Below are 57,671 nucleotides of genomic sequence, written 5' to 3' on the forward strand. Positions count from 1 at the left end.
GAACAGCCGGAACACGGCCAGCTCGCGCGGCACATTGGCGAGTCCCTCAAGGTCGTGGACGAGAATCGCGGCCGCCTCAGCAGCCAGGTGATCACCGAACTCAACCGCCTGATGCAGCGCCTGTCCCGCACCGGCCTGCGCCAGGGCGACCAGCTGGAGCAAACGTTCCTGCCGCCGATGCGCAAGCCGATCTACGTCATGCTGGCTGATCACGACCGCGCCGAGCGCCTGGCCAAGCAACTGGAATTCTTCGGCATGAGCGCCCAGTCCCTGGACAGCGTGGCGGCATTCCGTGCGTCACTGGCCGAGCGCCTGCCTTCGGCGATTGTGATGGATGTGGATTTCTGCGGTGCCGGCCTGGGCCTCAAGCTCGCGGCCGAAGCCCAGGAAGGTCTGGAGCAAAAGCTGCCGCTGTTGTTCTTCAGCCTGCACGAAACCGACACCCCGACGCGCCTGGCCGCCGTGCGCGCGGGCGGCCAGGAGTTCCTCACCGGCACGCTGGAAGCCTCCAGCCTGCTGGAAAAGATCGAAGTGCTGACCTGCGTCGCGCAGTACGAGCCTTATAAAGTACTGATCATCGACGACTCACGCGCCCAGGCGTTGCACACCGAGCGCCTGCTCAACAGCGCCGGCATCGTTACGCGCACCCTGATCGAGCCGATCCAGGCCATGGCCGAGCTGGCGGACTTCCAACCGGACCTGATCATCCTCGACATGTACATGCCCGCCTGTACCGGTACCGAACTGGCCAAGGTGATTCGCCACAACGACCGTTATGTCAGCGTGCCCATCATCTACCTGTCGGCCGAAGATGACCTGGACAAGCAGTTGGACGCCATGAGCGAAGGCGGCGATGACTTCCTCACCAAGCCGATCAAGCCGCGCCACCTGATCACCACCGTACGCAACCGCGCCGCCCGCGCGCGCAATCTCAAGGCGCGGATGGTGCGTGACAGCCTGACCGGGCTGTACAACCATACCCACATCCTGCAATTGCTCGAAGACTGCAGCTTTCGCGCACGCCGCGAGAACAAGCCGCTGAGCTTTGCCATGCTCGATATTGACCATTTCAAACGGGTCAATGACAGCCACGGCCACCCCATGGGCGACCGCGTCATCAAAAGCCTGGCGCTGTTTCTCAAGCAACGCCTGCGCAAGACCGACTACATCGGCCGCTACGGCGGTGAAGAATTCGCCATCGTGATGCCCGACACCGACCTGGAATCGGCCTGCAAGGTGCTGGATGAAATCCGTGGGCGCTTTGCCGAAATTCACTACCCCGCCCAACCCCAGGACTTGTGGTGTACCTTCAGCGCCGGGCTGGTGGAGCTGTGCGACGACTCCGACAGCCTGATGATGGCCGCTCAGGCAGACGAGGCGCTGTACCGCGCCAAGGGCGCGGGACGTAACCGTGTACAAGCCGCACGCACGTCAAAGCAAAGTGCCACCTTTTCACCGGAATTCACTGAATCCGTCATAACCCTGTAATGAAAACGCAATAACTTCAGGCACTTATCTTTTGCTGTCGGTTGAAACCACGCATGCGCCTGAAGCTGCTGACCAATCTGAATACCCTTCTTCTAGTGGCCGTGTGCCTGGCACTTGGGGCGACGCTGTGGTGGTCGCAACGCGCACTGGAACGACCTTACTGGCTGATGGAGCGCTACCTGGGCTTGTCGCAAACCTTCCAGAACCAGGCAGCACGCAATATCGACGACTACCTGGCCAGTGGCGACGCCTTGCGTTTGAGTGGCGCCAGCCAGAGCCTGGAAAACCTCTTGCAGCACCTGGATGAATTGCCCGCCGAGCTGGCGCAAACCCTGCGTCCCAGCCTCGCGGATCTGGATGCCTTCAGCAAAACTGACCTGCTCGCCGCCGGCAAACTGGCCGGCGACCCGCAAGCATTGCTGCTGCAAGCCGAGCGAGAATTGAGCGCGAACCTGGAGCAACTCAGCCAGTACGCCATGGGCGTCAACTCGCCCGAGGCAGCCCGTTACTTGCCGCCACTGCTGGCCGCTTCCCAGCACTTGGGCAAGCTGTCCCTGGCACGCGACAAGCTGGTGAGCAGCGGGCGCGCGGAATTGGCCGATGACGTAGAACGCGAAGTCGCCAGTATCCGCACCCAGGCCGACCTGTTGGCGCAGTTACCCTTGCTTGGCGTAAAGGCCAGCGCGGAATCCAGTTCTGATGACTTTTCAGCCATGATGGGCCTTGAAAACAGCGAAAAAGCCGACGTTCAGGACACGGGGGTCGACCTCAAGCGCGAGCTAAACAGCCTGCTGACCCGCTACCCCGCCGAACTCAAGCGCACCCGTGACCAGATCCAGCAGCGCACCGCACTGGCTGCCGGCACCCACCTGAAAATCGCCGCGGTACAACAATCCATTGCTGGCCTGGAACCCGTGGTGCGCGCGCAACACGCCAGGATCCAGGGTGAAGTACGCCTGATGCAAGGGGTGATGATCGGCCTGATCCTGCTGATCGCGCTGCTGATCGACACCCTGCAACGGCGCCTGGCGCGGGTGCTGACCAACCTGGCACCGGCCCTGTCCACCTGGGCCGAGGGCGACTTCAGCCAGCCGATTGCCCTGGGCAAGACCAACCGCGAGTTACACGACATCGAAGCCTCCCTTAACCGCCTGCGCGCTTACCTGGTGGACCTGGTGGGCACTATTCGCGGCAATGCCGAGGAAGTGGCCGGCAGCAGCCGCGCCCTCGCCGAGCTGAGCAGTGGCCTGCATGACGGTGCCGAGCGCCAGGCCGGTGATACCGCGCAGATCCGTGATTCCCTGGGCGAACTGGAAGCCACCATCCAGCAAGTGGCCGGGGATGCCAGCCAGGCAGCCGGCGCCAGTCGCAGCGCGGGTCAAGCCGTGGAACAGGGCCAACGCGTGATCGGCCTGAGCCTGACCGGTTTGCATGCGCTGGTCGGTGAAGTGCAGCAAAACGCGCAGATGATCGAAAAACTCGCCGAAGAATCCGCCACCATCGGCGGCGTACTGACCGTGATTCGCTCGATTGCCGACCAGACCAACCTGCTCGCGCTCAACGCGGCCATCGAGGCAGCGCGGGCCGGTGAAGCCGGGCGCGGGTTTGCCGTAGTCGCTGATGAAGTGCGCTCACTGGCCCAACGCACCGCAGGCGCCACCGCCGAGATCCAGGGCCTGATTGCCGGCCTGCAATCCGCCGCCCACCAATCGGTGCAAGGTATGCGCGCCCAGGTCGAACACGCCGAAGCCACCGCGCAGCAAGCCCAGGCAGCCGACGGTGCCTTGGATGAAATCGTCGGGGCAATCCAGACGATTTCCGACACGGCAGTGCGCATCGCCGATGTGACCGCTCAGCAGAGTGGTGCCGTCAGTGAAATTCGCGATAACAGCGAACGAATCCATCAGTTGGGTGAGGATAATCTGCTGCGTATTGGCCAGGGCCGTCGCCAGGGCGACCACCTGCTGGTGCTGGGTGGGCAGCTCAATACGGCTGTGCAGGCTTTCCGCGTTTAATCCGCTCCAATGCCATGCACAGATCACAATGTGGGAGCGGGCTTGCTCGCGAATGCGGTGGGTCAGTCAATTCATTTCTTACTGATCCACCGCTTTCGCGAGCAAGCCCGCTCCCACATTGGATCTCCTGAGACTTCAGGACCGTGCTACCAATGACCGGAATCCGGGCCACAGTCACAAATTTCGCGCAATCCTCGCTAATCGTGCTGCCTACTGCATAGAACTGGACAGTCACAAACGCTTTGCGGCATAGTCGCCGAGTTCTGCCGTACCCACATCAATAACAAGGAACAGCCGATGGCGACCTTACTGGTTCTTCACGGACCCAATCTGAACCTGCTCGGCACCCGCGAACCGGGCGTCTACGGGGCAGTCACCCTCGATCAGATCAACCTTGATCTGGAGCGACGGGCACGTGAAGCCGGCCACCATTTGCTGTACCTGCAAAGCAATGCCGAGTACGAATTGATTGATCGCATCCATGCCGCGCGCGGCGAAGGCGTGGACTTTATCCTGATCAATCCCGCCGCTTTTACGCATACAAGCGTTGCATTACGTGACGCGCTGCTGGCGGTGAGCATCCCATTTATCGAAGTGCACTTGTCGAACGTGCACAAACGCGAAGCTTTCCGCCATCACTCTTACTTCTCCGACGTAGCGGTAGGAGTGATCTGCGGCCTTGGCGCCAGCGGTTATCGACTGGCCCTGGAGGCCGCCCTGGAACACATTGAACAACCGGCCAAGCGCCCCTGACCGACCCTTGGGAGTTGATGATTCATGGATATCCGTAAAGTTAAGAAACTGATCGAACTGCTGGAAGAATCCGGTATCGACGAGCTGGAAATCAAGGAAGGCGAAGAGTCCGTACGGATCAGCCGTCACAGCAAGACCCCGGCCCAACAGTTCTACGCGCCACAGATGCAAGCTCCAGCGCCTGCTGCCGCTCCGGCCGCCGCACCTGCTGCCGCTGCTCCAGCCGCACCTGCTGCGCCTGTGTTGAACGGCTTCGTGGTCAAGTCGCCAATGGTCGGTACGTTCTACCGCACCCCGGCACCGACCTCGCCAGCCTTCGTTGAAGTCGGCGCAACGGTGAAAGTGGGCGACACCATCTGCATCGTTGAAGCGATGAAGATGATGAACCACATCACCGCTGAGAAAGCCGGCGTCATCGAATCCATTCTGGTAGAAAACGGTCAGCCGGTTGAGTACGACCAGCCGCTGTTCACCATCGTTTGAACCGCGGAGCGCCTTCGATGTTGAAACCTGCGAAGAAACTGCAAAAAGTCCTGATCGCCAACCGCGGCGAGATCGCGCTGCGTATCCTGCGCGCCTGTAAGGAAGAGGGCATCAAGACCGTCGCTGTTTACTCGACGGCCGATACTGAATTGATGCACGTGAAACTGGCGGACGAAAGCATTTGCATCGGCCCGCCACTGGCCACGAACTCGTACCTGAAAGTCTCGAACATCATCGCGGCCGCTGAAGTGACCGGCGCTGATGGCATCCACCCAGGCTACGGCTTCCTCGCGGAAAACGCCGACTTCGCCGAGCAGGTGGAGAAATCCGGGTTTGCCTTCATCGGTCCGAAAGCCGAAACCATTCGCCTGATGGGCGACAAGGTATCGGCCAAAGACGCCATGATCGCTGCCGGCGTGCCAACCGTTCCAGGTTCCGACGGCCCGCTGCCTGAAGACGAGGCAACCGCCCTGCGCATTGGTCGCGAAGTCGGTTACCCGGTGATCATCAAGGCCGCCGGTGGTGGTGGTGGTCGCGGCATGCGCGTCGTGCACAAGGAAGAAGACCTGATCGAAGCCGCCAAGCAGACCCGCTCCGAAGCGGCTGCGTGGTTCGGCAACCCGATGGTCTACCTGGAAAAGTACCTGACCAACCCACGTCACGTGGAAGTGCAGGTGCTGTCCGACGGCCAGGGCCACGCCATCCACCTGGGCGACCGCGATTGCTCGCTGCAACGCCGTCACCAGAAGGTACTGGAAGAAGCGCCGGCACCGGGCCTGGACGAAACGGCTCGCCAGGAAGTCCTGGCTCGCTGCGTCAAGGCGTGCATCGACATCAACTACCGTGGCGCCGGTACCTTTGAGTTCCTCTACGAAAACGGTCGTTTCTACTTCATCGAGATGAACACTCGTGTGCAGGTAGAGCACCCGGTTTCGGAGATGGTCACCGGTATCGACATCGTCAAGGAGATGCTGAGCATCGCCGCCGGTAACGTGCTGTCCTTCACCCAGGACGACGTGAAGATCCACGGCCACTCCCTGGAGTGCCGGATCAACGCCGAAGACCCGAAAACCTTTATCCCAAGCCCTGGCCTGGTCAAGCATTTCCATGCGCCCGGCGGCAACGGCGTACGTGTGGATTCGCACCTGTACAGTGGCTACAAGGTTCCGTCCAACTACGACTCGCTGATCGGCAAGCTGATCACCTGGGGCGCGACTCGCGACGAGGCCATGGCCCGTATGCGTAATGCCCTGGACGAAATCGTGGTTGACGGCATCAAGACCAACATCCCGTTGCATCGGGACCTGGTTCGTGATGAAGGCTTCTGCGAAGGTGGTGTGAACATTCACTACCTGGAACACAAGCTGGCTAACCAGTAAGTGCTCCACCCAACAAAGCCGCCTTCGGGCGGCTTTGTTGTTTGTGGAACACCGTTTTTTTCTGGATAGACACATTACCCCTGTGGGAGGGGCTTGCTCGCGAAGGCGGCGGGTCAGCGGGAACATAAGGCGACTGACCCGACGCCTTCGCGAGCAAGCCCGCTCCCACATTTGGACCGAGTGCGGTCAGTGGTGTCGTCTTCTGCCCGCCGCTCGCGTAAACTTGCGCGCTTTCGCGACCCAGCCGTCGCACACTCATTTTTTTCAAAGGTGCCCGCCATGCCTTGGCTGCAAGTCCGTCTCGCCATCAGCCCAGAACAAGCCGAAACCTACGAAGACGCTTTCCTCGAAGTGGGCGCTGTCTCGGTCACCTTTATGGACGCCGAAGACCAACCGATCTTCGAACCCGAACTCAACACCACGCCACTCTGGTCCCACACCCATTTGCTGGCCCTGTTCGAAGACGGCACCGATGCCGCCGCCGTGCTGGCCCATATGGAACTGCTCACCGGCGGCCCGCTGCCGGAGCATCACAGTGAAATCATTGAAGACCAGGACTGGGAACGCAGTTGGATGGACAACTTCCAGCCCATGCGTTTCGGCCAGCGCCTGTGGATCGTACCCAGCTGGCACGCCGCCCCTGAACCGGAGGCAGTCAACCTGCTGCTGGACCCGGGCCTGGCGTTCGGCACCGGCACTCACCCCACCACCGCGCTGTGCCTGGAATGGCTCGACGGCCAGGACCTGACTGACTGCAACGTGCTGGATTTCGGCTGTGGCTCGGGGATCCTGGCGATTGCCGCACTATTGCTGGGCGCCAAGGAAGCTGTCGGCACCGACATCGACGTGCAAGCCCTGGAAGCCTCCCGCGATAACGCCGGGCGCAACCATATTCCTGAAGGCAAATTCCCACTGTACCTGCCGGAGCAATTGCCCCAGGTACAGGCCGATGTGCTGGTGGCGAATATCCTCGCCGGGCCGCTGGTGTCCCTGGCGCCGCAGTTGTCGAGCCTGGTCAAGCCAGGTGGGCGTTTGGCGCTGTCGGGCATTCTCGCCGAGCAAGGCGAAGACGTGGCGGCAGCCTATGCTCAGGACTTCGAGCTGGACCCGATCGCTAACCGTGACGGCTGGGTACGCATCAGTGGTCGTCGGCGCTAGAATGGGCGCCTGCCTGAATCGGATGGCCGCATGACTGACAGCTTCGTCACCCAGTGCCCGCATTGCCAAGCCCGCTTTCGCGTCAGCCACGCTCAATTAAGCGTGGCCCGTGGCGTGGTTCGCTGCGGCTCGTGCCTGCAAGTGTTCAACGCCGCTCGCCAGTTGCTGGAGCAGCGTGCCGGCGCACCTGCGCCGCAAGTTACACAGCCAGCTCCCGCCGAGCCAGCCGCAGGACAGGCTCCCGAGGCAGCCCCCCAGACACCGCGAGCCATCAGCCAGAAGCAGTGGACCGCCGAAGAGCTGGACCTGGACAACCTTGACCTGGACGAAGAACTGGCCAAGCTGGAGCGCCGCGAGATTCAGCACACCCTGCCGCCAGGCGCGGAGCGTCGCCAAGCAGGTGCCGACCGTCGGCAAAAGGAAGATGCCCTCAGCGCCAGCCGTGACACCGTCAAGGCCGAGGAAGAAAAGTGGGCCGCCAGCCTGTTCAGCGAACCGCCCGAGGAACGCGTCCAAGCCCCCGAAGACGAACCCGAACCGGTCAAGGCACCTGCGACCAAGCAGCGCACCGAGCCGTCCATGTCGTTTCATAGTGACGACATTGACGATGAACCCTCGCGGCACTCAACGATTGACGATGACGATATCGACCCGCCGTTCACGCCGCTGACCGCTGCCGCGGACGAGCCTGAACCCGAAGAACGCCCACAACCGCGTCGCCAACGCCCACGCCCGGAAGCCAGCGTTCACGACGATGTACTCCAGGACCTGGAAGACGACCCGCTGCATCTTTATGCGCAGAAACGTCCGTCAGGCTGGGGCCGTCGTCTCATCTGGACACTCCTGGTATTGCTGGCTGCCGCTGGCCTGGCGGGCCAGTACGTCGCCTATCAATTCGGCGACCTTGCCCGCCAAGACGCTTACCGCCCCTGGTTCCAGCAACTGTGCCCAACACTGGGCTGCACCGTGCCATCACGGGTCGATATCGCGCACATCAAGAGCAGTAACCTGGTGGTGCGCAGCAACCCGGAGTTTGCCGGGGCGCTGGTGGTGGACGCCATCATCTATAACCGTGCGACGTTCTCCCAGCCTTTCCCGCTGCTGGAGCTGCGTTTTGCCGACTTGAACGGCAGCCTGATTGCCAGTCGTCGCTTCAAACCCGGCGAATACCTGAGTGGTGAACTGGCCGGTGTGAGCGAGATGCCTTCACAGACCCCGATCCATATCTCCCTGGACATCCTCGACCCGGGCAATAAAGCCGTGAATTACAGCCTGAGTTTCCACTCGCCCGAGTGAGCCGGTTCACGTTCCGAGGTTTGACGGCAAATTATTGACTGCCCCGCCACCTACCAAACCGGTGGCGATAAAGAAATAACTGTTCAGATTTTATCCAATTCAGCCTTTATCCAGTCATCGAGAGCGGGTATCATGCCAACCCTTTTTCGAACTCTAATGATCCGGCCCCACAACAGGGAAGTCCTATGTCGGCGGTACGCATCGGCCCATACACATTGCCAAACGGTTTGATTCTCGCCCCGATGGCGGGCGTCACCGACCAGCCCTTTCGTCAGCTGTGCAAGCGTTTGGGCGCGGGTCTAGTAGTCTCTGAAATGGTCACCAGCGACATGAGCCTGTGGAACACCCGCAAATCGCGGATGCGCATGATCCACGAAGGTGATCCCGAGCCCCGCTCGGTACAGATCGCCGGTGGTGATGCACAAATGCTGGCGGATGCAGCACGGGCCAACGTGGAGCTGGGCGCACAGATCATCGATATCAACATGGGCTGCCCGGCCAAGAAGGTCTGCAACAAGGCCGCCGGTTCCGCGCTGTTGAAAGATGAGCAATTGGTCGCCGAGATCCTGCAGGCCGTTGTCGCCGCAGTGGATGTGCCGGTCACCCTGAAGATTCGTACCGGTTGGGACCGGGACAACAAGAACGGCCTGACGGTGGCGAAGATTGCCGAACAGGCAGGCATTACAGCGTTGGCGGTGCACGGCCGCACCCGCGCCGACCTTTACACCGGTGAAGCCGAGTACGACACCATTGCCGCGATCAAGCAGGCGGTGTCGATGCCGGTGTTTGCCAATGGCGATATCGACTCAGCCGAGAAAGCCCGGCGCGTGCTGCACGCAACCGGTGCCGATGGCTTGTTGATTGGCCGGGCCGCCCAGGGGCGGCCATGGATTTTTCGTGAGATCGAGCATTTTCTGCGTACCGGCGAAGTGTTGCCGGCACCGGAGCTGATCGAGGTGGAACGTATTCTGCTAGAGCATCTGGCCGCCCTGCACGCTTTCTATGGAGACGTGATGGGAGTACGCATTGCTCGCAAGCATGTCGGCTGGTATCTCGCAACCTTGCCGGGCGCCAGGGAGTTTCGCGCCCACTTCAATCGTTTGGATGATACGGAAGCACAGTGCGCCAACGTTCGTGAGTTTTTCAGCGAACGTTACAAGAGCCTGGGGACAGGGGACGGAGAGGGGGTGGCCGCATGACGATGATGACCGAGACTTTAGTGAGTGGAACAACACCCGTGAGCGACAACGTCAATTTGAAACAGCACCTGAACACGCCGAGCGAAGAAGGCCAGACCCTTCGCGGGAGTGTCGAGAAGGCGTTGCACAATTATTTCGCCCACCTTGAGGGCGCTTCCGTCACGGACGTGTACAACCTGGTGCTCTCCGAAGTCGAAGCGCCCTTGCTTGAAAGCGTGATGAACTACGTCAAGGGCAACCAGACCAAAGCCAGTGAGCTGCTGGGCCTCAATCGTGGCACCTTGCGCAAAAAGCTCAAGCAGTACGATTTGCTGTAAGCATTCAATCAAACCAGAAAGGCGCCCGCGTAAAAACGGACGCCTTTTTTGCTGACTCCTTTGCTTTTGATGGAAATTGAAATGACCGACCAGACTACCCGCCTGCCGATCCGCCGTGCCTTGATCAGCGTCTCCGACAAGACCGGGATCCTCGAATTTGCCCGGGAGCTGGAAGCCCTGGGCGTGGAAATCCTCTCCACGGGCGGGACCTTCAAACTGCTGCAGGACAACGGCGTGGCCGCAGTAGAAGTCGCGGACTACACCGGTTTCGCAGAAATGATGGACGGTCGGGTCAAGACCCTGCACCCGAAAATCCACGGCGGGATCCTCGGTCGTCGCGGTATCGACGACGCCATCATGACCGAACACGGCATCAAGCCGATCGACCTGGTGGCCGTTAACCTTTACCCGTTCGAAGCCACCATCAACAAGCCAGGCTGCGACCTGCCGACCGCCATCGAAAACATCGATATCGGCGGCCCGACCATGGTTCGCTCCGCGGCCAAGAACCACAAAGACGTGGCCATCGTGGTTAACGCCAGCGACTACGCCAACGTGCTCGAAAGCCTGAAAGCCGGCGGCCTGACCTACGCCCAGCGTTTCGACCTGATGCTCAAGGCGTTCGAACACACTGCCGCCTACGATGGCATGATCGCCAACTACATGGGCACCGTGAACCAGGCCGCCGAGACCCTCAGCACAGAAGGCCGTAGCCAGTTCCCGCGCACCTTCAACAGCCAGTTCATCAAGGCCCAGGAAATGCGCTACGGCGAGAACCCGCACCAGAGCGCGGCGTTCTACGTGGAAGCCAAACCGGCCGAAGTCGGCATCGCCACCGCGACCCAACTGCAAGGCAAAGAGCTGTCCTACAACAACGTGGCCGACACCGACGCCGCGCTGGAATGTGTGAAGAGCTTCGTCAAGCCGGCCTGCGTGATCGTCAAGCACGCCAACCCGTGTGGCGTGGCCGTGAGCCCGGACGCTGAAGGCGGTATCCGCCAGGCGTACGAACTGGCCTACGCCACCGACACCGAATCCGCCTTCGGCGGCATCATCGCCTTCAACCGCGAGCTGGATGCAGAAACCGCCAAAGCCATCGTCGAGCGTCAGTTCGTCGAAGTGATCATCGCCCCTTCCGTAAGTGAAGAAGCCCGCGCCATTGTTGCCGCCAAAGCCAACGTGCGCCTGCTGGCCTGTGGCGAGTGGTCGGCTGACCGCGCTGCTGCCTGGGACTACAAGCGCGTCAACGGCGGCTTGCTGGTACAGAGCCGCGACATCGGCATGATCGGCAGCGAAGACCTCAAAGTCGTCACCCAACGCGCCCCAACCGAGCAAGAGATCCACGACCTGATCTTCGCCTGGAAAGTCGCCAAGTACGTTAAGTCCAACGCCATCGTCTACGCCAAGAACCGCCAGACCATCGGTGTCGGCGCCGGCCAGATGAGCCGTGTGAACTCGGCACGTATCGCCGCGATCAAGGCTGAGCACGCGGGTTTGCAAGTCGCCGGTTCGGTGATGGCTTCCGACGCGTTCTTCCCGTTCCGCGACGGCCTGGACAATGCTGCGAAAGCCGGTGTTACCGCCGTGATCCAACCGGGCGGTTCGATGCGTGATGCAGAAGTGATTGCCGCAGCCGACGAAGCCGGTATCGCCATGGTGTTCACCGGTATGCGCCACTTCCGTCACTGATCCACTGGCGTGGAGCGGCAAAATTCAAGCTGCAAGCAACAAGTAAAAGCAGGTCTTTGCAACTTTTGATATTGCTTGCAGTTTCTAAAATTCATAGCCGCATGCTGCACTTTAGAGCAACACAGAATGCTCTAACTTGCAGCTTACAGCTCGTAACTTCCTCCGAAGGAGTCTGACTTGAACGTCCTCATCATTGGCAGCGGTGGCCGTGAACACGCCCTGGCCTGGAAAGTTGCCCAGGACCCGCGTGTCCAGAAAGTTTTCGTCGCACCCGGCAACGCCGGCACCGCCATTGAAGCCAAGTGTGAAAACGTCGCCATCGACGTGCTGGCCCTGGAGCAGCTTGCTGATTTTGCCGAGAAAAACGTTTCCCTGACCATCGTCGGTCCGGAAGTGCCGTTGGTTGCCGGCGTCGTGGACCTGTTCCGCAGCCGTGGCCTGGATTGCTTCGGCCCTACCGCCGGCGCTGCACAGCTGGAAGGTTCCAAGGCGTTCACTAAGGATTTCCTGGCACGCCACAAGATCCCGACTGCCGACTACCAGAACTTCACCGAGATCGAGCCGGCCCTGGCTTACCTGCGTGAAAAAGGCGCACCGATCGTGATCAAGGCCGACGGCCTGGCCGCCGGTAAAGGCGTGATCGTTGCGATGACCCTGCAAGAAGCCGAAGACGCCGTGCGCGACATGCTCGCCGGTAACGCTTTCGGTGAAGCCGGTTCCCGCGTCGTCATCGAAGAGTTCCTCGACGGCGAAGAAGCCAGCTTTATCGTAATGGTCGACGGCAAAAACGTTCTGCCGATGGCCACCAGCCAGGACCACAAACGCGTCGGCGACGGCGACACTGGCCCGAACACCGGCGGCATGGGTGCTTACTCCCCTGCCCCAGTGGTCACCGCCGAAGTACACAAGCGTGTGATGGACCTGGTGATCTGGCCGACCGTGCGCGGCATGGCCGACGAAGGCAACGTGTACACCGGCTTTCTGTACGCCGGCCTGATGATCGACAAAGCCGGTAACCCGAAAGTCATCGAGTTCAACTGCCGCTTCGGCGACCCGGAAACCCAACCGGTGATGCTGCGCTTGCAGTCGAGCCTGGTGCTGCTGGTGGAAGCGGCCCTGGCCCAGGCGCTGGACAAGGTTGAAGCACAGTGGGACCCACGTCCGAGCGTCGGCATTGTGCTGGCGGCCGGTGGTTACCCTGCCGACTACGCCAAAGGCGATGTGATTGAAGGCCTGGACGCAGCTGCTACGCTGGAAGGCAAGGTGTTCCATGCCGGCACCGCGCTCAAGGATGGCAACGTTGTAACCGCAGGTGGCCGTGTGTTGTGCGCCACCGCAATGGGTGCCAGTGTCGACGCCGCGCAACAACAGGCGTACAAACTGGCCGCGAAAATCGACTGGAAAGGTTGCTTCTACCGCACAGACATTGGCTACCGTGCCATTGCCCGTGAACGTGGCGAGAACAGCTGAACAGCTACACTTGAGTAGCTATCCGTTCGGTTAGGCAAGGGCCTCTGGCCCTTGCCCTACACATGTCGCCCCGCGCATAGTTAACCCGTGCATCAACCTACGAAGGGATTTCGCCGTGCGCTGGCTCAGGATCGCCATAGGTTTCACAGTCAGTTTGCTGACCCTGCTCTGCTTGTTCCCGGCCCAGGCCGCCGCGCAAGGCAGTGGTTGGGCAGTATTGCTTGATGAACAGGCCGACCTGCAGTTGAGCGACATTCGCTCCCCCCGCTACACCAATCAATTCAGCCCCATCGAACTGGACCGGATTACCGCCGCGGAGCCGGACGGTGCGTTGTGGGTACGCTTCAAGCTGCAACCCGGCAAGCACGAGCAAGTGCTGCGGGTATTCGCCCCGGACCTGTCCCACCTGAGCCTCTATGTACTGGACGGCGACACCCTGGTGGAACAACAAAGCACCGGCACTCGCCAACCCCAGGCGGAACGCCCGCTGCCCAGCAGCGATTTCATGCTGCCGATGCCCCAGAGCCAGAAGCCTCTGGAGGTGTATCTGCGCCTGGTTTCGGAACACGAGCTGCGCCCCTATATCACCCTGGAACCGGCCGTACTCGCCGCCGCCGATCAGACCCAGACACTGATCTACGGCCTGCTGTTCGGCTGCCTGCTGATGCTGATCCTGCACAACCTCACACGCTTCGCTTACCACCGCTCACGCAGCAGCCTATGGCTGGCGGCCTGCGAGCTGCTGTTGATGCTGAGCCTGGCATTGTTGCTCAACCTGGTGGGGCCGTGGCTGCCGAACTGGCATGCGATCCAGACCCCGGGCGCCTACCTGGCCCTGCTGCTGACCGCCCCCTGCGGGTTGATGTTTGCCTACCGATTCTTCATGCCTTTGGGCCCGCACCCGCTGAACAAGCTGTTGATGGCCGACATCCTGCTGATCGTGCTGTGCGGCCTGCTGCTGTTGTTCGTCAACACCTTGCCGCTGAACATCATCACCTACGCCCTGGTGGCCCTGGCCGGGCTGAGCATGTTGTTTGTCTCGGCCTGTCACTGGCAGAAAGGCTACCGGCCGGCACGCTTGTTCGTGGTAGCGATGGTGGTGTTCAACATCGGTACGCTGATCATCCTCCCTGCCCTGCTCGGCCTGACGCTGGTGGCGCCGCAAGGTTTAATCGTCACGTTGCTCGGGTTTATCTGCCTCAGCGGCCTGCTGATGAGCCTGGCCCTGGGCGAACGCCAGCGCGCGATTGTCGAGGCCCGCTTCAGCCTCAGCCGTGATCTGGCGGCCAGCAATGCCGAAATCGCCGCCAAGGCCGAGTTCCTGGCGAAGATCAGCCACGAAATCCGCACGCCCATGAACGGTGTGCTGGGCATGACCGAGTTGCTGCTGGGCACGCCGCTGTCGGTGAAACAGCGTGACTACGTGCAAACCATCCACAGCGCCGGTAATGAACTGCTGACGCTGATCAACGAGATCCTCGACATCTCCAAGCTGGAGTCCGGGCAGATCGAGCTGGACGACGTGCAATTCGACCTCAACGCCCTGATCGATGACTGCTTGAGTATCTTCCGCGCCAAGGCCGAGCAGCAGAACGTCGAACTGATCAGCTTCATCCAGCCCCAAGTGCCGCGAGTGATCAGCGGCGACCCGACGCGCCTGCGCCAGGCACTGTTAAGCCTGCTGGAAAACGCCCTGCAAAAAACCGATGAAGGTGAAGTGCTGATCGTCGTCGCCCTCGACGAACGCAGCACCAAGCCGCGCCTGCGCATTGCCGTGCAGGACAGCGGCCTGCCGATGGAGGCCGCCGAGCGCGACGCGTTGCTGCACAGCGAACTGCACAGCAAGAACTTCCTCTCGGCCACGCGCTTGAGCGGCCACCTGGGCCTGGTGATCGCGCGTCAACTGATCCTGTTGATGAACGGCGAGTTCGGCATCAAGAGTGGCAGCCACCAAGGCAGCACCCTGTGGCTGACCCTGCCATTGGACCCGGAACGCCTGGAACATCCGACGTCCGACCTCGACGGCCCGCTCAAAGGCGCTCGGGTGTTGGTGGTGGACGACAACGACACCTGTCGCAAAGTGCTGGTGCAGCAATGCACGGCCTGGGGTCTGAACGTCAGCGCCGTGCCGTCCGGCAAAGAGGCCCTGGCGCTGCTGCGCACCAAAGCTCACCTGCGCGATTACTTCGACGTGGTGCTGCTGGACCAGAACATGCCCGGCATGACCGGTATGCAACTGGCGGCAAAGATCAAGGAAGACCCGAGCCTTAACCACGACATCCTGCTGATCATGCTCACCGGCATCAGCAATGCACCGAGCAAGATCATCGCGCGCAACTGCGGCATCAAGCGCATCCTCGCCAAACCGGTGGCGGGCTACACGCTCAAGACCACCCTGGCCGACGAACTGACCCAGCGCAGTAAAGGCGCCGTGCAGCCGCGCCCCGCCCTCAGCACACCGACAGCCGTGACCGTGCCCAGCGACTTCCGCATCCTGGTGGCTGAAGACAACAGCATCTCCACCAAAGTGATTCGCGGCATGTTGGGCAAGCTCAACCTCAACCCGGACACCGCCAGCAACGGCGAAGAAGCGCTGGAGGCGATGAAAGCCCAGCGTTACGACCTGGTATTGATGGACTGTGAAATGCCGATCCTCGATGGCTTCTCCGCCACTCAGCAACTGCGGGCGTGGGAAGTCAGCCACCAACGCATTCGCACACCGGTGGTGGCACTCACCGCACACATCCTCTCGGAACATAAAGAGCGCGCGCGCCAGGCCGGGATGGATGGGCATATGGCCAAGCCAGTGGAGTTGTCGCAGTTGCGCGAGCTGGTTGAGTTCTGGGTGGCGCAGCGTCAACAGCGCCCTGAGCACGCACCTTCCTGACCTGAAACACAAACCAAATGTGGGAGCGGGCTTGCTCGCGAATGCAGTGTGTCAGTCAATGCATCTTTAACTGATCCAGCGCATTCGCGAGCAAGCCCGCTCCCACCTATGATCTGCGCCGCCTGATAGACTCTCCCCACTTCCCCCGCCTGCGAGCCGCCCCCCATGCTCCATGTGTTATTCAGCGTTTACCTGAAGATGCTGGTGCTCTACAGCCCGTTCTTTGTGCTGTCCTGCTTTATCAGCCTGACCCGTGGTTATTCCAGCAAGGAACGCAGGCGCCTGGCCTGGAAAGTGGCGTTGGCGACGCTGGTGTCGAGCGTATTGCTCTACCTGTTTGGCCGGGTGATTTTCAGTGTGTTCGGCATCACCGTGGACGCCTTTCGCATCGGTGCCGGCAGCGTGCTGTTTATCTCGGCTCTGGGCATGGCCCAGGGCAAATCAGCGGTGCAGACCGACAATGTGCAGCAGGACGTGACCATCGTGCCGCTGACCATCCCCCTCACCGTTGGCCCCGGCACCATCGGTGCGCTGCTGGTGATGGGCGTCAGCCAGCCGCATTGGGATGACAAGATCACCGCCATCCTCAGCATCGCCCTGGCCAGCCTCACGGTGGGCGTGGTGCTGTATTTGTCCAACCGTATCGAACGCATTCTCGGCGACCAGGGCTTGCAGATTGTCAGCCGGTTGATGGGGTTGTTCGTGTGCGCGCTTGCCGCGCAGATCATCTTTACCGGGGTACGCGGCTACCTGGTGCCTTAAATCCGATACTGGGCGATTGCCGACTGCACCTTGTCTCCCGCGCTTTCGCGCATCAACTGGAGGGTCTTTTCGTTGACCACCGAGGTATTCAGCACCAGGCAGGTCTGCCCGCTGAAGGCCTCGAACGAGGCGCTGTCCCACTCCAAAAACGGCAAGCCGACCTGCTTGCTCACCCCGTGACTGCTGTAAGTCACTAACACCATCATCACTTCGCCATCGGTCTCGGCACAGGAGGCCAAGCCGAAATCACCGCCCTGATGCACCGTGCTGTTGCGCTTGAACAGCTCGAATGAAGCGGGCTGCTGCTTCATGGCCTCCAGTGCGTCGGCCGCCAGCTTCGGCAACGCCGCGAGCAGCGGCCCGGCCAGTGATGTCGACGCCAGCATGGCCGCGATGATATTAAGCGCCGCCAGTTGCACCGTCAGGCCCTTTCCCGAGCTTTTGACCCGCTCGAAGCGGCTGCGCACCGGCAGCCAGCCCAAGCTGATCATCACCTTGATAAATTCGTCGTACCAGGCCTCCGTGCCGCGGTTTACTTTCAACACATCGCTGACATAACCACTGGCCAGCAAGTAGCTTTTGCGGATGTACTCGCGGTTCAGCGCAGACATACCCTCGATAAACGAGATCACACCATTGTTCACCACTGCCGCATTGCAATCATCCTCAGTGTCCAACGCCAAGGAGGGCGTGATTGCCGGTGCCCCTGGCAGCTTGTAGGCGGCAATCAACTTGCGCCTCTTCGCACTGATGATCCTTTTGTGATATCGCTCCATTTCCCGTTCTCCACAAGCACCCCACATGGGGCTTGCTCCCACACTAGTCGAGTGGCAGGTGGGCTTGCCAGACGACAAACATCGCTTGGCACACCCTCCGAAAAAGCGCCCCCCAGCAATAACGAGGCGCCCGCGCGGGCCTTCCGTCTTTCAGCGACAAAAACAGAAAAAGCCCCGAATAACGGTAGGTTTTCACCCAGCGTTACTCGGAGCTTTCTTGCGTACGACAGACCGCTTTCAGCCGGCAGGTTTCTCGCCATACCAACGCGGCGTGTACACCCACTCCCCGCCACCGGCCCGCGCAAACACGCAGGTGGTGGACGAGCCAATCAGCACCATGGTGCGCATGTCGACCTGCTCAGGCGTCAGTTGCCCAAGCGTGGTGACACGCAGGGTCTGGCCTGGGCGGCCGATGTCACGCCCCAGCACTACCGGCGTCTGCGGCGTGCGATGCAAGGCGACGATTTCCAGGGCGCGCCCCAGTTGCCACGGTCGCGAGCGCGAGATGGGGTTATAGAACGCCAGGGCGAGGTCGGCCTGGGATGCAAGGTCCAAGCGCTTTTCGATGATCGACCAAGGCTTGAGGTTGTCCGACAGCGACATCACGCAGAAGTCATGCCCCAGCGGCGCACCCGCTTGAGCGGCGGTGGCCAGCGAGGCCGAGACGCCCGGCAGAATCTCCAGGTCGACTTGATGCCAGGCCGGGTCGCTCGACTCGTGCAAGGCCTCGATGACAGCAGCTGCCATGGCAAACACGCCGGGGTCGCCGGACGACACCACCACCACTGAGCGCCCTTGCGCGGCCAGCTCAAAGGCATGACGCGCGCGCTGCATTTCTTCGCGGTTATCGGTGCAATGCTGCACCTGGTCATTGCGGAACGGCCCGGCCATGCGCACGTAGGTTTCGTAGCCCAGCACATCGGTGCAGCGTGCCAGTTCAGCCTTGACGGCCGGGACCATCAACTCGGCCGCGCCCGGGCCCAGGCCAATCACCGCGAGACGGCCACGCGGACGGCCGACGAGCGACAGGTCCAGAGGTTGCTCTGCAACGCTGATAACGATGTCCGCGTCTTGCTCCACGTCAGCGAAACGCAACGGCACCCCTAATTCCAATGCAGCGTCGGCCAAGGAAGCGTCGGCCATTTGCGTAGCGCTGGCCAACAGGCAGGCCAGGGATTGCACAGCAATGCCGGCATGGTGCAACGCCGCACGCACACGCTCGGCCAACTGCGCACCAGGCTTACAGGTGACGCACACCGTCTTCGGGTAAATCAGTAATTCGTTGTCCGCCGGCACACGCGCGGCGCTGCCCACGTGAATCGCCAAGCGTGCGTGCTGATCCTGCGGCAGATTGGCCTGGTCCAGCCAGGGCGCCGCGCCTTCAATGCGCACGCTTTCTCCGGCGAGCAGGTCGGAGACGAAGCGTTTGCCCAGCTCCAGGTCGGCCAGTTGGTAACCCGCGGGCGGGTTGAGCAGGCAAGTGCCGAAACGCAGCTCGCCGCTGGTAGTAATTGCAGCGGCTACACCCAACGCCGCCGCGATGTCTCGCGCCATGACGTTCACACCGCCCAGGCCACCGAGCAACGGCACCACGGCACTGCCATCTTCAGCGACGGCCAGCACTGCAGGTTCTTCACCCTTTTCGAGCAATAGCGGCGCCAGGGTGCGGATGACGATGCCGGCCGCGCACAGGGCGATCAACGGCGTGCCTTGTTGATAAAGCTGGCGCAAGGTTGCGCCGAACTCGCTGTACGTGTGGTCCGCACCTTCAACCCGTCCGGCCAGGCCATGGATCAGCGCGCCCGGGTAAACCTGTTGAATCTTGCGCGCAGTCGCCAGGCTGCCCTGGCCCAGAATGACAATCGCCGGGCACATCAACCTTGCCACCTTTCACCCGGCACGATGATCAGCGAGAAGTACGGCGAAGACGCCGGGTCGACCTGATCCAGCGCCACGATTTTCTGGTTAGCCATGGTCGCGCGCTCCACATAGAGCGCGCGCTCGGCCAAACCGAGTTCTTCCAGCACCTGGCGCACCTTGGGGAAGTTGCGGCCCAGCTTCATGATGACCGCCGCATCGGCATCCGCCAGGCGCCGCTTGAGGTCGTCAGCGGGCAACACACCGGAAAGCACCGACAGACTCTGATTGCGATACACCAACGGTGCGCCGAGCACCGAGGCGCCGCCGAGCATGGAGCACACGCCAGGGATAACTTGCGCGTCATAACGCTCGGCCAGGCGGTCGTGCAGGTACATGTAGGAACCGTAGAAGAACGGGTCGCCTTCGCAGATCACCGCCACATCGCGGCCAGCGTCCAAGTGCGCGGCCACGTCCATGCTGGCAGTGTCGTAGAAGTCGCTGATGATTTGTTCATAAGACATCGGTGCCGGCAGCACTTCCGTGGTCACCGGGTACACCAGCGGCATCAGGGTCTGCTGCGCCACCAGGTGGTCTTCGATGATGCCGAAGGCATTGCCCTTCTTGCCCTTGGCCACGAAGTACGCCACCACCGGCGATTCGCGTAGCAGGCGCAGGGCCTTGAGGGTAATCAGCTCCGGGTCGCCGGGGCCCACGCCCAGGCCAATCAACCGTCCACGTGCCTGCATTATTCGACCTCCGTGGCCAAGGCGTTGACCGCGGCGGCGGCCATGGCACTGCCGCCGAGTCGGCCTTGCATGATCACGAACGGTACGCCACGGCTGTCGGCCGCCAGCATCGCCTTGGATTCGGCGGCGCCGACAAACCCCACCGGGAAACCCAGGATCAATGCCGGTTTCGGCGCGCCGGCGTCGAGCATTTCCAGCAGGTAGAACAAGGCGGTCGGCGCGTTGCCGATCACCACCACGCTGCCTTCCAGGTGCGGGCGCCACAGCTCCAGCGCGGCGGCGGAACGGGTGTTGCCCAATTCCCGCGCCAAGTCCGGCACGCTGTCGTCGCGCAAGGTGCAGATCACTTCATTGTTGGCTGGCAGGCGCGCGCGGGTCACGCCTTCGGAGACCATTCGCGCATCACACAGAATCGGCGCGCCAGCGGCCAGCGCCTCGCGCCCGGCCTTGCCAGCACCGATGGAGAACTGCAGGCCGTCGATGGCCTCGACCATGCCGCACGCATGAATCACCCGCACCGCGAGTTTTTCCAGGTCGGCCGGGATGCGGTCCAACTTGGCTTCCGCGCGAATAATGGCGAAGGAGTTGCGATAGATCTCCTGACCGTCGCGGATGTAATCAATCATCGGTGTTGCTCCGTGAGCGTGCGCGTAACAGGGCGCCCGCCGCTTCAATGGAAAGAGTGCGTGCGTGCAGCCGGCCGAAACCTTGCTCGGCTGCATCGCGAAAATAGAGGTCGTAGTGGCCGGGACTCACCGCCAGCAAGGTGACCGGCGCGACATGCGCCGCGGCGCAGGAACGCAGGCAGCCGGACAGGTGCACGTCATGACCCGGTTGCAGGGCGGCCAGTTGCACGGCGTCGGCCTTGGTGTCGGCCAGGCCTTTGCCGCAGCCGCTTGAGCCGGTGCAGGCGATCATGCGTGCCAGCGGTTGCTCGACTGAGCAGAGAAAGCCCAGCTGCTGCAGGCGATCGGTGACGGTGGCGGCGTTATCGGTGTGTACGTTGGGCAGCAGCAGACCTTGCCAGGGCGTGAAACGCAGCGTGCCGTCGCCGTAGTCACTGGCCAGTTTGGCGGCGCCCTTGAGCATGCTTGAGTCCAGCCGCCCCAGCGGTGCAACGGCGGCGACATAGACGTAATCTTTTTGCCGCTGTGGATAAGTACCCAGATGCAGCAGAGCCCCGCTGGCCGGGCGCTTGAAACCATCAACCGGCAGCAACGGCAGGTTCAGACGGTTCAAGAAGTTATCCACAGGCAAATGCCGCATCCGGGTTTGCGCGGGCGTCGCCAGGTCGAGAAACAGCTCCAACACCGCCACCACCAACGCATGGCCCTGCGCCAACGGCACGGCGGCCAGCGGCGCATCCAGCCCAGGGCAGCCGGCCAGACCGAACGCAAGCAGTGTCTCGCCCTCGCGTTCAAAGGCCGACAGCCACAGGTCATGGTGGTGTTCAAGCATGGCCAGGGCTTCGCCGCCATCCAATTGCACGGCGAACTTGGCCGACAGCTCATGGAAGCGTGGATGGTTTTGCAGCGTGGCGAGGATCTGGTCGGCCAGCGGGCGGGTGTCGAACAGCATGTACGGGTCGATACCGGCGCTGGGGCTGAGCATCAGGTTGCGCACGTCGTCACCGGCGGCGTTGTTCGGCCCCAGGTCTGCAGCAAGGAGCATTGCAATCAAGGCGTCCTGCTCGGCGCCGATCCCGCGAATCTGCACGTTGGCGCGGTTGGTCGCCTCGATCACCCCGCCCGCATAGGCCTGGGCGGCGTCCGCCACCGCATGGGCCTGGAGGACGCTGATCGAACCGCCGGCCAATTTGATCCGGCAAATGCCGCCATCCAACGCCTGGACGATACGCAGCAACCCCGGACAAGCCGAGGGGCGCAAGGTATTCAGAGCAGGCGTTGGGTTCACGGGGCTACCGGTTGACGGGTAAAGGCGCGGTATTATGCCTGCTTTGTCCGGCGGCATGAAAAGCCTGCCCGTCGGATGTCGTTCAAGGAATTCATATGTCGCCCTGGCTGACGGTAGTAGGCATCGGTGAAGACGGCTTCAAGGGGCTGGGTAAAAATGCCCGGCATGCCTTGTTGCGCGCCTCTCGAATTATAGGCGGCCAACGTCAGTTGGATCTCTTGCCGGTGTGTATTCGTGGTGAACGCCAGCTGTGGCCGAGCCCGTTTTCCCTGGAGCCGGTGCTGGCACGGCGCGGCGAACCGGTGTGTGTACTGGCCAGCGGCGACCCAATGTTCTACGGCGTGGGAGCCAGCCTGGCGCGGCAGCTGGCGGCTGAGGAGTTGCTGATTTTGCCGGCGCCATCTTCCGTGTCCCTGGCGGCGGCGCGGTTGGGTTGGCCGTTGCAGGAGGTGGTGATCGTGTCTGTGGTCGCTCGGCCGCTGGCGGCGCTGAATGCGCACCTGGCCAGCGGTGTGCGCCTGCTGGTGTTGAGCAATGACGGGCGCAGCCCTGCGGCGATTGCCGCGCTGCTGGTTGAGTCCGGGTTCGGGCCAAGCCGTATCAGCGTCTTCGAACACCTCGGCGGTGCGGATGAGCAGCGTATTAATAGCGTGGCTCAGGACTGGCAGCAGGCCTCGGTGGCCGATTTGAATGTGGTCGCCATCGATTGCCTCGCCGACGCCAATACCCCACGCCTGTCGCGCCTCGCCGGTCTGCCGGATGCGGCGTTCAAGCACGACGGCCAACTGACCAAGCGCGATGTGCGGGCCATGACGCTCGCGCGCCTCGCGCCCATGCCCGGCGAACTGCTCTGGGATGTAGGCGCGGGGAGTGGCTCCATCGGTATTGAATGGATGCGCGCGCACCCCAGTTGCCGTGCGCTGGCCATCGAAGCCGACGAAGGCCGCCAAGGCCTGATCGAACACAACCGCGACGCCCTCGGCGTACCCGGTTTGCAATTGATTCGTGGCAAGGCGCCGGACGTTCTGTACGGTTTGGAAGCACCGGACGCGATCTTCATCGGCGGCGGCGTCACCCGCGACGGCGTGCTCGACACCTGCTGGCAACACCTGCGCCCCGGCGGGCGTCTGGTCGCCAATGCCGTGACCCTGCAAAGCGAAATGACCCTGATGGCCTGGCGCGCCCAACATGGCGGCGAGCTGACCCGCATTCATGTGGCGCAGGCCCAGCCGTTGGGTGAGTTCGACACCTGGCGCCAGGCGTTGCCAATCACCCTGCTGGAAGTGATCAAGCCACTATGAAACGCATCCTGCTGCTGGGCGGCGTCACTGAAGCACTGGCCATTGCCCGTACGCTGGGGCCGGAGCATATCTATAGTTTGGCGGGCGTGGGCCGCGTGCCGACGGACCTCACGTGCCAAGTGCGTGTCGGCGGTTACGGTGGTGTTGAGGGCCTCGCGCAGTTTGTTCGTGATGAACACATCAGCCTGATTCTCGACGCAACCCATCCGTATGCCGCTCAGATCAGCCGCAATGCCGCCGAGGCTGCAAGGCTGTGTGGCATTCCTTGCTGGGCGTTGCGCCGACCGGCGTGGCAGCCGCAGGTGGGGGACGACTGGCGTGAGGTCAGCGATTGGGCTGAGCTGATCGAGGCGATGAAGCCTTTCAAGCGCCCGCTGTTCACGCTGGGCCGTGAGCCATTGCAGCATCTCGATGAAATCCCCGCCGACCAATTCTGGACGCTGCGCGCATTGGATGTATATCCGGGAAATGCGCGCTGTGAAGTCATCGGCGCGCGTGGGCCGTTTCTGATCGAGGACGAGCGCGCATTGTTTGAGCGGCGTGGGATTGATGTGCTGATCAGCAAGAACAGTGGCAGTGCGGCCACTGAGCCGAAGCTGGAAGTGGCGCGGGAGCGTGGGGTGCCGGTGCTGGTGTTGAAGCGTCCCGTGCTGGCTGTGGTGGATCGAGAGTTCACATCCGTGGCTGCGGTGCTACAGGCCGTCAACCCTCTCTAAACACCACCTGTCCGGTGTGGGACTGCGTTATCAGGCTGCTGTTTTCGTCTGCCCGATGCCCGCATGCACTCGATCAGCCAGCAACTGCGCCAACTCAATCAACTGCGCAACGCCGAGCAATTCTCCATTGCTCGCGCAACCAGCAGGCTTAACGCCAAGCAATAGCCGAGCACAATCCAAACTGTGGGAGCTGGCTTGCCTGCGATGCAGACGCCTCGGTCTTCCCGTTAGGCCAAGGTGATGCGATCGCAGGCAAGCCAGCTCCCACAGGGTTCAGCGTCAGGCTGGATGTCGCGACCCGCCGGCAAAATTGGCAATCTGAGGTTCCCGACTATCATGAAGGCAACCACTGCGACACCAAACCACACCGCGCTTTTTTACTTATCCTTACCGATCAGGCTAAATACCCACCTGATCGCTTAACCCTACGGATTGTCCGCCATGGCCCGTCAACGCTTTGCAATTGCCTGGATCGCCTGCTTTGCAGTGCTGTTCAACGCCTTTGCCATGCCGATGGCCAGCGCGATGCAGCAGTCCAAAGACCCTATCCAGCAATTGCTGTGGGGCAGCTTTTGTTCGTCCAATGGCGCCAGCCTGAAAACCATTGCCTTGGGCAAACTGGAAATTCCGGCGCCGCAGCAGGACGATCATTCCACCATGCAGCATTGCTGGTGTTGCTCGGGCTCACCGCCGCTGGTGGCGTTGCCGGGGCATGTGCCGCAGTTGTATGTCACACGGTTCGACGCGGTGCAGAGCTTGCCGCCGCCGTCACTGCAAGCCCCAACCCCTCGCCAGCAATGGCCGAGCCTCAACCCGCGCGCCTCTCCAACGGTCTGATTTCTTCGCAAGTGAACTGCGTTTAGAACCGTTCTGGAGAACTGCCATGCTCAAATCTTCCCTGCTTCTGGCTGCGTTGTTGCTGCCGGTGTGTGTTGCTGCCAATGCCGATGACTACAAGGCCGGCGACCTGCTCGTCAGCGACCCGTGGTCCCAGGAGTTGCCGCCCAATGCGCCCACGGTTGCGGCGTATTTCGTGATTCATAACACCGGTGTTACCCCGGACCGCCTGCTCAGTGTCGAAACGCCAGTAGCGGATAAGGCCGAGCTGCATGAGCATGTGATGCAGGGCGACTTGATGAAGATGCAACAAGTGCCCAGCGTTGCCGTACCGGCCAAGGGTGACTTGACCTTCGCACCGATGGCCTATCACGTGATGTTACTGGGCTTTAAGGACCGCAGCCTGTTGGCCGATGGCAAGCAATTCCCACTGACCCTGACCTTCGAAAAAGCCGGCAAGGTACGCGTGGAAGTCTCGGTACAGAAAGCGCCGCCGATGGCTGGCCACGAGCATATGCACGCTCAATAGGCCAACCTCGATGGGCGCCCCACGCGCCAGGTTATCCCCGCAGCGCCGCAGGCCCATGAGCCTGATGCGCGGCAGTTGGATCAGCCTGTTCGCCATGCTGATGATCTTTATCGGTCCGCTGATTTCCCAAGCGATGCCGATGGATCATCACGCCGGTATGTCGATGAGCATGTCCATGGACATGCCCGGCTGCCATGGCGAACCCAAGCCAAGCAAAGCGCCGGACGAACACCACGTCCTCTGGGAAAAGTGCGGCTATTGCAGCCTGCTGTTCAGTTGCCCGGCCCTGCCCGGCAGTGTGTCCTATGTCACCCTCGGCACCCCGCCGTCGGCTACCGCCCTCACTCCCGCCCCGCGCCTGGGCCATGCCCGGCAGAGCATCTTCCCCGGCGCCCGCAGCCGCGCCCCGCCCATCGCCTCGTAAACACCTCATCGCGTTACTTCACCCCGGCCGACTTTAGACAGACAGCCGCAGGCTGCTGGCCGTGTTGTTTACGAATGATTGATGGAATTTTTCATGTCCAGGTTTTCTGCTGACACCCGTTTGGGATGCACCCCTGTTTTTGCTGTTCTGCTTGGCACACTGTTGGTGCCACATGCACAGGCTGAAGATCACGAACTAAGCCCCACCGTCATCACGGCGATCGCTCCCAGCTCGCCGCTGACCGTTATTACTAACCCGAAAGACCCACGCCAACCGGTGCCGGCCAGTGATGGCGGCGACTACCTCAAGACCATCCCGGGCTTCGCCCTGGTGCGCAACGGCGGTACTAACGGCGACCCGGTGCTGCGCGGCATGTTCGGCTCGCGCCTGAATATCCTCACCAACGGCGGCGTGATGCTCGGCGCCTGCCCGGGCCGAATGGATGCGCCCACCTCGTATATCTCGCCGGAAACCTACGACAAGCTCACCGTGATCAAAGGCCCGCAAACCGTGCTCTGGGGCCCGGGCGCGTCGGCCGGCACCATCTTGTTCGAGCGCGAGCCGGAGCAGTTCGGCGAGTTGGGCACGCGGGTCAACGCCAGTGTGCTGGCCGGTTCCAACGGGCGCTTCGATAAAGTCATCGATGCCGCCGCCGGTGGCCCATTGGGTTACGTGCGAGTGATCGGTAACCAGGCGCACGCCGACGATTACAAAGACGGCAATAACCACACCGTCGCCTCGCGCTACGACAAGTGGAACGGCGACGTCGCCGTCGGTTTCACCCCTGACGCCGACACCCTGCTGGAACTCACCGCCGGGCGTGGCGATGGCGAAGCACGCTACGCCGCGCGCGGCATGGACGGTTCGCAGTTCCTGCGGGAAAGCCTGGGGCTGCGCTTCGAGAAGTCCAACATCGGTGAGGTGCTGGATAAGGTCGAAGCCCAGGTTTACTACAACTACGCCGACCACGTGATGGACAACTACAGCCTGCGCACACCGTCGGGCACCGGGATGATGGCTGGCCCCATGGCCTCCAACGTCGACCGGCGCACCTTGGGTGCGCGGATCAAGGCAACCTGGCGCTGGGCCGATGTGCAACTGATCGGCGGCCTGGATGCGCAGACAGACGAACACCGCAAACGCATGGGCATGGGCATCGATACCTATAAGGATGTGCCGCGTAACAAGGACGCCAATTTCCATAACTACGGTGTGTTTGGCGAACTGACCTGGTACGCCGCGGACCGCGACCGCCTGATCACCGGCGCGCGCCTGGACCGCGCCTCGGCCAAGGACTTCCGGCAAACCACCGGCTCGGGAACGATGGCCCGGCCCAACCCGACCGCCGACGACACACGCGCCGACACCTTGCCATCGGGCTTCGTGCGTTATGAACACGACCTGGCCGACACGCCCACCACCGTCTACGCCGGCCTGGGCCACTCGGAACGTTTCCCGGATTACTGGGAGCTGTTTTCCCCCAACACCGGCGCGGTGGGTTCGGTGAATGCCTTCGACGGCGTGAAGCCAGAGAAGACCACCCAGCTCGACTTTGGCGCCCAATACAAAACCGCCGACCTCGAAGCCTGGGCCTCGGGTTATGTCGGCCAGGTGCGCGATTTCATCCTGTTCGACTACAAGCCCGGAATGATGGGCACCACCTCCCAGGCTCGCAATGTCGACGCGCGGATCATGGGCGGCGAACTCGGTACGGCCTACAAGTTGACCCGTCACTGGAAGGCCGACGCCACGCTCGCCTATGCCTGGGGCAAGAACAGCAGTGACGGCAAGGCACTGCCACAGATGCCGCCGTTGGATGCACGTTTCGGCCTGACTTACAGCCAGGATGACTGGAGCGCCGGCGCCTTGTGGCGAGTGGTCGCGGCGCAAAACCGCATCGACCAGAACAAAGGCAACGTGGTCGGCAAGGACTTCGATAAAAGCGCCGGCTTTGGCGTGTTCTCGCTGAACGCCGCGTACCGCATCAATAAAAACTTCAAGGTCAGCACCGGCGTCGACAACCTGTTCGGCAAAGCTTACGCCGAGCACCTGAACCTGGCCGGCAATGCCGGGTTCGGCTACCCGGCCAACGACCCGCAAGCCATCAAGGAGCCGGGACGCACGCTCTGGACCAAAGTCGATATGAGTTTCTAACAGCAACGGGAGCAAGCCCCCTCCCACATTTGAATGTATTCACAAATCAAAATGTGGGAGGGGGCTTGCTCCCGATGGCGGCATAACTGACCCAAAAAAAATAATGCCTTGCGGAGCACCCTGATGACCACTCAAAAGATTTCCTTCTACAACCTCGCCTGGCGCTGGCACTTCTACGCCGGGCTCTTCGTCGCCCCTTTCATGGTGCTGCTGGCCCTGACCGGCATCATCTACCTGTTCAAACCCCAGCTCGACCCATTGATGTATGGCGACCTGCTCAAGGTGCAAAGCGCCGAGCACGCCTTGAGTGCCGACGAACAATTGCAACGGGCACAGGCAGCCTTCCCCCAAGGCAAAATCAGCAAGTACCTGCCGCCTGCCGACGCCACCAGCAGCGCGCAATTTGTGATGCATGAGGGCGGGCGCGAAGTGACGGTGTTTGTTGACCCGTATCGCGGCACCGTACTCGGCGAACAAGATGCAAAAAACAACCTGCAAGCCATCGCCCGGGCACTGCACGGTGAGCTGATGATCGGCACCGTGGGTGATCGCCTGGTGGAGCTCGCCGCCGGTTGGGGCGTGATGCTGGTGGTGTCCGGCGTGTACCTGTGGTGGCCTCGCGGCACGTCGTCGGCCGGAGTGTTGTGGCCACGGTTCAGCCGTCGCGGCCGTGTGTTCTGGCGCGACATGCATGCAGTTGCAGGCTTCTGGGGCGCGGCGTTTTTGCTGGTGATGCTGCTCAGCGGCATGACTTGGACCGGCTTCTGGGGCAAGCAATACGCCGACCTGTGGAACACCTTCCCAGCGGCGATGTGGAACAACGTGCCGCAGTCCGACCAGCAGGCACGCATCCTCAATACCGCCAGCCAACAAACCGTGCCCTTGGCCATGGAAAATACGCCGATGCCGATGTCCGGCGACCACGCCGAACACATGAAGCACGGCGCCATGAGTAACGCGCCGGCCGCCCCTACTTTGCGCCTGCAACAAGTGGTCGACCTGGCCACCGCACGCAAGGTCGAGCCCGGCTACAGCATCACGTTCCCGACCACTGCCGACGGCGTATTCACGGTCGCGGTATTTGCCAATGACCCGCGCAACGACGCCACCCTGCATGTGGACCAGTACACCGGCAAAGTGCTGGCCGATGTGCGTTGGGAACATTACAACACCGTCGCCCGCGCCACCGAGACGGGCGTGATGCTGCACGAAGGCAAGATGTTCGGCTGGGTGAACCAGCTGATCGTGCTGCTGATTTGCCTGCTGATTTTGCTCAGTGCGGTCAGTGGCGTAGTGATCTGGTGGAAGCGCCGGCCACAGGGCGCGCTGGGTGTTCCGCCGTTGCGCCATGACCTGCCGAGGTGGAAAACCGCGATGGTGATCATGCTCGCGCTGGCGATTATTTTCCCCTTGGTGGGCGCCTCGTTGATCGTGGTATGGGCTTTGGATCGCCTGGTGTTGGCGCGCTTTTTCAACCCACATGAATCCGCCTCAGGTTCGGCATGAAGCAGGCGAGATGCCCAGGACAGAGCCCTTCTGTAGCCTTGCGCGACTTTTGTCCCGCAGCCGATAAGTGTTAACTTATAACACTTTCTGCGTTATCGTTGCTCTCCGCGCCCTGCGGCGAGCACCTCTTCAAGAAGCGATTGATCGACCGATGAACAAGTACTTTGCGTGCGGCCTGTGCCTGCTTGCCTTGCATAACAGCGCCCAGGCCCTGACCCTGCCCGCCAGCCCCGTGACTGCGCTGGCCGTGGATGATGAACGCGTCGACTTGAATACCCCGACCACCGCCGGCTCGCGCCTGAACCTCACGGCCTTGCAAACGCCGGGCAGTGTCGAGAGCCAGACCGGCGAAAAAATCCGCGAACGCGGCGACGCCAGCGTGCAGGACGCCATCTCCCGCGCCACCGGCATCAGCCGCACCGGCACGCCGGGCGACGGCGGTACCTCGTTGCAGGCGCGCGGTTTTACCGGACAAAGTTCGGTACTGCAGCTGTACGACGGCCAGCGCATGTTCGAGGGTGCGGGCACTTCCACCTTCCCGGTGGACACCTGGTCGGTTGAGCGCGTGGACGTTCTGCGCGGCCCGGCTTCGGTAATGTATGGCCAGGGCGCCACGGGCGCGGTGATCAACACCGTTTCGAAGAAGCCGTTTGAAGGCGAGATCGAAAACCACATCCGCCTCGGCTACGGTTCCTATGACCGCCAGCAGGAAGCCCTGGACAGCGGCGGCTCGCTGACCGACACGCTGAGCTATCGCCTGAACATCAACCGCCTGCGCAGCCACGGTTTCATCGACCGTGGCGACTCGGCCAGCGACTTCGTCAGCGGCGCCCTGCGCTGGCAGGCGGCCGACAACCTCAGCTTCACCCTGGCCCACGACTATGGCGACCAGAGCCCACAGAACGACTACGGCACCCCGCTGATCAACGGCCAGTTGCACAAAAGCCTGCGCGACAAGAACTACAACGTCAGCAACAACACACTGCACTACAACGACCAATGGACGCGCCTGACCAGCGAGTGGCAGATCAACGACAACGTCACCGCCACCAACGAACTGTCGTACCTGAAAAACCAGCGCCGCTGGCAGAACGCCGAAAGCTATAACTTTGTGGCGGGCGGCTTGGTGCGCCAGAACTACCTGGGCATCAAGCACAACCAGGAACAGGTCGGCGACCGCCAGACCTTTACCTTCGCGCACAGCCTGTTCGGCCTCGACAGCCGGACAGTGACAGGTGTCGAGTACAACCGTATTCGCTTCCGCCTGGCCAGCAACGCACCATTCACCGATGCAACGGACCAAGGCCAACCGGTGGATATCAACCACCCGGTGCCGCAGCCGTTTGAAAGCGCCAGCGCGTTTGTCCCGCAGTCCGTCAGCACGACTAAACAGCTCGCCGCCTTCGCTGAAAACCGCCTGCAACTGACCGATAAACTGTCGCTGATCACCGGCGTGCGCCGTGATTACCTGCACATCGACAGCGATGATCTGACAGTAGAGAACAACGACGCCAACAAGACCCTGACCGGCAATAACTGGAAAGCCGGCCTGGTCTACGCAATCACCCCGGACACTTCGGTTTACGGCCAGTACGCCACCAGCACCGATGGCGTCGGCAGCCTGATCAGCCTGAGCCCGAGCCAACAGCAGTTCGGCTTGTCTACCGCCAAGCAGGCCGAAATCGGCTTCAAGCAAGCGTTCTGGGATTCGCGTGGCGAGTGGACCCTGGCGGCCTATCACATCGTGAAAAAGAAACTGTTGGTGAGCATTCCCGGCACCGACCTCAAGGAACAAGTCGGCCAACAATCTTCCAACGGCCTGGAAGCCAGCCTGGACCTGCAACTGCCCAACGCCTGGCAGCTGCAAGCCAATGCCGCCCTCGTGCGGGCGCAGTACGACGATTTCTCTGAAGTCGTCAACCAACAGCCGGTGTCCCGCGATGGCAACCGACCGGTAGACGTGCCAAACCGTACCGCCAACCTTTGGTTGAGCAAGGCCGTGAGCGACGACATCCGCGCCGGTGCCGGTGTGCGTTACGTCAGCGCACGCTATGCCAACACCGCTAACACCCGCGAAGTACCGAGCTACACCGTGGTCGACGCCACGGTATCGTGGAAAGCCATGCGCAACACCACGTTGGGCCTGCAACTGAATAACCTGTTCGACCGCACCTACGCCGTCAGCCAATACAACGATGGCCAGCAGTGGATCCTGGGGGAACCGCGCTCGTTCTTCGTCACGGCGGATTACACCTTTTAACAGAACAACACGCGCTCCAGTGTGGGAGCTGGCTTGCCTGCGATAGCGGTGGGTCAGCCACTCAATCAGTGCCCGACAGACAGCTATCGCAGGCAAGCCAGCTCCCACATTTGAATTGTGCTGAACAAGAGAACACTGATGACTTCACTCACCCTCGCTGGCCTGACCTGGACCCCACCCGGTCACGACCACTGCAATCACCGGTTCCAACTGCATGACGCCAGTTTGCAAGTCGGTGCGGGCGAGTTTGTCGGGCTGATCGGCCCCAATGGCAGCGGCAAGACCAGCCTGTTGCGCTGTGCTTATCGCTTCAGCAAGCCGGAACACGGCGACGTGCTGCTCGAACACCAACAGGTGTGGAAGCAACGTGCAAAGTGGTGCGCGCAACGTATCGCCGTCGTGTTGCAGGAATTCCCCGACGCCTTCGGTCTGCGTGTGGATGAAGTCGTCGCCATGGGTCGCACGCCTCACAAAGGCTTGTTCGACAGCAATACGCTGCACGACCTGGAATTGATCCGGCAAGCGCTGGCCTCGGTCGGCATGCAGAACTTTGAAGAGCATGCTTTTGCCACTCTCTCCGGCGGTGAAAAACAGCGGGTGATCCTGGCCCGTGCATTGGCGCAGCAACCTCAGTTGTTGATCCTCGACGAGCCGACCAACCACCTCGACCCGCGCTATCAACTGGAGCTGCTGAGGCTGGTCAAGCGGCTGAACATCGGCACACTGGCCAGCATCCATGACCTTAACCTGGCCGCCGCCTTCTGTGATCGCCTGTACGTGATCAACCATGGGCGCATCGTCGCCAGTGGTACGCCCCACGAAGTCCTCACCGCCGAGTTGCTGCGCGACGTGTTTGGCGTCGAAGCACTGATCGATACTCACCCCTTGTCCGGCTACCCTCGAATCACCTGGATAACCCAACCATGATCCTGCGCTCCCTGCTGTCTCTCGCTCTATTACTCGGCACTGCTCAAGCGTACGCCGACGCCACCCGCTACCCGGTGACGGTCAAAAGCTGCAACCGCGATGTGACCTTCCAGGAAGCGCCGAAACACGCGGTCAGCCACGACATCAACATGACCCAGATGATGCTCGCCCTGGGCCTCAAATCGCACATGGCCGGCTACAGTGGTGTGACCGGCTGGAAGTCAGTGACACCAGAAATGGCCGAGACCCTCGACGGCCTGCCAGAGCTGGCGAGCAAGTACCCGTCGGTGGAAACCCTGCTCAACGCCAACGTGGATTTCTTCTTCGCCGGCTGGGACTACGGCATGCGCGTGGGTGGCGACCTCACGCCGCAAACCCTGCAACCGTTGGGCATCAACGTCTACGAGCTGACCGAATCGTGCGCCTTCGTGATGAAGCGCCCGGCCGCGACCCTGGAAGACACTTATAACGACCTGCGCAACCTGGGCAGGATTTTCGACGTGCAAGATCGCGCCAATGCCCTGATCGCACAGATGCAAGCGCAAATCGCTGAGGTGCAAAAGCACCTGCCCGAAGGCAAACCACGGGTGTTTCTCTATGACAGCGGCGAAGACCGCGCCATGACCTCCGGCCGCCTGGGCATGCCCCAGGCGCTGATCGCCGCTGCGGGTGGGCGCAATATCCTCGATGACATTGACGCCAGCTGGACCCGCGTCAACTGGGAGACCGTAGTAGAGCGCAACCCGCAGGTGATCGTGATTGTCGACTACAGCGAAATCACCGCCGAGCAGAAGGAACAGTTCCTGCTCAACAACCCGGCGCTGCAATCGGTGGACGCTATCAAGAACCAACGTTTCATCGTGATTCCTTACGCGCAGGCCACGCCGGGTATCGACAACGTGCTGGCCGTTGAAACACTGGCCAAGGGGTTTCACGGCGAATGATCAACCGTCGCTACGTCCTGTTGCTAAGTGCCCTTGGCGCTTTGTTGCTGCTCTCTTGCGTGATCTCGCTGGGGTTCGGCTCAGCGCCGGTGCCGGTGGACGTGGTGTGGCGGATTCTGCTGAACAAGGCGTTCGGTGTCGGTGAGGTGAACTGGAGCGCAGGCCAGGAACATATCGTCTGGCTGATTCGCTTACCGCGCATGTTGCTGGGTGCGCTGGTGGGCGCCGGGCTTGCGCTGATCGGCGCAGTATTGCAGGCGGTGACGCGTAACCCGCTGGCCGACCCCCACCTGCTCGGCGTGACTTCCGGCGCCACCCTCGGCGCAGTGATCGTGGTGCTGCATGTGGGCGAAGTCATTGGCCTGTTGACCCTGCCCATCGCCGCATTTATCGGCGCCTTGCTGAGCATGCTGGTGGTGTTGGCGGTAGCCAGCCGCAATGGGCGCCTGGAGAGCGATCGCCTGTTGCTGTGCGGCGTGGCGGTATCGTTCGTGATGATGGCGGTGGCCAACTTGCTGCTGTTCATGGGCGACCACCGCGCAGCCTCGGCGGTGATGTTCTGGATGCTCGGCGGCCTGGGTCTGGCGCGTTGGGAACTGCTGGCGATTCCGGCCGCCACCGTGCTGTTCGGGCTGCTGCTCTTGCTCGGCATGGCGCGCCCTTTGAATGCGCTGATGGCCGGCGAGCAGACTGCCGTGACCCTGGGCCTGAACGCGCGCAACGTGCGGCTCAAAGTGTTCCTGGTCGCCTCGTTGATGACGGGCGTGCTGGTGTCCATCAGCGGTTCCATCGGCTTTGTCGGCCTGATGGTGCCGCACATCGCCCGGCGTCTGGTCGGGGCCGAGCACCGGCGATTGCTGCCGGTGTGCGTGCTGCTGGGCAGTGTGTTCCTGGTGTGGGTAGACGTCGCGGCACGCACCCTGATCGCCCCCGAAGACCTGCCCATTGGCGTGGCGACGGCGGCGATTGGCGGGCTGTTTTTTATCGGCTTGATGCGCAAGCGCTGAGGTCAGAGTTCATCACGGTCATACCAGAACTTGCTGACATCAGGCTCCTCCTGCATATCGCGGACTTTCCACTCGTCACCCAGCACTCCTGGCCGTGACCAGAAGGCATCGATGACCAGCACTGACAACGTGCCCAGAACCTGCAATTGACTAACCAGTACACTGGGGGTTGGCGCCGCCCCCGGGCCCAACAGCCTGGCTTCAGCCGGATCCAACCCCGGCTTGTACTTGAGCAGAGCACCACCCCGGCAAGACAAGTAACAGCTCTCGGCATCGGGAAGATTGCTCCTGACCACCGACACGTAGTCGCTCAAGTCATCCTTGGAGACGAAGTTTTTCAACAGGTTTTTGTCCAGCGGCCCCAGGCTGGAAGTCGTAGGAATAGCCTTATAAAACGCCTGCACAGCGGCGATTTTGTAGGTCTTCAGCACATTGCCGTCAGGCACGTCGAACCCGGCATGATCGATCCAGAACAACAGTTCCAGGGTACTTGCACCTCCCGCGCCCTGATCCTCCACCGGGTCAATCGCGACATACCCCGGCGTTTGCCCTGGCGTCAGTACCGCGCCCAAGTATTGCTTGCCCTTGTAAGGTGCCACCACGCCTTGGGCATAGCGCGCAGCATCATCGGGATAAGAAAACAACGGCCCGCAGAACGAATGAAAATAGGGGTCGTCTGCAAACGCGTGGGGTGCTTTTTTGGGCACCCATTGCGCCGTGACCCGCTCTTTCCTGCCCCACACCTCGCTGGTGACCCTGATGCGCAGGTCACCCGCAGCGGCCAGGCGGCGCACATAGTCTCGCACCGCTAGCGAACCTTCGAGCAATTGGGTTCGATCACTGTGTGCCTTGCTCGTCCATTCGTACAGTGGCGCCGTCTTGGGAAACACATACGTAAGTAACGCACCGTCGCTGCACAACAAATACAGCGGCAGCGTCGTGCCATTGCGTGCGCTGGTGATGAAGTTCAGGGCTTTGGCGATGTATTGAGGGGGAAAGAAACTCTGCGCCATTTCATCAGTGGCGGCAGCGATTGAGGCGTTGGAAGCACAGAGGTACACGCCATCCAGTACATACCCTTGGGGCAATTGGCCGTTGCTGAACACTTGCTTGAAATCGGCAAAGTTCTCTCTGACCAGCGCCAGGGTCGTCATGTACAGCGGCTTGTTCACCGACTTAAGTACGTAACCGAAGGCCACCTCGGCTTGAGGCTTCCACAGGCGCTGGGCATAGCGCACGGCATCGAGCGCCCGGGTAAAGATCGGGCCGCAGGGCGAGTCGAAAGGTACCTGGCGAATTTCCCGGGCTTGGAGTTCACCTACTCCGGCCAAAAACTCCGTCTTTATCTGCCTGGGCATGCCCCATACAGGGTCGCCCTTCACCACATACAAATGCCCCGCCTTCGCGACTTCAGTCACAAAGGCTTGCGGCGAAAGCGCGCCGCTGCGCAGTTGCTGTTCAATGAGGTTGTCGCCGTAATCACCCTTGATCAGGTTCAGGGGCGCTAGACGGTCTTTGAGCAACGCCTCCACAGCAGAGTCCGACAGTTGGTAACTGAGGATCGAGCCATTGGCACCGAACGCATATTCACGCTTGATGTGGGCTTCACGGTGCAACAGGTTCGACAATACCGCACTGGGTATCATGGTTTTGTAGATGGCTTTCTGAGTGGCGGACAGCAGCAACGGCACCTCTTGGTTCACCACGGACCGGTAGCGCGCAACAATGGTACTGCCCCCCGGATAAAGCCCCATATCGGCAGCCACTTCAGGGTAGATCCAGTGCAATGCAAGCCCCCGAGGCGGCAGCGCCAGCGGCTCAGTCGAGGCAAACAGCCCATTGACCAATCTGAGGATCACCCCACCATAAGCACGACGGTAGCCGTTGCCGACTAAGGCCGCGGCATGGCGGGCCGCGTCATCGGGGTTGGCAAACGCTGGGCTTAAACGCCGCGGCATTAAGGTTGCGTAGCTGGCCCAGTCATCGCCGACCCACCCGGCTTTATCCCAGAACAAGCTGGTACGGAGCACATGGAGATTTCCTCTCATCGCCCACTCTTTAACGAAGTCCCTGGGACTCTTCTGGCCGGAGTCCAGCTCGGCACGTGCTTGAGTCAGCAGCCTGTCGACCAGGCCGCCACTTTTTACGTCCATCAAGCCAGGCACATACTGCAACAGCGCGCCATCAAGGGTTGAGAAATAAATCGGCAGGCCATTCACGCCACTGCGGTTCGCTTCATAGAGGGCGATGTACAACACCTCAGGCATCACAAAATACAAGGTCAGCCAAGCACTCGACGTATTCAGCCCCGCGGGCGACCATTGCTGCGACCGAAACAACCCATGCAACACAAAGCCGTCGGGCAGTTGGTAGCCGCCTCCGGCTTCTCGCTCGAAAAGGCTGCCGAGATTGAAGAGCTTTTGCAGAGCGGTGGCCCCCACTACTTCGCTCGCAACATACTGCTCCCGATCCCGGTGCCGGAGGATGAATGCAAAGCAGTCCTTATTCTTGAAGTTGCGACCATGCACTCGCCCATGCAGGTTACGGGCAGCCTCATCGGCGCTGGCGAATACCGCGCCGTAGGTGGCGTAGTCGGGAGGACCGGACTTGGGGGCGTAGCTATAGTTGGGCGACCAGTCGTTGTAGACCACCGAGCGCGGGCCCCATAACGGGTTGCCCTGGATGATCTTGAAGTCCCCCGCCTCGGCCACGCGCCGAACCCAATCGGCCGGCCGAATCTGCCCGCTGTCGAGGCGCTTGCCAAGGCTGTTGTCACCGGCCTGTGGGCCAATATTGGCCAGCAGCAGTTTTTCCTCGGGCGAATTGTTTGGGGTGTACTCCAACAAGCAGTCCTGCGCGCCCGACAGGTACGCCACACGTCCGGCCGGGATGATCGAATACATTTCATCGTCGGAAAACACTTGCAGGTTGATCTGCGCCTCATCCCGCGTCCAGCCACGCCGTGCGACCCAGGCCGGGTCGACCATCGACAGCGCGGTGTGGGAGCCGTAACGCCCGTGCAGCACAAAAGGTTCCGGCGGGATCAACGGCCCTTGGTTATTATTTGGAAAGAACAGCGTGAAGGCAAAAGGATTGGCCGCACTGACAATAGGCTCAGTGATGACAAAACGACCGTCTTCGCCCTTGAGGATATAACCGCCGTAGTAGCGGTCCCGAGTGTTGCCAATTTGCTCATGGGCATACACCGCCGCATCGCGTGCCGAGAGAAACGAACGGCTCAACGTTGCCTTGAAAAACGACATCAACAGGTTGGAACGGTTTTCCACCCTGCCGACCGTACGCCACAAGCCACCGCCCTGAACCACCGACAGCTCGGTCGCTGCAATCACCCTGCGCACATAATCGCGCGGGCTCAATGTCCCGGCGACCATTGCCGCTTGTGCGCCGTTGTCGTCAAGTTCACCCGCGCTGTTTTGCCTGACCAGTTCGGTCGTGGCGGTGGCCTCGGGCACCTTGAGCCTCAACAGGGCGCCATCCGAGGCGTGCATGTACAGCGACAACCCACGGGCCGGATCCTGTATGCCCAGGGTCACCCGCGCCTGGCGGGTTGCGGCGACCACTTGCGCAGGCGTAAAGAAGGTACTCGCCAGCCATTTTTCCCGCGCCGCAACTTCGTCCTGCTCGTACCAGCTATTGAAATAAATCGCCTCCAGCCGGTATTGGGAAGGCAATCGAAGGTTGCCGTCGGCGCGTTTTGGAAACACGTCGTTGGGCGTAAACAGCGGATCACGCTTGGGCTGGGCCAACGTTGCCACATAGGCATCCTGACGGGTGTGCTTGAGGACAAACCCCATCGCGCCCTCTCCTGCTGCGCCAGCGAGCAACAGCGCACGCAGCACGGCGGTTTCCGGGCTTGGAAACACTGAGGTGAAAAAGGGTTGTTGCAGTATGGCGCTGCTGCTGGTCACGGGTGTGTTGATTCGCCAGCCGGTGTTCACCCGCCCGCGCACGCCCCCCCAAACCGTATGTGCAATCAGTACAGATAGCTCCCCCGCCTCGGCCAGCTTCCAGACAAGGTTCTCGAAATCATTGCTGGCTTCAACTGTCCCAGCGCGAAGGTGTTGCTCCCAGGTTTTTTCCACCGCCGAGCCACTGCTGACGTACTTGAGCAGCACATTGTCCGGCCCGGAAAAATAGTGAGCCTTGGCGAACGCTCGGTGCTTGAAGCTGAAGAGCTGATCCGCCACGGAGTAGAAGTTGTTGAACAGCAGTACCTGGTCAGCCGTGAAACTGGGGAACATGCCCTGAATTTGTGCGGCATCCGCCGGATGGGAGTGATAAAACGCCTCGGCGCTGTAATCATCAGGGGCGATGAAGTTGCCTTCGCTGTCCTTGGCCAGCACCAACCCATGATCAAAACTATTGCGTTGGTCCGCCACCGGATGAGTGGCGTAGTAGCGGCTGCCGCGTTTGAGAATCACACCACCGTACTCGACATCGCGACGCTGTCCGATAAGCAGGTGCGCCCAGCGGGCTGCGTCGTCGGCTGTTATAAAGGCCGGACTGAACTGGGGTTCGGGAATCTTCGAGTATGGGCGCCAGTCATCGCCGACCGGGCCGATCTTGTCCCACAAGGTGCTCGTCCTGAGCACCTCCAATCGACCTGCTGCCGCCAGACGCAGAACAAAATCACGAGGGCGAAGGCTGCCTGCGATCAAGGCCGTATCGATGCCGTTATCCACAACGGCCCCATCGGGCTCAACCCGATAAAGCGCCGCCTCGGCAACCGAGAAGGTGCAGGTGTATTTCAACAACGCGCCATCCGGGGTGGCATGGAAGATAGCCGGGGCTTCTTGCTTGAGTAACTCAGGCGCCAACCGTGCCTGGGAAAGATGCCAGGCCAGTTCTGGCGGCGAAAAAAAGCTGCGGTATAACCAAGGCTGCTTGGTTTGCGCAAGTGCCACATAGGCACCCTGACCCGAGTAGATGCCGATCAAATGAAAATGGGCAGGCAGGCGATGCTTGCCATCTTTATCGACAGGAAATACGTGTTGCGCGTAGATCTGTTGGCCGCTTATGCCTGACGGCTCGGTCACTGCGTACAGGTTCTTGTCGTCATGCTTGAGCACAAAGGCTTGCTGAATCGCCCGGGCCGTAGCCGTCAACCGCGCCTGGGCATAACTGAGCGCGTCGCCAAGGCTTGCCTGCACCGGACCGCAGGCCGGCAGGTCCTGGTTTGGAGAGGTAAAGGCTTGATAGGGCTTCCAGTTATCGGGCACCTCTCCGGTAGACCCACCCCACACAGCATTGGACACCACAATCGACAGTTGGCTGACACTGGCCACTTTCTTGAATAAATTCTCCACCACACCGTCATAGCCGTCAGGCCGGCCGAACGGCTCCTTTTGCTCCAGCCAAACACCAAAACGGCGCTCAGCCTCCGACCGGGTAGGGACATGTTTTAACAGCGAACCATCAGGACCGGATAAATAGGACGCGGTAAAAAAAGGCGGCTCCAGAATATTGGCCGCCAGGTCTGCTTCTGAGTAAAAGCTGTTCAACGCCTTGATCCGGCGATCTGAAAAGTCGGGGTGGTTTTCCTTGTACTCAGTGAAAAAATCCGGGTGCGAGTGAAAATCCGCTACACACCGATAACCGTCGGGGTGCAGGTACTGCTTATCGCTGTCCCGATTCAACACCGTGGTCACGTCAAAAAAATTGCCGCCCCCTTCGATAGGGTCTGTCGCATAAAAAAGCTCATCGGCCAAGCTCTGCAAAATCACCCCGCCATATTCCTGATCCCGCTTGTCGCCCACCTGCTCATGGGCGTAGCGAGCCGCATCGTCCATGCTGATAAACCCCGGCCCTACCGGTGGCAGCTGCACCGGTTTCACCGGGTCTGCCCCAAACCAACCACGCTTGACTCGCTTCATATCATCTGTTCCCGCTCAAGTCCCCAGGCGCCAGAGATTGGCGACCGCAGCGCCCATGTTCGGTAGCAATGGATGACGCGGGGGGCTAAATAGGCACCCCATGCGCCGAGCGCTCTTTTTAAGGGCCGGCCGTGCACTCGACAGCCTTTGCGGCGCCAATTTGGTGCGCAGCTCCACCTGTGTTGCCGGCCAACGCCCTTGGATGCGCACGTTGTGTGCAGCAGGCACAGCCTTTGCAAAGTCCTGTGTATCTGCCCCATAAAAACTATCGGTTTACGGAGATCGCACCATGCAGCGTCGTAGCTTGATCAAGGCTTTAACTTTGTCGGCATCCATTGTCGCCATGGGGTTGACCTGGACCGTACAGGCCGCCGAGACCATCAAGGTCGGCATCCTGCACTCGCTGTCGGGGACCATGGCCATCTCCGAAACCTCGCTTAAAGACATGGCGCTGATGACCATTGACGAGATCAACGCCAAAGGCGGTGTGAACGGTAAAATGCTCGAGCCGGTGGTGGTGGACCCTGCCTCGAACTGGCCGCTGTTTGCCGAGAAAGGCCGCCAGTTGCTGACCCAGGACAAGGTTGCCGTGGTGTTCGGCTGCTGGACGTCGGTGTCGCGTAAATCGGTGTTGCCGGTGTTCGAAGAACTCAACGGCTTGCTGTTCTACCCGGTGCAGTACGAAGGCGAAGAAATGTCGCCAAACGTGTTCTATACCGGTGCGGCGCCGAACCAGCAGGCGATCCCGGCGGTGGAATACTTGATGAGCGAAGAAGGCGGCGGCGCCAAGCGTTTCTTCCTGCTCGGCACCGACTACGTGTACCCGCGCACCACCAACAAAATCCTGCGTTCATTCCTGCACTCAAAAGGCGTCGCGGATAAAGACATCGAAGAGGTCTACACCCCGTTCGGCCACGCCGATTACCAGACCATTGTTGCCAACATCAAAAAATTCTCCGCCGGCGGCAAGACCGCCGTGATCTCCACCGTGAACGGCGACTCCAACGTGCCGTTCTACAAAGAGCTGGCCAACCAGGGCTTGAAGGCCACCGACGTGCCGGTGGTAGCGTTCTCGGTGGGTGAAGAAGAGCTGCGCGGCATCGACACCAAGCCGCTGGTGGGCAACCTTGCGGCCTGGAACTACTTCCAGTCGGTGGAGAACCCGGTAAACAAGAAATTCGTCGCCGACTGGAAGGCTTACGCCAAGGCGCACAACCTGCCAGGCGCGGATAAAGCCGTGACCAACGACCCGATGGAAGCCACCTATGTAGGCATCCACATGTGGGCGCAAGCGGTTGAGAAAGCCAAGTCCACCGACGTCGACAAGGTGCGCGAAGCCATGGCCGGCCAGACCTTCGCCGCGCCGTCGGGCTTCACCCTGACCATGGATAAAACCAACCACCACCTGCACAAGCCGGTGATGATCGGTGAGATCCAGGCTGACGGGCAGTTCTCGGTGGTGTGGCAGACCGAAAAACCGATCCGCGCTCAGCCGTGGAGCCCGTACATTCCAGGCAATGACAAGAAGCCGGATTACGCCGTGAAGAGCAACTGATCCGAGGGGTGTCGACACCTGAGTGTCGACACAAACCCTGTGGGAGCTGGCTTGCCTGCGATGCAGACGACTCGGTGTATCTGAAACACCGCTATCGCAGGCAAGCCAGGTCCCACATTTGTCCGCGTAAGGCCGACCAATATGCCCACTGCCCTTTACCGTTTCATCTTCGCTGCCTTGCTGTTGCTGCCTTTCGCAGCACAGGCAGGCGATGCCGAAGACTTCCTCGCTGCCAACCCGACGCAACAAGCCAAGCTGCTCCAGGATTGGGCCGCCCAGCCCGACCCCGCGCGCATCGAACTGGTGGACGCCCTGCAACAAGGCCAGCTCACGCTCAACGGTGAAACCAAAACCGTACGCCTGAACAACCGCCTGCGCGGGCTGATCGACAACGTCCAAGCCAGCCAGCAACTGCTCGCCGCCGACCCCAAGGTGCGCCTGGCAGCGGCAAAAACCCTGCAAAAAAGCGCGCAACCTGCGCAACTCAAATTCCTCGACCAGCAAGTTGCCGCCGAAACCAACGAGGACGTGCACACCGCCCTCAGCCTGGCCCTGGCCAACCTGCAACTGGTCGACACCGACCCCGTCGTGCGCCTCGCCGCCGTGCGTTTGCTGGGCGGCACCGGCGACCCGCTGGCCCGCACGCGTCTTGAGGCGTTGCTCGCGCCGGGTGTCGAAACCGACGCTGCCGTGCACACCGCCGCCGAGACCAGCCTGGCTCAGGTCAAACGCAAACTGATGTTCGGCGAAATCCTCGGCCAGGCCTTCAGCGGCATGTCCCTGGGCTCGATCCTGTTGCTTGCCGCCTTGGGCCTGGCGATTACGTTCGGCCTGCTTGGCGTGATCAACATGGCCCACGGAGAGATGCTGATGCTCGGCGCGTATTCGACTTACGTGGTGCAACTGATGATGCAGCGCTACGTGCCTGCGGCCATCGAGTTCTACCCGTTGATCGCGCTGCCAGTGGCGTTTTTTGTCACCGCCGCCATCGGCATGGCCCTGGAGCGTACGGTGATTCGCCACCTCTATGGCCGGCCATTGGAAACCCTGCTCGCCACCTGGGGCATCAGCCTGATGCTGATCCAATTGGTGCGTCTGGTGTTCGGTGCGCAGAACGTCGAAGTGTCCAATCCCGAATGGCTGTCCGGTGGCATTCAAGTGCTGCCCAACCTGGTGCTGCCATACAACCGCATTGTGATCATCGCCTTCGCGCTGTGCGTGGTGGTGCTGACCTGGCTGCTGCTGAACAAGACCCGCCTGGGTCTCAACGTGCGCGCCGTCACCCAGAACCGCAACATGGCCGCCTGCTGCGGCGTACCCACCGGGCGCGTGGACATGCTCGCGTTTGGCCTGGGCTCCGGTATCGCAGGTTTGGGCGGCGTTGCTTTGAGCCAGATCGGCAACGTCGGCCCGGACCTGGGCCAGAGCTACATCATCGACTCATTCCTGGTGGTGGTGCTCGGCGGTGTCGGCCAGTTGGCCGGCAGCGTCATGGCCGCCTTTGGCCTGGGCATCGCCAACAAGATTCTGGAGCCACAGATCGGCGCCGTACTCGGCAAGATCCTGATCCTCGCGCTGATCATTCTGTTTATCCAGAAACGCCCGCAAGGACTCTTCGCACTGAAAGGACGGGTGATCGACTGATGAACCAGCCATTGATGCTTACGGCCACGCAAAAGGCCGGCCCCAAAGTGACGATAGCGGTGGGCGCGGTGATCCTGATCCTGCTGCTGGCCCTGCCCGTATGCTCGCTGCTGTCGCCTGAACATCCGCTGCATGTGTCGGCCTACACCCTGACACTGGTGGGCAAGATCCTCTGCTACGCCATCGTCGCCCTGGCCCTGGACCTGGTGTGGGGTTACGCAGGGATGTTGTCCCTCGGCCACGGCCTGTTCTTTGCCCTGGGCGGTTACGCGATGGGCATGTACCTGATGCGTCAGGCGTCCGGGGACGAGCTACCGGCGTTCATGACCTTCTTGTCGTGGACTGAGTTGCCTTGGTATTGGATGGGCACCGAACACTTCCTCTGGGCCATGTGCCTGGTGGTGCTGGCGCCGGGTTTACTGGCGCTGGTGTTCGGGTTCTTCGCCTTTCGCTCGCGAATCAAGGGCGTGTATTTCTCGATCATGACCCAGGCCCTGACCTTTGCCGGGATGCTGCTTTTTTTCCGCAACGAGACCGGGTTTGGCGGCAACAACGGCTTCACCAATTTTCGCAGCATCCTGGGCTTTGGCATTACCGAGCCAGGCACGCGAGCGGTGTTGTTTTTTGCCACGGTGGTGTTGCTGGTCGCCAGCTTGTACACCGGCTGGCGCCTGGCGCAGAGCAAGTTCGGCCGGGTACTGACGGCATTGCGCGACGCCGAAAATCGCCTGATGTTTTGCGGTTACGACCCGCGCGGTTTCAAGTTGTTTGTGTGGGTGTTGAGCGCCGTCTTGTGTGGCCTGGCCGGGGCGCTGTATGTGCCGCAGGTGGGGATCATCAACCCCAGCGAAATGTCGCCGACCAACTCCATCGAAGCCGCTGTGTGGGTGGCCTTGGGTGGGCGCGGCACACTGATCGGCCCGCTGCTGGGCGCCGGCGTGGTGAACGGCATGAAGAGCTGGTTCACCGTGGCGTTTCCGGAATACTGGCTGTTCTTTCTCGGGGCGCTGTTCATCATCGTCACCCTGTATTTGCCCAAGGGTGTCATCGGCCTGTTGAAGAAACGGGGTGAGCAATGAGAGTCACTGCGACGGCGGAATTTATGCTCGAACCCATTCTCGAACCGAACAAAGACGCGGGCAGCAGCCGCGATGCGATCGGCATCGGCCAGGCCGCAGGCAAGGGTCTCAACACCCGCCACGGCACCATCCTGACCCTGGAAGACATCAGTGTCAGCTTCGACGGTTTCAAGGCGCTCAATGACCTGAACCTGTACATCGGCGTCGGCGAACTGCGCTGCATCATCGGCCCCAACGGCGCGGGCAAAACCACGCTGATGGACGTGATCACCGGCAAGACCCGCCCCAGCCACGGCAAGGCCTGGTTTGGCGAAACCCTCGACCTGACCAGCATGAGCGAAGTGCAGATCGCCCAGGCCGGCATCGGCCGCAAGTTCCAGAAACCCACGGTATTCGAAGCCCTGAGCGTGTTCGAAAACCTGGAACTGGCGCAGAAAACCGACAAGTCCGTGTGGGCCAGCCTGCGCGCACGCTTGAGCGGCGAGCAGAAAGACCGTATCGATGAAGTGCTCGAGACTATCCGCCTGACCGCTTCGGTACAGCACCCGGCCGGGCTGCTGTCCCACGGCCAGAAGCAGTTCCTGGAAATCGGCATGTTGTTGATGCAAGACCCGCAGCTGTTGCTGCTGGACGAACCGGTAGCGGGCATGACCGACGCCGAAACCGAATTCACCGCCGAACTGTTCAAGCGCCTCGCGGGCAAGCACTCGCTGATGGTGGTGGAGCACGACATGGGCTTCGTCGGCTCGATTGCCGACCACGTGACGGTGTTGCACCAGGGCAGCGTGCTGGCCGAAGGGTCGCTGGAACAGGTGCAGGAAAATGAGCGGGTGATCGAGGTTTATCTCGGTCGCTGATGCTGACGTGAACTGCTTTATGTGGGCGCTGGCTTGCCTGCGATACAGGCGATTCGGTCTACCCGTGGGACCACGGTGATGCCATCGCAGGCAAGCCAGCTCCCACATTGATCCGGTTCCCACAAGGGAATTGAGGAGAACTCCAGAATGCTGCAAGTCGACACGCTGCATCAGTACTACGGCGGTAGCCACATCCTGCGCGGGCTGTCATTTGACGTAAAAATCGGCGAAGTCACCTGCCTGCTCGGCCGTAATGGCGTGGGCAAGACCACCCTGCTCAAATGCCTGATGGGTTTGCTGCCGGCCAAAGAGGGCGCGGTGAACTGGGAAGGCAAGGCCATTACCGGGTTCAAGCCGCACCAGCGCGTGCATGCTGGCATTGCCTACGTGCCTCAGGGCCGGGAGATTTTTGGGCGCCTGACCGTGGAAGAAAACCTGTTGATGGGCCTCTCACGTTTTCCCGGTTCCGAGGCCAAAGAGGTCCCGGCGTTTATCTACGAACTGTTCCCGGTATTGCTGCAGATGAAGCACCGGCGTGGCGGTGATTTGTCCGGCGGCCAGCAGCAACAGTTGGCAATCGGCCGGGCGCTGGCCAGCCGCCCGCGCCTGTTGATTCTCGACGAGCCCACCGAAGGCATCCAGCCGTCGGTGATCAAGGAAATTGGCATGGTGATCAAGAAGCTCGCGGCACGCGGCGACATGGCAATCCTGTTGGTGGAGCAGTTCTACGACTTCGCCGCCGAGCTGGCCGACCAGTACCTGGTGATGTCACGCGGTGAAATCGTCCAGCAAGGCCGAGGTGAAAATATGGAAAGTGAGGGTGTACGCGGGCTGGTTTCTATATAAGTAAGAATCTAATCTTTAGCGTCCGAAGATAAGCAAACAGCCATGAACCTGCCCGTTACTCCCGCCCTGTTCACCCCCAGCTGGCACGCCGAGCTGGAGCTCGGCTACGCGCGTTTCGGCGACACCACGCGCCCGGTGATGCGCCGCCACCTCGGCCCGCTGCGCGTGCAAAAGCACCTGTACGCCGAAGGCCCCGAGGTGTGCCAGCACATCATCGTGCATCCGCCCGGCGGGATTGCCGGCGGTGATCGCCTGGACATCAGCGCCCATGTCGGCGCCAATGCCTGGGCGCAATTGACCAGCCCCGGCGCGGCCAAGTGGTACCGCGCCAGCGGCCCGGCCTTTCAAAAGCTCGAACTGACGGTAGAAGCTGGCGCCACGCTGGAATGGCTGCCTCAGGAAACCATCGTATTCAGCGCCGCCCAGGCCGAACTCACCACGCGTATTGATCTGCAAGGCGATGCCCGGCTGTTCTACTGGGACGTGGTCGCCCTCGGCCGCCCGGCCAGTGGCGAGCGTTTCGACCTCGGCCACTTCCAATCGCACCTGGACATTCGCCGCGACGGCCAGTTGCTCTGGCATGAGCGCCAGCGCATTGTAGGCGCCGACGGTTTGCTCGACTCACCCATCGGGCTGGACGGCCAGCCGGTGTTTGCCACGCTGTTGCTCACTGGCGATATCGACCCCGAATTACTGGAACACTGCCGCGCCTTGCCGCATGCGGTGCGCGGCGACCTGACCCAATTGCCAGGCCTGCTGGTGGCCCGCTGTTTGGCCAGTGAAGCCTTGCTGGCACGGGGCTGGTTGATTGATTTATGGCGGTTGTTACGCCCTGCGGTGCTGGGGCGGGAAGCAGTCGCCCCGAGAATCTGGAGCACATGAAGATCAAAATGTGGAAATCAGTTTGTGTGGGAGCTGGCTTGCCTGCGATGGCATCACCTCGGTACATCAGATACACCGAGTTGCCTGCATCGCAGGCAAGCCAGCTCCCACACAAGCCCGCTCCCACTCTTGGGTCTCTGTTGTATTTAAGCATGCTATCTGTGAAGGACCTTGAACCATGGATTTGACCCCACGGGAAAAAGACAAACTGCTGATCTTCACCGCCGGCCTGGTGGCCGAACGCCGCCTGGCACGCGGTGTGAAGCTCAACTACCCGGAAACCATCGCCTACATATCCGCCGCGCTGATGGAAGGCGCGCGCGATGGCCGCACCGTCGCCGACCTGATGCACTACGGCACCACCCTGCTCAGCCGCGAGCAAGTGATGGAAGGCATCCCGGAAATGATCCCGGATATTCAGGTGGAGGCCACCTTCCCCGACGGCACCAAGCTGGTCACCGTCCACCAGCCCATCGCGTGAGGCCCGGCCATGATTCGTGATGCAACCGCGCAAGACCTGCCGGCCATTCGAGAGATCTACAACGACGCGGTGTTGAACACCACGGCGATCTGGAACGAACAACCGGTCGACCTGGCTAACCGTCAGGCCTGGTTCAGTGCGCGCCAGGCGCAGGCCTATCCGATTCTGGTGGCGGTCGAAAACGATGAGGTTACCGGCTACGCCTCGTTCGGCGACTGGCGGCCTTTCGAAGGCTTTCGCTACAGCGTCGAGCACTCGGTGTACGTGCGCAACGACCAGCGCGGCAAAGGCCTCGGCCCACGCCTGATGCAAGCCCTGATAGAACGTGCCTGCGCCTGTGGCAAACACGTGATGGTCGCTGCCATCGAAAGCGGCAACCAGGCGTCTATCCGCTTGCATGAACGCCTGGGATTCGTCACGACCGGGCAAATGCCACAAGTGGGCATCAAGTTCGGTCGCTGGCTGGACCTGACCTTTATGCAATTGACATTGAATCCGGGCGCCGAACCGCCCAAGGAGTGAGATCGATGAACACCGCTCAACTGCGTCGAGTGAATGCTGAAAGTTTTGCCCATTACCGCCTGGGCTTGATCGAGCTGTTGCTGGACGCGGTGAAGCACGGTGCTTCGGTCGGTTTTATGGCCGACTTCGATGAAGCCCAGGCCCGTGCCTATTTGAGTGGCGTGCAGGCGAGTATCGAAGACGCCAGCCTGCTGTTGTGGGTAGTGGTGCGAGATGAGCAGGTGATCGCCAGCGTACAACTGGCGCTGTGCCAGAAAGCCAATGGCCTGAACCGTGCTGAAGTGCAAAAGCTGCTGGTACACAGCAGCGCCCGGCGCCATGGCCTGGGCCAGCAATTGATGAGCGCCCTGGAACTCGCCGCGCGCCAGCACAAGCGCGGCCTGTTGTACCTGGACACCGAAGCTGGCTCCGGCGCCGAAGCGTTTTACCAGTCGCTGCGCTACACCAAAATCGGTGAATTGCCCGATTACTGCCAAAGCCCGGACGGGCGCTACAGCCCGACCGCCATCTACTTCAAGACCCTGGGGCAACCTGCATGATTCCTGGTGAATATCAGATCCAGCCTGGCGACATCGAACTCAATGTAGGCCGGCGCACCATCACCCTCAGCGTGGCCAACAGCGGCGACCGGCCGATCCAGGTGGGCTCGCATTATCATTTTTTCGAAACCAATGACGCGCTGACCTTTGATCGCGCCGCGAGCCGTGGCATGCGCCTGAATATTCCGGCGGGCACGGCGGTGCGGTTTGAGCCGGGGCAGGCGAGGACTGTCGAGCTCGTCGACCTGAGCGGGGAACGCCGAGTGTTTGGGTTTACAGGAAAGGTCATGGGCGACTTGTAGGTCGACTTCAAGCTCCAAGCCTCAAGTTGCAAGAAAGAGCAGTTTGCGGCGCACATATTGGCTTTTACTTGAGGCTTGCAGCTTGAAGCTTGCAACTCATATGCGAGGAATTAGGCTATGAAAATCAGTCGTCAGGCATATGCCGACATGTACGGCCCCACCGTCGGTGACAAGGTCCGCCTGGCCGACACCGAGCTGTTCGTCGAAGTGGAGCAGGACTTCACCGTCTACGGCGAAGAAGTGAAATTCGGCGGCGGCAAGGTGATTCGCGACGGTCAGGGCCAAAGCCAGTTGCTCGCCCATGAAGTGGTGGACACGCTGATCACCAACGCGCTGATCATCGACCACTGGGGCATTGTCAAAGCCGACGTCGGCCTGAAGAACGGCCGCATTCACGCGATCGGCAAGGCCGGCAACCCGGATATACAGCCGGGCGTGGCCATGGCCATCGGCGCCAGCACCGAAGTGATTGCCGGTGAAGGCATGATCCTCACCGCCGGCGGCATCGACTCCCACGTGCATTTCATCTGCCCGCAGCAGATCGAGGAGGCGCTGACCAGCGGCGTCACCACCATGATCGGCGGCGGCACCGGCCCGGCTACCGGCACCAATGCCACTACCTGCACCTCGGGCCCGTGGCACTTGGCGCGCATGCTCCAGGCCAGCGATTCGTTCCCGATGAACATCGGTTTTACCGGCAAGGGCAACGCCAGTTTGCCGGAGCCGTTGGTCGAGCAGGTCAAGGCCGGCGCCATCGGCTTGAAGCTGCATGAAGACTGGGGCACCACACCGGCCAGCATCGACAACTGCCTGAGCGTTGCCGATGAGTACGACGTGCAGGTGGCGATTCACAGCGACACGCTCAACGAATCCGGATTCGTCGAAACCACCCTCGCCGCGCTCAAGGGCCGCACCATTCACACCTACCACACCGAAGGTGCCGGTGGCGGCCACGCGCCGGACATCATCAAGGCTTGCGGCTTTCCTAACGTGCTGCCCAGCTCCACCAACCCGACCCGGCCGTTCACCCGCAATACCATCGACGAGCACCTGGACATGTTGATGGTCTGCCATCATCTGGACCCGAGCATTGCCGAAGACGTGGCCTTCGCCGAAAGCCGCATCCGCCGCGAAACCATCGCCGCCGAAGATATCCTGCACGACCTGGGCGCGTTTTCGATGATCAGCTCCGACAGCCAGGCCATGGGCCGCGTCGGCGAAGTGATCACGCGTACCTGGCAGACTGCCGACAAGATGAAAAAACAGCGCGGCGCCCTGCCCGGCGACGGCCCGGGCAATGATAATTTCCGCGCCAAACGCTACATCGCCAAGTACACCATCAACCCGGCGATCACCCACGGCATCAGCCATATCGTCGGCTCGATTGAAGTGGGCAAGTGGGCCGACCTGGTGCTGTGGCGCCCGGCGTTCTTCGGCATCAAGCCGACCCTGATTCTCAAGGGCGGCGCAATTGCCTCAAGCCTGATGGGCGACGCCAACGCGTCGATTCCCACGCCGCAGCCGGTGCATTACCGCCCCATGTTTGCCAGCTTCGGCAGCGCGTTGCATGCCACCAGCCTGACCTTTATCAGCCAGGCGGCGCAGGCAGCCGGCTTGCCCGAAGCCCTGGGTTTGAAAAAGCAGATTGAGGTGGTCAAGGGCTGTCGCAACGTGCAGAAAACCGACCTGATCCACAACGATTACCTGCCGGATATCGAAGTGGACCCACAGACCTATCAGGTCAAGGCCGATGGGGTGTTGCTGTGGTGTGAGCCCGCAGAGGTGTTGCCAATGGCCCAGCGCTACTTTTTGTTCTAGCGAAAACAACTCAGCCCCGAAGGCAAACCTGACGGTTCGTCTGCGGGGCTGAGTCGCGGTGACTGATCAAATTGCCGCAGGCCTCGGGTTCAAGCGGCCAGCAGTCACGACAGCCTTACGAGAACATATTTTTTATTATCGAGTCGCTGTACCCATAATCCATTCGCAGCTCGGCGCCCGCCGGAATATCTTCGGTCGCAAATACCGCACTCAGCATAAAGCTCTTTGTTTTTGTTGTTGCCGCAGGCCCCATTCCCAGCCACATATCCGCCTCAACGGGGAAGGCCACGGACTCTACGTTGTATCCCCCTGCAGCCTGACGGATTGGTTTGTCATTCGCGTCATACTCAAAGTGGGTGTTTATTCTGGAGATGATGTTGTCCCCCGACAAGTGAACCGGCTCCGTGACGAGTCGACCGCCCTCCAAGGTCGATTGAGTGCCGACGAGCATGGTGTAGGTTTGACCTCCAGAGCCGAAAAATCCATAGGGTAGGACGGTGCCGCCGTAAACGCCGACGATCTCCCCTTTGGCGATACGCTTGTTGGCTACCACCATCGACTGTCCTATCAGCGATTGTTCCTGGGGCACCTTCATATCCTGCGCAGTGAACGTACGCCGCTGCAGTTTCTCTTCATAACGAGCCCCCACCTCCTCATACCCTTCAAACTTGATGTAAGGTTTGACTTGATCGGAGGTGTATTGAGTACCGGACTCCACCAGTTCAACGCGTCTTTGCAGCTTTCGAATACGTATCGGTCTGCCCTGATAATCCCTGAGTGGGTACTTACCGTTATTCGCTCGGTTATAACTCCCGACTGGATTGGGGGCGGCCGTGAAATGAACTTCACGCCTCATGGTACTGAGCTCGTCCGCCGTGTAGGGAACCACAGGCATAGACTCTGGGGCCTCTTCAAACTCATCCTCAGAACCACCCGGCGTAGACTCTGATGCGTCTTCAAACTTGTCCTCGGAACCACCCGGCCTCATCCCTCCTGGCGTACGTGGACGTTTCCACACCCCGGCGATATCCGGTTTGGCGATGATCCCGCTACTGACCAGGGCAAACGGGTTATCCGGCGCCTGCACCCACAATAGGTAGTGCTCGCCCTCCGCATCGGGCAGGCTCGCGACAAAATACTGTTTCCCATTGAAGTCGATGGCGCGTGCCTGTGAAAGCTGTAACTCACGCGATGTGCTTTTGCTGGGCTCAACCAGCACTTCAAGGGTTTCCTGTGGCAACAGAATATCCGCAATTTCCTGTCGGCTCAGTGTCTCGATCAATGCGCTTTCCTTAATCGCCAGCTGTGCCTGCAAGTCATCGGCTTTGGCCTTATAGACCGTCTCTGACAACGCCTCGGCAACGCGGCTCTCATGCAGCGCGGCCAACTGCTGCTGATAGGGCTCGCTCTGCGCATCGAATTGCGCGCGGTACTTTTGAGTCACATAGTCCTGCCAGAAATCGCGGGACAACAGGGCCTGAAACGCTGCTGGGGAGTTATTCAGCGCCACGACTTTTGCGTAGGCCGCATCAAGCATTTGTGAAGTGACATTCCCCATTTGGGCGAACCGGACTTGCTGAGGCTGCCCAGGTAAGTCGAGTCGGTCCTTAAGGCCGTAGCGATAGGCGAGTCTTACCTCGACCTCTTCCAGCCGCGCCAACTGCTGGGCTTTCTGGTCAGCCGTTAAGTTATCGTTGCTGTTAATGGTCCTCCGGCGTTGATCAATATCCCTCAAGGCGATGACCTCAAGTTCGTCCAGGCAATACAAGCCTCTGGCGAACTTCAGCAACGCAGCCCCTGGTTTCAGGTCCATGGCCTGCGTGCGGGCCCGGTAGACCATCGCCATGATTTCCACATTGCTGAAAGACAACCCCGCACGGTCGCAACACGTCGGTCTGCCCGCCCACTCAAACATTTGTTCGCGCAACTGTTCGGACTCGGGCGTGTGTTCGCTGATGCTGTCGATCACCTCCCACACCCGCCGCTGAAGGTCTTCGTGGCCGGCGCCGGCATCATCCAGCCCCTCCAGCATTGCGAAAAAACCATCCCCGTTCGGCTGCTCACGCAGCGTATGCCATTGGCGCCCCTTCACGGCAACCTGCTCTTCGGACAGCCCCGTAGCCCATCGCTGAAAACGCGTTTGGGCCCTGGCGCCGATCACCGCACGACCGCGGATATTCAGGGCAGAGGCGACGAAAATATTGGGGTTGGCAGCGGACGACAGCCCCGCTTGCTCAAGCCGTACACCGTAATCGCGAATCTGGTCCTGAGTGGTCGCAGTTAAAGGGTTGAAGGATATATCCGTCACGCCATTGACCCGCGCGGAGTTGGCCAATTGCGCATCCGAGGGTGCGATGACGAACTCTGGAAGGCTGGTGAAATCGTTGTAGCTCAACAGTATCTGGTCCAACGCCGGCTGGTTGATCAAGCCGGTGGGAAACGTAGTAATGCCGCAGTTCGCCATGCCCAGGGACCGCATATCCGTTATCTGACTGAAGTCCGGCGTGATGCCCAGCTGATTGTGATTCAACCTCAAGCCTCTGAGAGAGGTTCGCCCGGACAGGATCGCGGCCGTTTGCTGCGTCAGGCGGATCTGGTTGTTGTTCAAAAACAAACGGGTCAGGTTGTGCATTTCACCCAGGGCCGGTGGCAGCACCCTGAGTTGGTTATTTGACAGGTCCAGCCAGCGCAGATGCCGGTAGCGTGTCAGGAATCCTTCCGGCGAAGCACTGAGGCCCATGTTGCTCAATTTCAGTGAGCCGACATGGCTGAAATCAATGTCCAGGTCCGGCAGGCTTGGCAGCGTCAGGCCACTCAAGTCCAGCTCCAAACCTATCTGCGTTCCGTCATTGGCAAGCATTTGCGGGGTTTCCCGACGCCAGCACGCAAGAATACGTTTCTGAGCCTGATGACGATCCTCAAGGCCCGCCGCGTTGGCTTGTCGTTGGCCCGCGCGAACGTAGCGTTGCTGTTCGCCGCCGCCCGAAAACGCCCAGGCGTTCAACTGCTGTTGCAGGGTGTTGAACTCTTGTTCGAGTCTGGCCAGTTCAGCGTCGGCACCGCCGCCCAAACGCCAGACCCACTCCCTGGCGTCTTGCATGCGTTTGTTCGGGTACAGGCGTCGTAGCTTTTCGAGCCTGGGGTTGCCACTGTCAAACGCGCCATCACGGGCGCTTTTCACCAGGTCCGGTCGGACCTGATTCAAGCGTTGCCAGTAACCATCAAATTTTTGCCAGTAATCAGGCTGAAATCGGTTGCCCTCAAGCAGGGTGACGCCATTGAGCCGGGCGCTCGCGGCGAGCTGTTCAGTTGCCGGATTGAGGTGTTCCTCGGGCACTTCTCGTAAAAGATTATGGCTCAGGTCAACAAAATCCATCCCCGCACGGGCCTGCAATCCCGTTGGCCACCGATCCAGCTGCGTATTCCTCAGGTTCAGGCTTCTCAACCGGGGCATAGCGCTGAAGTCAGGCGCAATCCTCAACGGGTTATTGGTGAGGTAGAGCGCTTCAAGGTTGCCGAGGCCACTCAGCACTCTGGCGCTGTGTGGGGTCAACCGAATGTTGTTGGACGTTAGGTTCAACGAGGTCAGGTTGTTCATTTCACCAATGGCGCCAGGTAACTCGGTCAGCCTGCAACGGCTGACGACCAACTCTTTGAGGCGAACGAACTTCCCAAGGAAAACATCCGCGTTACCCGACCACTTGACTCCGACGAGCTCAAGTTTCTCGATATGGCTGAAGTCGGCGCTCAGTGCCGGTAACTCCATCACACCATCCATCAGCAACCGCAGAGGGCCTTTACCCGTACGCTGCCAGTGGCTCAAGATCTGCCTGGCGATGCCAGACGCTCGGGCGTCCACCGGTCCCGCAGCGGACTGCGGGGAATTCGCCTGAACCCAAACCTGCAATTCCCTCTCCAGCGTTTTGAACTCAGCTTCCCGAAGCGTCAGCCCACCCCGCACATTCGTACCCAATGATTGGATAAAGGCAGTGACCTCACCCTCCTCCATTGAAGGGTACAGCTTGAGGACTCGGGCTTTTACCGAAGCCTCTGAAGGACCAAAAACACTGGCCACCATCCGTCGAAACCCACGGCCACCGCCCAGCAAGCGCAGTGCAGGATCAATGGTCGGCTTGCGCAGCGGGTGCTCCAGCAACACCGTGCGCAGGCGCGCACGTGGCAGAGGCGCTTGCGCAATCGCGGCTTTCATTTGCAGCGCATCGGTGAACCCCAGGGCCTGGCGCTCAGTGGCAGACAACAGGTCCCAGGTCGCAGCAAAGAAATCCCGTGGCTGGGTCGCCTGGAACAAGCCGTTATCCATCTGTATCAGAGTCCTGGCTGTTGCATCCAGGGAACCGATCGCATCAAGCAGCGGCCCCTGCGCCGAATACTGACGCAGCTCCACCCGAGTACCCCGGCGCCATCCGGGCAAGGTTTCCAGGGTGCGCAAAGCCAGGCGCTGGCTGTCGAGGTTCGCCAGGGTGTCCAACTGCAGCCCCTCGTAAGCGCGGGCTACCCGTGTTTCCTGTTCACACCATTTCGCGTGTTCGGTCTGTGCTTCGGGCAGCAGCCCGGTGCTGCGCCAGGTTTGCAGTTGCTCGGAACTCAGGCTCTTGAGCAGGTGCGCCGCCATCGAGGTCGGTAACTCGGGATAGTCCGCCAGCAGCCGCTGCACATCGGGGTCAACCGATGCGGTCAACGCTCGGTAGCGTTCCTCCACCAGCGGGCCTTTGTACATATCCACCATGTCGCCCAGGTGCTGACGCAGCTTGCCGGCCCGCACATCCAGTGAGTCTTCGGTATTTCCGGGGATGTCGGTGAGCGCCGGGTCAACGCCTTGCAACGTGTTCAACACCTCTTTGAGCAACTCGCCACGCGCCAGTTGGCCTTCGTTGAGGACCACCACCCGCGTGGCGGACGACGAAGGCTCCGTTTCCCAGATGACTCTGGCACCACTGCCCAGCACCCGAAGACCGAGGTTTTGCGGCAACATCCCACGACGACGCATCATGTTCAGTTGCAGCGCCGGATCAGCCTTGGCGTAGACCGCCGGGTCGCTGCTATGCATTTGCTCGACAAAGGTCGTCAGCGCCTGATGGGCCTTGAAGTGCTGGATCGAATCCTCCAGCAGCAAAGGCACCGGCTCATGCTCGACAAAGGTCTGGCGCAAGGTGTCCTCCTCGACACCGCTGGCGGCGCGGGCCTGCTCCAGCTTTTCGCTGTCGAGCCCCCGCTGTTCCAGCCCCAGACGCCTCATCAACGTCGGCTTGTCCCAGGTCAGTGGTTCCTCGACTTCATGGCTCCAGGCGCCGGCATGGTTATGCGCCAATTGCGGTTCATACGCGCCGGGACGGCTGGGGTGCTGGATGCGGTACTGGCCGGTGTCGGGCTCCTGCCTGACCTGATAGTGGTCACCTTCATGGGGCAACACTTTTTGCCCGTTGTGCAAGTAGAGACCCAAGGCGTCTGGCTCGGCGTCTAGAGGCAATTTAACCGGCACCTTATAGGGCGTCATATCCGGGTTCCATAACACCTGCTTGCCGGTGGGCAGCGTGACCGGTTTGAGGTTGTCGACCATGCTCGCCAGCTTGATGGCGGGCAACACCTTGGCCCCGGTGCCCAACATCGCCGCATTGAGGGCCACGCTGGAAAAGTGCGCCCACATCGTCTTCAGATCGCTTTGCTCGTAGGCTTCAATGCCTTCATACACTTCAGTGCACATCTGCGCCGCACCCACCGCCAGCATGATCGGCCCCAGCCCCGGCACCACGAAAGCACCGAGATTGAACACGCTGATCACCGCGTCCAGGTAGCTCGACAGCCGCTCCATGCGCGCCTTACGGTCTTCGTCACCGGTGGGCACGGCCACGGCGCGGGCATCCGACAAAATCTTGCGCACCTGTGCCTTGCGCAGTTGCGCCCATAAGTTGGCTCCGATTGCCAACTCATCCAGGGGCAGCCTCGGCGGCCTGGATACCAGCGGGTAATCGCCGGCCGCGCCATTGCCGTTGGCGGGTTTGTACAACAGATTAAATTGCTGAAAAAAGAGGCCCTGCTCGCGCTGGGGCACAAATCGGCTGAAAAAGCGCCGGTACGAGGCGCTGTGCAAGCGGGTCCTGAGGTCGGCCATGAACTCGGCGCTGGAGGCATACTCCTTCAGCGGCTGCTGGGGGTCATTGGGGATGAACACCACCAGGCGCTCGACACTGTCACTGTCTTTACGGGCTGGACCGATCAGCAACGGCCCCACCAACACACTGCCAAACACCTTCAGCGCGGCGAACGTCACCGGCTTGCCATCGAGTGTGGCGCTGCCCGGGTCGGTGATGACCTGTTTGATCATGCGGTAGGCATCAGCACCAATGCCCCACTCGGTCTGGTGAGCCGCCATCTCGGCGCTCAGCGCCAGCAATTGGCGCTGGTGCTCTTGCAGCTGCGTTTCCAGTGCGGTGCGC

At 61.1% G+C, this 57,671-nt stretch carries 42 protein-coding genes (2 of these 42 running past the window's edge); 35 read left to right on the top strand and 7 right to left on the bottom strand.

Annotation, left to right across the window (positions count from 1 at the left end; genetic code table 11):
- The 13 genes from ACI77D_RS00280 to ACI77D_RS00340 all read left to right on the top strand — a co-directional run.
- Positions 1-1,488 carry the 3' portion of a PleD family two-component system response regulator gene (locus tag ACI77D_RS00280; protein ID WP_064450487.1) on the top strand. 183 nt of this gene lie to the left of the window's left edge, so 1,488 of the gene's 1,671 nt are visible here — the last part of the coding sequence; its start codon lies beyond the left edge, outside the window; it ends in the stop codon at positions 1,486-1,488.
- Positions 1,489-1,541: 53 nt separating this feature from the next.
- On the top strand, positions 1,542-3,503 hold the full coding sequence (locus ACI77D_RS00285) for a methyl-accepting chemotaxis protein (protein WP_221293805.1): 1,962 nt from the start codon (positions 1,542-1,544) through the stop codon (positions 3,501-3,503).
- Between the two features lie 297 nt (positions 3,504-3,800).
- On the top strand, positions 3,801-4,256 hold the full coding sequence (gene aroQ / locus ACI77D_RS00290) for a type II 3-dehydroquinate dehydratase (RefSeq protein WP_016972516.1): 456 nt from the start codon (positions 3,801-3,803) through the stop codon (positions 4,254-4,256).
- A gap of 24 nt (positions 4,257-4,280) precedes the next feature.
- Positions 4,281-4,739, top strand: coding sequence for an acetyl-CoA carboxylase biotin carboxyl carrier protein (gene accB / locus ACI77D_RS00295; protein WP_064450485.1), 459 nt, complete (start codon positions 4,281-4,283; stop codon positions 4,737-4,739).
- A 17-nt stretch (positions 4,740-4,756) separates the two neighbouring features.
- The gene (accC, locus tag ACI77D_RS00300) at positions 4,757-6,118 is read left to right on the top strand and encodes an acetyl-CoA carboxylase biotin carboxylase subunit (RefSeq protein WP_017136745.1); all 1,362 of its coding nucleotides are present in this window, start codon (positions 4,757-4,759) and stop codon (positions 6,116-6,118) included.
- Between the two features lie 279 nt (positions 6,119-6,397).
- Positions 6,398-7,276 (top strand): 50S ribosomal protein L11 methyltransferase, encoded by an 879-nt coding sequence (gene prmA / locus ACI77D_RS00305; protein WP_064450484.1) that lies wholly within the window; start codon positions 6,398-6,400, stop codon positions 7,274-7,276.
- Positions 7,277-7,306: 30 nt separating this feature from the next.
- Complete coding sequence (locus ACI77D_RS00310) at positions 7,307-8,572, top strand: DUF3426 domain-containing protein (RefSeq protein ID WP_262666912.1); 1,266 nt, start codon at positions 7,307-7,309, stop codon at positions 8,570-8,572.
- Positions 8,573-8,757: 185 nt separating this feature from the next.
- Positions 8,758-9,771, top strand: coding sequence for a tRNA dihydrouridine synthase DusB (gene dusB / locus ACI77D_RS00315; protein ID WP_064450482.1), 1,014 nt, complete (start codon positions 8,758-8,760; stop codon positions 9,769-9,771).
- Entirely contained in the window at positions 9,768-10,088 is a 321-nt protein-coding gene (gene fis / locus ACI77D_RS00320) for a DNA-binding transcriptional regulator Fis (protein ID WP_002555375.1), read from the top strand. Before dusB ends, fis begins: the two co-directional genes overlap by 4 nt.
- 81 nt (positions 10,089-10,169) lie before the next feature.
- Positions 10,170-11,777: a bifunctional phosphoribosylaminoimidazolecarboxamide formyltransferase/IMP cyclohydrolase gene (gene purH / locus ACI77D_RS00325; protein ID WP_128591460.1), complete on the top strand. Its 1,608-nt coding sequence runs from the start codon at positions 10,170-10,172 to the stop codon at positions 11,775-11,777.
- A gap of 177 nt (positions 11,778-11,954) precedes the next feature.
- Entirely contained in the window at positions 11,955-13,247 is a 1,293-nt protein-coding gene (purD, locus tag ACI77D_RS00330) for a phosphoribosylamine--glycine ligase (protein ID WP_064450480.1), read from the top strand.
- 115 nt (positions 13,248-13,362) lie between these two features.
- A complete protein-coding gene (locus ACI77D_RS00335; RefSeq protein WP_407015851.1) occupies positions 13,363-16,134 on the top strand; it encodes a response regulator in 2,772 nt (923 codons plus the stop codon).
- A 165-nt stretch (positions 16,135-16,299) separates the two neighbouring features.
- Positions 16,300-16,896, top strand: coding sequence for a MarC family protein (locus ACI77D_RS00340; protein ID WP_003217330.1), 597 nt, complete (start codon positions 16,300-16,302; stop codon positions 16,894-16,896).
- Here ACI77D_RS00340 and ACI77D_RS00345 read toward each other — a convergent pair.
- The 5 genes from ACI77D_RS00345 to cobG form a co-directional block, all read right to left on the bottom strand.
- Entirely contained in the window at positions 16,893-17,672 is a 780-nt protein-coding gene (locus ACI77D_RS00345) for a hypothetical protein (RefSeq protein WP_064450478.1), read from the bottom strand. The genes ACI77D_RS00340 and ACI77D_RS00345 overlap by 4 nt on opposite strands.
- Before the next feature lie 237 nt (positions 17,673-17,909).
- Positions 17,910-19,547, bottom strand: coding sequence for a precorrin-3B C(17)-methyltransferase (cobJ, locus tag ACI77D_RS00350; protein ID WP_407015852.1), 1,638 nt, complete (start codon positions 19,545-19,547; stop codon positions 17,910-17,912).
- Positions 19,547-20,278: a precorrin-2 C(20)-methyltransferase gene (locus ACI77D_RS00355; RefSeq protein WP_128591455.1), complete on the bottom strand. Its 732-nt coding sequence runs from the start codon at positions 20,276-20,278 to the stop codon at positions 19,547-19,549. The genes cobJ and ACI77D_RS00355 overlap by 1 nt, the downstream gene beginning before the upstream one ends.
- Entirely contained in the window at positions 20,278-20,904 is a 627-nt protein-coding gene (locus ACI77D_RS00360; RefSeq protein WP_064450475.1) for a precorrin-8X methylmutase, read from the bottom strand. The genes ACI77D_RS00355 and ACI77D_RS00360 overlap by 1 nt, the downstream gene beginning before the upstream one ends.
- Entirely contained in the window at positions 20,897-22,249 is a 1,353-nt protein-coding gene (gene cobG, locus ACI77D_RS00365; protein WP_407015853.1) for a precorrin-3B synthase, read from the bottom strand. Before cobG ends, ACI77D_RS00360 begins: the two co-directional genes overlap by 8 nt.
- Before the next feature lie 38 nt (positions 22,250-22,287).
- Here cobG and cbiE point away from each other — a divergent pair, with 38 nt between their 5' ends.
- The 11 genes from cbiE to ACI77D_RS00420 all read left to right on the top strand — a co-directional run bounded on the left by cbiE (position 22,288) and on the right by ACI77D_RS00420 (position 34,797).
- Positions 22,288-23,493, top strand: coding sequence for a precorrin-6y C5,15-methyltransferase (decarboxylating) subunit CbiE (cbiE, locus tag ACI77D_RS00370; RefSeq protein WP_407015854.1), 1,206 nt, complete (start codon positions 22,288-22,290; stop codon positions 23,491-23,493).
- Positions 23,490-24,209, top strand: a complete 720-nt coding sequence (locus tag ACI77D_RS00375) for a cobalt-precorrin-6A reductase (RefSeq protein WP_407015855.1) — start codon at positions 23,490-23,492, stop codon at positions 24,207-24,209. The genes cbiE and ACI77D_RS00375 overlap by 4 nt, the downstream gene beginning before the upstream one ends.
- 441 nt (positions 24,210-24,650) lie before the next feature.
- Positions 24,651-25,046 carry a DUF2946 domain-containing protein gene (locus ACI77D_RS00380; protein WP_064450471.1) on the top strand — a complete coding sequence of 132 codons (396 nt, stop codon included), beginning with the start codon at positions 24,651-24,653 and terminating at the stop codon, positions 25,044-25,046.
- Positions 25,047-25,092: 46 nt separating this feature from the next.
- Complete coding sequence (locus ACI77D_RS00385; RefSeq protein WP_407015856.1) at positions 25,093-25,575, top strand: copper chaperone PCu(A)C; 483 nt, start codon at positions 25,093-25,095, stop codon at positions 25,573-25,575.
- 64 nt (positions 25,576-25,639) lie between these two features.
- Entirely contained in the window at positions 25,640-25,999 is a 360-nt protein-coding gene (locus tag ACI77D_RS00390; RefSeq protein WP_064450469.1) for a DUF2946 domain-containing protein, read from the top strand.
- A 93-nt stretch (positions 26,000-26,092) separates the two neighbouring features.
- Entirely contained in the window at positions 26,093-28,153 is a 2,061-nt protein-coding gene (locus ACI77D_RS00395) for a TonB-dependent copper receptor (RefSeq protein WP_407015857.1), read from the top strand.
- A 123-nt stretch (positions 28,154-28,276) separates the two neighbouring features.
- On the top strand, positions 28,277-29,659 hold the full coding sequence (locus tag ACI77D_RS00400; protein WP_407015858.1) for a PepSY-associated TM helix domain-containing protein: 1,383 nt from the start codon (positions 28,277-28,279) through the stop codon (positions 29,657-29,659).
- A 151-nt stretch (positions 29,660-29,810) separates the two neighbouring features.
- Positions 29,811-31,919 (top strand): TonB-dependent receptor, encoded by a 2,109-nt coding sequence (locus tag ACI77D_RS00405; protein ID WP_407015859.1) that lies wholly within the window; start codon positions 29,811-29,813, stop codon positions 31,917-31,919.
- Positions 31,920-32,057: 138 nt separating this feature from the next.
- Positions 32,058-32,846 (top strand): ABC transporter ATP-binding protein, encoded by a 789-nt coding sequence (locus ACI77D_RS00410; protein ID WP_064450465.1) that lies wholly within the window; start codon positions 32,058-32,060, stop codon positions 32,844-32,846.
- Positions 32,843-33,790 (top strand): ABC transporter substrate-binding protein, encoded by a 948-nt coding sequence (locus ACI77D_RS00415; RefSeq protein WP_262666901.1) that lies wholly within the window; start codon positions 32,843-32,845, stop codon positions 33,788-33,790. Before ACI77D_RS00410 ends, ACI77D_RS00415 begins: the two co-directional genes overlap by 4 nt.
- Positions 33,787-34,797 (top strand): FecCD family ABC transporter permease, encoded by a 1,011-nt coding sequence (locus ACI77D_RS00420; protein ID WP_407015860.1) that lies wholly within the window; start codon positions 33,787-33,789, stop codon positions 34,795-34,797. The genes ACI77D_RS00415 and ACI77D_RS00420 overlap by 4 nt, the downstream gene beginning before the upstream one ends.
- Positions 34,798-34,799: 2 nt before the next feature.
- On the opposite strand, the gene ACI77D_RS00425 is transcribed toward ACI77D_RS00420, so the two are convergent.
- Positions 34,800-40,691 carry a DUF4329 domain-containing protein gene (locus ACI77D_RS00425; protein ID WP_407015861.1) on the bottom strand — a complete coding sequence of 1,964 codons (5,892 nt, stop codon included), beginning with the start codon at positions 40,689-40,691 and terminating at the stop codon, positions 34,800-34,802.
- Between the two features lie 289 nt (positions 40,692-40,980).
- Between ACI77D_RS00425 and urtA the strand changes: the two genes are divergently transcribed.
- The 11 genes from urtA (at position 40,981) to ureC (ending at position 51,216) form a co-directional block, all read left to right on the top strand.
- The gene (gene urtA, locus ACI77D_RS00430; protein ID WP_064450462.1) at positions 40,981-42,246 is read left to right on the top strand and encodes an urea ABC transporter substrate-binding protein; all 1,266 of its coding nucleotides are present in this window, start codon (positions 40,981-40,983) and stop codon (positions 42,244-42,246) included.
- 141 nt (positions 42,247-42,387) lie between these two features.
- Positions 42,388-43,890 carry an urea ABC transporter permease subunit UrtB gene (gene urtB / locus ACI77D_RS00435; protein ID WP_064450461.1) on the top strand — a complete coding sequence of 501 codons (1,503 nt, stop codon included), beginning with the start codon at positions 42,388-42,390 and terminating at the stop codon, positions 43,888-43,890.
- Positions 43,890-44,969: an urea ABC transporter permease subunit UrtC gene (gene urtC, locus ACI77D_RS00440; protein WP_221293795.1), complete on the top strand. Its 1,080-nt coding sequence runs from the start codon at positions 43,890-43,892 to the stop codon at positions 44,967-44,969. Before urtB ends, urtC begins: the two co-directional genes overlap by 1 nt.
- Positions 44,966-45,826 carry an urea ABC transporter ATP-binding protein UrtD gene (gene urtD / locus ACI77D_RS00445; RefSeq protein ID WP_407015862.1) on the top strand — a complete coding sequence of 287 codons (861 nt, stop codon included), beginning with the start codon at positions 44,966-44,968 and terminating at the stop codon, positions 45,824-45,826. Before urtC ends, urtD begins: the two co-directional genes overlap by 4 nt.
- A 147-nt stretch (positions 45,827-45,973) precedes the next feature.
- Positions 45,974-46,672, top strand: a complete 699-nt coding sequence (gene urtE / locus ACI77D_RS00450) for an urea ABC transporter ATP-binding subunit UrtE (protein WP_407015863.1) — start codon at positions 45,974-45,976, stop codon at positions 46,670-46,672.
- A 42-nt stretch (positions 46,673-46,714) separates the two neighbouring features.
- Positions 46,715-47,554, top strand: coding sequence for an urease accessory protein UreD (locus tag ACI77D_RS00455; RefSeq protein WP_128591434.1), 840 nt, complete (start codon positions 46,715-46,717; stop codon positions 47,552-47,554).
- Positions 47,555-47,732: 178 nt separating this feature from the next.
- On the top strand, positions 47,733-48,035 hold the full coding sequence (ureA, locus tag ACI77D_RS00460; RefSeq protein ID WP_003171437.1) for an urease subunit gamma: 303 nt from the start codon (positions 47,733-47,735) through the stop codon (positions 48,033-48,035).
- A gap of 9 nt (positions 48,036-48,044) precedes the next feature.
- Positions 48,045-48,557, top strand: coding sequence for a GNAT family N-acetyltransferase (locus ACI77D_RS00465; RefSeq protein WP_064450455.1), 513 nt, complete (start codon positions 48,045-48,047; stop codon positions 48,555-48,557).
- 5 nt (positions 48,558-48,562) lie between these two features.
- Entirely contained in the window at positions 48,563-49,096 is a 534-nt protein-coding gene (locus ACI77D_RS00470; RefSeq protein WP_128591433.1) for a GNAT family N-acetyltransferase, read from the top strand.
- Entirely contained in the window at positions 49,093-49,398 is a 306-nt protein-coding gene (locus ACI77D_RS00475) for an urease subunit beta (RefSeq protein ID WP_064450453.1), read from the top strand. Before ACI77D_RS00470 ends, ACI77D_RS00475 begins: the two co-directional genes overlap by 4 nt.
- A 117-nt stretch (positions 49,399-49,515) precedes the next feature.
- Positions 49,516-51,216 (top strand): urease subunit alpha, encoded by a 1,701-nt coding sequence (ureC, locus tag ACI77D_RS00480; protein WP_407015864.1) that lies wholly within the window; start codon positions 49,516-49,518, stop codon positions 51,214-51,216.
- A gap of 115 nt (positions 51,217-51,331) precedes the next feature.
- Here the strand turns inward: ureC and ACI77D_RS00485 are convergent, their stop codons facing one another.
- Positions 51,332-57,671, bottom strand: the 3' portion of a protein-coding gene (locus ACI77D_RS00485) for an NEL-type E3 ubiquitin ligase domain-containing protein (RefSeq protein ID WP_407015865.1). Its footprint extends 698 nt past the window's final position; only the last 6,340 of its 7,038 coding nucleotides appear in the window; its start codon lies beyond the right edge, outside the window — the gene reads right to left on this strand; it ends in the stop codon at positions 51,332-51,334.

The organism is Pseudomonas sp. O39 (assembly GCF_045447295.1).
In the GTDB taxonomy this organism is placed as follows: domain Bacteria; phylum Pseudomonadota; class Gammaproteobacteria; order Pseudomonadales; family Pseudomonadaceae; genus Aquipseudomonas; species Aquipseudomonas antarctica_A.

Coding starts and splice junctions, on each gene's coding strand:
- ACI77D_RS00285 (WP_221293805.1), top strand. CDS start 1,542: ATGCGCCTGAAGCTGCTGACCAATCTGAATACCCTTCTTCTAGTGGCC.
- aroQ (WP_016972516.1), top strand. CDS start 3,801: ATGGCGACCTTACTGGTTCTTCACGGACCCAATCTGAACCTGCTCGGC.
- accB (WP_064450485.1), top strand. CDS start 4,281: ATGGATATCCGTAAAGTTAAGAAACTGATCGAACTGCTGGAAGAATCC.
- accC (WP_017136745.1), top strand. CDS start 4,757: ATGTTGAAACCTGCGAAGAAACTGCAAAAAGTCCTGATCGCCAACCGC.
- prmA (WP_064450484.1), top strand. CDS start 6,398: ATGCCTTGGCTGCAAGTCCGTCTCGCCATCAGCCCAGAACAAGCCGAA.
- ACI77D_RS00310 (WP_262666912.1), top strand. CDS start 7,307: ATGACTGACAGCTTCGTCACCCAGTGCCCGCATTGCCAAGCCCGCTTT.
- dusB (WP_064450482.1), top strand. CDS start 8,758: ATGTCGGCGGTACGCATCGGCCCATACACATTGCCAAACGGTTTGATT.
- fis (WP_002555375.1), top strand. CDS start 9,768: ATGACGATGATGACCGAGACTTTAGTGAGTGGAACAACACCCGTGAGC.
- purH (WP_128591460.1), top strand. CDS start 10,170: ATGACCGACCAGACTACCCGCCTGCCGATCCGCCGTGCCTTGATCAGC.
- ACI77D_RS00340 (WP_003217330.1), top strand. CDS start 16,300: ATGCTCCATGTGTTATTCAGCGTTTACCTGAAGATGCTGGTGCTCTAC.
- ACI77D_RS00345 (WP_064450478.1), bottom strand. CDS start 17,672: ATGGAGCGATATCACAAAAGGATCATCAGTGCGAAGAGGCGCAAGTTG.
- cobJ (WP_407015852.1), bottom strand. CDS start 19,547: ATGTGCCCGGCGATTGTCATTCTGGGCCAGGGCAGCCTGGCGACTGCG.
- ACI77D_RS00355 (WP_128591455.1), bottom strand. CDS start 20,278: ATGCAGGCACGTGGACGGTTGATTGGCCTGGGCGTGGGCCCCGGCGAC.
- ACI77D_RS00360 (WP_064450475.1), bottom strand. CDS start 20,904: ATGATTGATTACATCCGCGACGGTCAGGAGATCTATCGCAACTCCTTC.
- cobG (WP_407015853.1), bottom strand. CDS start 22,249: ATGCCGCCGGACAAAGCAGGCATAATACCGCGCCTTTACCCGTCAACC.
- cbiE (WP_407015854.1), top strand. CDS start 22,288: ATGTCGCCCTGGCTGACGGTAGTAGGCATCGGTGAAGACGGCTTCAAG.
- ACI77D_RS00375 (WP_407015855.1), top strand. CDS start 23,490: ATGAAACGCATCCTGCTGCTGGGCGGCGTCACTGAAGCACTGGCCATT.
- ACI77D_RS00380 (WP_064450471.1), top strand. CDS start 24,651: ATGGCCCGTCAACGCTTTGCAATTGCCTGGATCGCCTGCTTTGCAGTG.
- ACI77D_RS00385 (WP_407015856.1), top strand. CDS start 25,093: ATGCTCAAATCTTCCCTGCTTCTGGCTGCGTTGTTGCTGCCGGTGTGT.
- ACI77D_RS00390 (WP_064450469.1), top strand. CDS start 25,640: ATGCGCGGCAGTTGGATCAGCCTGTTCGCCATGCTGATGATCTTTATC.
- ACI77D_RS00395 (WP_407015857.1), top strand. CDS start 26,093: ATGTCCAGGTTTTCTGCTGACACCCGTTTGGGATGCACCCCTGTTTTT.
- ACI77D_RS00400 (WP_407015858.1), top strand. CDS start 28,277: ATGACCACTCAAAAGATTTCCTTCTACAACCTCGCCTGGCGCTGGCAC.
- ACI77D_RS00405 (WP_407015859.1), top strand. CDS start 29,811: ATGAACAAGTACTTTGCGTGCGGCCTGTGCCTGCTTGCCTTGCATAAC.
- ACI77D_RS00410 (WP_064450465.1), top strand. CDS start 32,058: ATGACTTCACTCACCCTCGCTGGCCTGACCTGGACCCCACCCGGTCAC.
- ACI77D_RS00415 (WP_262666901.1), top strand. CDS start 32,843: ATGATCCTGCGCTCCCTGCTGTCTCTCGCTCTATTACTCGGCACTGCT.
- ACI77D_RS00420 (WP_407015860.1), top strand. CDS start 33,787: ATGATCAACCGTCGCTACGTCCTGTTGCTAAGTGCCCTTGGCGCTTTG.
- ACI77D_RS00425 (WP_407015861.1), bottom strand. CDS start 40,691: ATGAAGCGAGTCAAGCGTGGTTGGTTTGGGGCAGACCCGGTGAAACCG.
- urtA (WP_064450462.1), top strand. CDS start 40,981: ATGCAGCGTCGTAGCTTGATCAAGGCTTTAACTTTGTCGGCATCCATT.
- urtB (WP_064450461.1), top strand. CDS start 42,388: ATGCCCACTGCCCTTTACCGTTTCATCTTCGCTGCCTTGCTGTTGCTG.
- urtC (WP_221293795.1), top strand. CDS start 43,890: ATGAACCAGCCATTGATGCTTACGGCCACGCAAAAGGCCGGCCCCAAA.
- urtD (WP_407015862.1), top strand. CDS start 44,966: ATGAGAGTCACTGCGACGGCGGAATTTATGCTCGAACCCATTCTCGAA.
- urtE (WP_407015863.1), top strand. CDS start 45,974: ATGCTGCAAGTCGACACGCTGCATCAGTACTACGGCGGTAGCCACATC.
- ACI77D_RS00455 (WP_128591434.1), top strand. CDS start 46,715: ATGAACCTGCCCGTTACTCCCGCCCTGTTCACCCCCAGCTGGCACGCC.
- ureA (WP_003171437.1), top strand. CDS start 47,733: ATGGATTTGACCCCACGGGAAAAAGACAAACTGCTGATCTTCACCGCC.
- ACI77D_RS00465 (WP_064450455.1), top strand. CDS start 48,045: ATGATTCGTGATGCAACCGCGCAAGACCTGCCGGCCATTCGAGAGATC.
- ACI77D_RS00470 (WP_128591433.1), top strand. CDS start 48,563: ATGAACACCGCTCAACTGCGTCGAGTGAATGCTGAAAGTTTTGCCCAT.
- ACI77D_RS00475 (WP_064450453.1), top strand. CDS start 49,093: ATGATTCCTGGTGAATATCAGATCCAGCCTGGCGACATCGAACTCAAT.
- ureC (WP_407015864.1), top strand. CDS start 49,516: ATGAAAATCAGTCGTCAGGCATATGCCGACATGTACGGCCCCACCGTC.